We start from the raw sequence: 55660 nt of genomic DNA, 5'->3' as shown, positions 1-55660 counted from the left end.
CGCGGCGGTGTCGCACGCGGTGGTCCAGTACGACGCGCAGGGCGCGCCGGCCACCGACGACCTTCGCGGCGCACGCCCGGCCTGTCCGGTACGCCCGGCGCGCGACGGCGGCTGCGATCTTTCACTGTGGCGCCCCGGTGCGAACGGCGCGCTGTTCTCGCCGCAGGGCGGCATGCGCATCTCCGCCAACGGGCTGGCCAGGATCGGCCAGCTGCTGCTGCGCGGCGGCGAACTCGACGGCGTGCGCCTGCTGCGGCCGGCATCGGTGGAGGCACTGTTCGCGCCGCAATGGACTTTGGTGGACGGCAACGGCGTCACCGCCGAGGAAGACGACAGCGGCCAGTCGCGCGCCGGCTTCTTCTGCCGCTACGGGCTGGCCACGCAAAGCCTGGCCACGCCGGTGCCCGGCTGCCACAACGACCTGTTCGGCGACGGCGTGGCGCGCGTGGGCCACAGCGGCTCGGCCTACGGCCTGCTTTCGGGGCTGTGGCTGGACCGCGCCGCCGGCACCGGCGTGGTCTATTTCGCCACCGGCATGGAAGACGCGGCGCCGGGCCGGCACTCGGCGTTCACCGCGATCGAGGAAGCGATGGCGCGCGGCCAGGACGACGCACCGCGATGAACTACCTGGCCCACCTCTACCTCGCCCGTCCCGACCACGAAGCGATGCTCGGCGCGCTGCTGGGCGACTTCGTGTTCGGCCTGGCCGCGCTGGACGACTGGAGCCCGGTGGAGCGGCGCGAGATCCTGGTCCACCGCCGGGTGGATCGCTACACCGACGACCACCCGGTCGTGGCCGGCGCGCGGCGCCTGTTCGGCGAGGGCCGCCAGCGCTACGCCGGCATCGCCCTGGACGTGTACTACGACCACTGCCTGGCGCGCGACTGGGAGCGTCATGCCGAAGGGCCGCTGGATGCGTTCACCGCGCCGTTCTATCGCCACCTGCTCGCGCGCGCGGATGTGCTGCCGGAACGGCTGCAGCGGATCGCACCGCTGATGGCCGCGCACGACTGGCTCGGCTCGTACCGCGAGCGCGGCAACGTCGACCGCGCCGTCGCCCGCATCGCCACCCGTCTGTCGCGCAACGGCGAGCGCCTGGTCGCCTGCCTGGACGACCTGCGCCGGCACGAAGCGGAAATCGCTGCGGGCTTCGAAGTGTTCTTCCCGCAACTGGTCGCGTACGTGGCCGCGCTGCGGCGCGAGCCGCCGTTCGCCGGCATCTGAGCCCTGACCCCGCGCCGCGCCGCACCCTGCATCGCCCACTCCCTCCCACCGCGAGCCCGCCCATGCTTCCCGCCCTCTACGCCCATCCGTTCTCCTCCTACTGCCAGAAGGTGCTGGTGGCGCTGTACGAGAACGCCACCGCGTTCGAGTACCGCAACCTGGAAGACCGCGCGCACGGCCAGGCGCTCGAGGCGCTGTGGCCGATCAAGCGCTTCCCGGTGCTGGTCGACGGCGAACGCACGGTGCTGGAGGCCAGCACCATCATCGAATACCTGCAGCTGCACCATCCCGGTCCGGTGCAACTGCTGCCCGCCGATCCGCGCGCGGCGCTGGAGGTGCGCATGCTCGACCGCTTCTTCGACAACTACGTGTCCACGCCACAACAGAAGATCGTGTTCGACGCGATCCGCGCCGAAGCCGACCGCGACCCGTACGGCGTGGCCGAGGCACGGCGCATGCTCGACACCGCCTATGCCTGGCTGGAACGGCACCTGGCCGACGACCGCCCGTGGGCGGCAGGCGCGCAGTTCAGCCTGGCCGACTGCGGCGCGGCGCCGTTCCTGTTCTACGCCGACTGGACCCATGCGATCGCGCCGGACCACGCCCGCGTGCACGCCTACCGTACGCGGCTGCTGGCGCGCCCCTCGTTCGCCCGCGCGGTGGACGAGGCACGGCCGTTCCGTGCGTACTTCCCGCTGGGTGCGCCGGACCGCGATTGAGGAACCAGACCACCGTGCCCCACTACACCGGCCCATTGCTGATCCGCGACACCGCGCAGGCACTGCTGGACGCGCGCGACCGCGGCGCGCGGGCCTGGACCGGTTCGCTCGACCTGGGCCGCAGTGACGGCGAAGCGCGGCTCGACGCCGCGCAGTGGCACTGGCGCGGAACGGCCTATCCGTACCCCGAACCGCCCAGGGAACGCACGATCCACTGGTTCGACGGCGACGACTGGGCCGTGGTATCGCGCTACGCCGGTTCGCTGATAAAGCTGGTGCCCACCCCCTGGGGCGCTCCGACCTTCGAGATCGACGGCATCAAGATGCTGCCGACCTCGAAGGAGTCGCCGCTGGACGACGCGCGGCGCAAGGTCGCGCTGGTGCAGCCGCACGGCAAGGCCGTGCTCGATACCTGTGGCGGGCTGGGCTATTTCGCCGCCTGCTGCCTCGATGCTGGCGTGGCGCGGATCCTCTCGTTCGAAAAGAACGACAGCGTGCTGTGGCTGCGCACGCTCAACCCGTGGTCGCCCGATCCGGACGCGGCGACCAGCGGCGGGCGCCTGCCGCTGGGCCATGACGACGTGTCGCAGGCGATCGCATCCTTGCCCGATGCTTCCTTCGATGCGCTGCTGCACGACCCGCCGCGCTTCGGCATCGCCGGCGAACTGTATTCGCAGGCGTTCTACGACCAGCTCGCGCGGGTCCTGCGCCGCGGCGGCAGCCTGTTCCACTACACCGGCACGCCGAACCGCCTGACCAGCGGCCGCGACGTGCCGCGAGAGGTGGCCAGGCGGCTGGAGAAGGCCGGCTTCCGCGCGCAGCCAGCGCTGGACGGGGTGCTGGCACAGCGGCGCTGAGCAGCCGGGACCCGCCTGTGCTGGATGCAACCACGCGCTCAATCAGCGGAGCGGTGGCTGACGGCGACCAGGATCTCCAGTTCCATCGGTTGCGACTTTCCAGAGCAGTCGTCGACGCCCACCGCGAACCGGGCGATCAGCTTGGGCGGCGGTATGGGCACAGCCGTCCCGCTGAGGACTGGCTGGACGTCGACATCGATGTATACGCCTTCCGCCAGTTCGATCGAAAGGCGCTTCTTTTCGAGCCTTTGCATTTCATTCTCCTCGTGGTGCCACCGCGTTCGCGGGGGGTTCGGATGCGGCCTCAGGCGCTGGCGCGGCCGGGTCGGCCAGGCCGGTGCGGCGCAGGACTGCATTGCTGGCGATGCGCGATTCCGGGAAGCCGGCGGCACGCGCGGCCTGCAGTGCGCCGCGCGCGCGGTCGGGCAGGCCGAGTACGGCAAAGGTGGTCGCGCCGAGGAACGCAACCTCGGCCGGCTCGTCGCGCAGCGCCGCGGCGCGCTCGGCCAGGCCCAGCGCGGCCTCGCGCTCGCCCAGCTGCGCCCGGTACCAGCCAAGCTGGGCGACCGCCCTGGCATGGTCGGGCTTGGCCTCGATGAAGCGTTGCGCGAGCATGGCCGCCTGCCCGTACGGCTCCCGTGCCTGCGCGGCGGTGCGCGGATCGGCGTCGAGCGCGTCGGCCAGGTAGCCGAGGTAGAGGAAGTCGCCGGGATTGAGTTCGCTGGCGCGGCGGTACAGCTCCGCGGCGCCGGCATAGTCGCCCTTTTCGTAGCGCAACGTGCCCAGGTTGGCCAGCGGTGCTTCGCTGGGCTCGATCGCGAGCGAGCGCTGCAGCGCCGCCTCGCCTTCCTCGTTGTCGCCCGCCGTGACCAGCAGGCCGCCGAGGATGCTCCACATGATCGCCGAGTCGGGGCGCAGCGCTACCACCGCGCGGTACGAGTCGATCGCTTCGCGGTAATGGCCGAGCCGGTACTGCTGGTAGCCCAGCTCGGCATGCACCTGGGCGTTGCCCGGGCTTTCCTGCAGGGCCAGGCGGAAGTCGCGCATGGCGTCTTCCTCGCGGCCTTCGTCCATGGCCAGCTTGGCGCGCCCGACCAGCGCCTGCCAGCGCATCCGCGGATCCTCGATGATGTCGTTGTAGTACTTCATCGCCTGCGCCGGTTCGCCCTGGATCCGGTACAGGTCACCCAGCGCCAGGCTGACCTCGCCCATCGAGCGATCCATGTTCATCGCACGCAGGCACGCCAGCCTGGCCTTGGCGAACGCCTCGGTGTTGTGGTTGGACTCGAAGTTCCACAGTTCCCAGCGGCACAACCCCGCCTGGGCGCGGGCGAAGCCGGCATCGGCCTCCAGCGCAGTGCGGAAATGCTTCGCCGCATCCTGTGCGGCGCCCTCGCCCTGCGGGTGCACCAGCTGCTTCAGGCCGAGCAGGTAGGCGTCGAACGCCATCGCATTGCGGGTCGGCGCCAGGCGCCGGCGCAGCGCCTCGCGCTCTTCGGGCAGGACCTCCAGCAGCGCGGCGGTCACCGCGTTGGCGATGTCGGTCTGGGTGTCGAAGACGCTGTCGGCGGTGCCTTCGTAGTTGTGCGACCACAGGGTGTAGCCGCTGCGGGTATCGGACAGGCGCGCGCTGATGCGCAGGCGCTCGCCGTCGCGGCGGACGCTGGCGTCCAGCACCGCGGCCACGCCCAGCAGCTTGCCCAGGGCCTGCACACCCTGGCTGCGGTCGATCGCCTCCGGCGGCCGCCACGCGGCGACCTTCATCCCGTGCACGCCCGACAGCGCGTCGAGCATCTCCATCGACAGCCCCTCGGCGAAATACTGGTCCTCGCGGCGGTCGCTCAGGGGGGTGAAGGGCAGGACCGCGATCGACGTGCTCGCCGGCGCCGCCGGCGGCGTGTCGCCGCGCCACAGCCAGACGCCGACCAGCACCGCCAGCAGGAGCGTGAGCACGGTGCCGCCGAGCCGGCCGCGACCGGGTGCGGACGCATCGTCCGGCGCTGCAGTGGGTGCGACGGAGGCGGGGGCGACGGCAGCAGCGGCGGCGGCAGGCGCGGCAGGTGCGGCAGGTGACGCGGGTGAAGCCGGAGCAGCAGACGCGGCGGCCGCGGCAGGTACGGCAGACGTGGCCGGTGCCGCGAATTCAGGTGCGGGTGGCGGTCCCGTTGCAGGCGCCGCCCCCGCGCCCGGCACGACCGCCGCCACATCACCCGGTGCCACACCCGGCTGCGCACCCGTGCCGTCACCGGTGGCGGCCGGCCCCCCCGCCACGGCCATCGGCGCCGCCCCGGTTCCACCCGGCGCCTCCGCCTCCCCCGCCTCGAGCTGGCCGATGAACCGGTACCCCAGCGCATGCTGGGTCTGGATGTACTTCGGGTGCTGCGAATCGTCGTCCAGCGCCGCGCGCAGCTGGGCGATGGCCCGGGTCAGCACGCCGGGAGTCACGTGGCGGTGGCCCCAGACCTGGTCGAGCAGGTCGTCGCGGACCTGCAGCTCGCCGGGGCGGCGCAGCAGCGCCAGCAGCACGGCAAAGGCCTTGGGCTCCAGCGCCTGGCCATGGCCGTCACGGGTCACGGTGTGCGCGGCCGCGTCCACCACGATGCCGTCGAAACGGTAGCGCGCGGCCTCGCCGCCGCCCGCTGGCGGGTCGTTCCCCGGCCTCATCGCCAATTCCTCATGATCGCCTCATGGATTCAGCGAACCCGCATGGAACGGTCGCAGCGTCCTCATGACCGGCTTCCAGCGAACGGCGACTCTGGCCACGCGCCGGCGATGCCGCGCCCTATCCCCTTCCTGGAGACGAGCCATGAACGCTGTGATGACAACCTGCTCCCTGGTCCAGCCGCTGCCTTCCGTCCTGGACGCCCCCCCGACCTTCAGCCTGCTGCACCGCCGCAAGAGCATCGGCGACTACCGCCCGGCTTCGGCGGACCTGGAGCGCTTCAACCGCCTGCTGTCCCGGCTGGGCCGGCACAGCGCCCCGCTGGACATCGACCGGTTGGCCACCGCGGCACGGCAGCTGTCGGCGGCCATGGGCGATGACGCCCCCGCATGTATCGCCGAACGGATTTCGTGGATCGAAGCGGTCGCGGCGATGGTCACCGATCCAGACTGGCAGGCCGCCAACGACGTGGCCGACTGCGCCCGCCTGGTGATCGACTACGTCAATGACCCCTGCGGCCTGATCCCGGACTGGCTGCCGCGCGTGGGCCGCCTGGACGAAGCCATCGTGGTGGACGCCGCCTGGCCGCTGCTGGGCGGCGAGACCGCCAGCTACCGCGACTTCGCCCGCCTGCGTGGCGTGGAAGCGGACCTGCGCGGCTGCACGCCGGAAGAACTGCATTTCAACCGCACCGCATGGCAGGTCGCGCGCGAGGCTGAAGCGGCTCTGGCCGCGCACCGGCGCCGCGTGCGCGAGAGCAGCTACGTGCCCGCACCGTCGGCCATGTTCCGGATCCATTGAGCCGTCGCATGGCGGCCGCTGCGGCCGCTTCCCTCCCCTCGCCGATGCCGCCCCACCCGGGGCGGCATCTTTTTTGCCGCCCTGCCTGGCCCCCTGTAGGAGCCCGCATGAGGGCGACCCGACACCGTCGGAAGGCACCACGCACAACGCGGCCCCTCCGGATCGGCCGCTTTCACCGCGGCATATTCCAGCGCCTGCGGGTCGCCCTCATGCGGGCTCCTACAGAAGGGCAGCTGCGGCGCCGCTCAGATGAGGTAGCGGCGGAACCACTCCAGCGTGCGCTCCCAGGCCAGCTTCGCCGCCGCTTCGTCGTAGCGCGGGGTGGAGTCGTTGTGGAAACCGTGATTGGTGCCGGGGTAGATGTGTGCCTCGTAGGTGGTGCCGGCGGCCTTCAGCGCCGCCTCGTAGGCCGGCCAGGTCGCGTTGACGTTCGCATCGTTCTCGGCCAGGTGGACCAGCAGCGGCGCCTTGATCCGCGCCACGTCCTCCGGCTTGGCCTGGCGGCCGTAGAACGGCACCGCCGCGGCCAGTTCCGGATAGGCCACCGCCGCGGCATGCGACACCCCGCCGCCGTAGCAGAAACCGGTGATGCCGACCTTGCCGGTGGTGCGCCCTTCGGCGAGCAGGTAATCGATCGCGGCGAAGAAATCGTTCATCAGTTTCTCCGGATCGACCTGGCGCTGCAGCTCGCGGCCCTTGTCGTCGTTGCCCGGATAGCCGCCCACGGAGCTGAGCCCGTCCGGTGCCAGCGCGATGAAGCCGCCCTTGGCCACGCGCCGGGCCACGTCCTCGATGTAGGGATTCAGGCCACGGTTCTCGTGCACCACCACCACGCCGGGCAGCGGGCCCTCGGCCTTGGCCGGGCGCACCAGGTAGCCGCGCACCTGGCCATGGCCCTGCGGCGAGGGATAGTGGATGTACTCGGCGACGATGTCCGGGTCGGTGAACTGCACCTGCTGGGCCAGGGCGTAGTCCGGGCTCAGCGCGGCGAGGATGCCGGCGGCGGTCAGCCCGCCCACGGCGAAGGCACCGGCACGGTCGAGGAACTGGCGCCGGCTGATGCGGCCATGCACGTAGCCGTCGTACAGCTCCAGCAGCTCGGGGGAAAAGTCGCGGGCGGTCAGTCGCTTCATCGTCGTTTCCTCGGTCGATGCGTGGCGACACCTTACCCGCAAACCGCCCGGCGCCGGTTCACGCGGCCGGTTCAGCCGGCAGCGGTGCGCGACAGGTGCCGCACCAGGTGCGCCAGCGCCGCGTCGGCATCGCCCACGACCAGCGGCGCCGGCACCGACAGCATCAGGTTCAGTGGCAGGCCGAACTCCTCGATGCTCCAGCCGTGCACGTCGAGCACGCCGTCCGCGCCGATCGCATGCGGATGCCGTTCGCGGATGCGCTCGGCGAAGCTGCCGTGCTCGGGGATGTAGCCGAACACCGGCTTGCCCCTGGCCACCGCGTAGCCGACTTCGAAGCAGGTGCCGCTGTCCGGCTCCGGGCCGCGGAAGAAGTCGAGGTTGGCCAGCACCGCGTCGGCGCGTTCGATCAGGGCGATGTTGGCGCGGTAGATCCACGCCGCCTGCGCGCCCGGGTCGGTGATGTGCGCCGGCACCTCCTGGTCGAGCGGGAACAGGCCTTCGAAGCCGTGCCGCGCGCACAATGCCTGGAGCTCGCGCCCGCGTTGGCGCGCATCGGGCCGGAACACATCGGGACCGGCAAGGTAGAGCGAATGGATCGTCGGAGCCATGGGCCACGATGCTAGCGCCCCCGGCACGGCCCGCAACCGCCGCGGCCGGACAGTGCAGGCTGCTCAGGCGCCGCTGTTGCGGTAGACCAGCACCGGCAGTTCCGAGTGGGTGAGCACCTTGGCCGTGACGCTGCCCAGCACCAGTGCATTCACGCCACGCCGGCCGTGGGAGGCCATCGCGATCAGGTCGCAGCCCTTCTCGCGGGCGGTGGCGATGATCGCTTCGTGCGGATTGTCGCTGCCGGTGGCCACGGTCGCATGCGCGATGCCGGCCGCGGCAGCCTTCTCCGCGGCCTGCGCCAGGCACCTGTCGGCGGCGACCTTGGCGTGCCGGTCGTAGGCGTCGCGGGTTTCGACGACCTGCTCGGGCGTCAGCGCGAACACGCGGAACGGCTCGATCGCGGTGAACAGGGTGACCCTGGCACCCAGTGCCTTGGCCAGTGCCAGTGCCTGGTCGACCGCGTAGTCGGACAGCGGCGAACCATCGGTAGGGACGAGAAGATGCTTGTACATGTCCACGTTCTCCATCTGGGGTCCATGCAGTGTCCCCCCGGCCGGGACCGCGCTCATTGACCAGGATCAAGACGGCGCCGGTCCAGTCCGGGGACGTGTGCTAGTTTGCGCCAGCACCGGAGGGGAAAACCGATGGCAGTGGCCAATTCCGGCGGCGAGCGCCCAGCACGCGGCTTCTTCGGCCACCCCCCGGGACTGGCCTACCTGGCCTTCACCGAAGCCTGGGAGCGCTTCTCGTTCTACGGGATGTCGGCGCTGCTGCTGCTGTACATGATCCAGCACCTGCTGACCCCCGAAGTGGTGGGCGGCGTGTTCGGCCTCGGCATGTTCCGTGCGGCGCTGGAACGGATGACCGGGCCGCTGACCGACCAGGCCTTCGCCGCCCAGGTCTACGGGCTCTATTCCGGGCTGGTGTACTTCACCCCGGTGTTCGGCGGCCTGCTGGCAGACCGACTGCTGGGCCAGCGGCGCACGGTGCTGCTGGGCGCCGCGCTCATGGTGCTGGGGCACGCGCTGATGGCGTTCGCGGCCGCCTTCCTGGTCGCGCTGGTGCTGCTGATCATCGGCAGCGGCCTGTTGAAGGGGAATATCTCCGTCCAGGTCGGCCACCTCTACGGCCCGCACGAGGAAGGCCGGCGCACGCGCGCGTTCGCGATCTTCTCGGCCGCGATCAACGTCGGCGTCCTGCTCGGGCCGCTGGTGTGTGCGCTGCTGGCCGATGCGTATGGCTGGCACGTGGGCTTCGGTGCCGCCGGGGTGATGATGCTGGTGGCGATGGCGATCTACGTGGCCGGTCGCCGCCACCTGGCACCCGACGTCATGCGCCGGCGCGACGCCGGCCGCGGACCGGCGCTCGGCGCGCACGACTGGCGGGTCATCGCCGCGCTGCTGCTGGTCAGCGCGCTGGCGATCCTGCCGGGGCTGTCCTACAACCAGGCCTTCATCAGCGGCCTGCTGATGATCGAGGAATCGGTGGACCGGCAGTGGCTGGGCTGGACGATCCCGACCAATACCTTCAACGCGCTGGACGGCCTGTTCTGCATCGTGCTGGTGCCGCCGCTGGTCATGCTCTGGCGCTGGCAGGCACGGCGCGGGCGCGAACCGGACGACATGCACAAGATCGCCATCGGCTACCTGGTCACCGCCATCGCCAGCGCGCTGATGGTGCTGCCGGCGATGCGGCTCGATGCCGGCGCCACGAGCGTGGGCATGGTCTGGCCGGTGCTGCTGTTCGCGTTCAACGCGCTGGGCTTCCTCTACTACTGGCCGACCCTGCTGGCGCTGTTCTCGCGCGCCGCGCCGGCTGCGGTCACCTCCACCATGATGGGCATGCTGTTCTTCTCGACCTTCATCGGCAATGTCCTCAGCGGCACGTTGGCCGCCTGGTGGGAGACGATGAGCCATGCGGGCTTCTTCTGGCTGCATGCGGCGCTGGCCTTCGCTCCGTTCGTCGCCACGCTGCTCATCGCGCGGCCGCTGGCACGGTTGTTCGCGTCGGATCCGCGGGCCGGCGCCGGGCCGGCGTGAGTCCGGCCACGCCGGCCACAGCAGCCACGATGGCTTCCGGGGGGCGGACATTCCCCCTGAGGGGAAGGGAAGCATGCCGCCCCCTCGCGCCCATCGATCGCGCCTACTTCAACAGCACTTCGCGGATCATCTCGTCGCCCAGGATGGTGCGCATCTTGTTGCGATCGACCGCCGCCACCGTCGCCTTCTCCCGGCTCATGCCGGTGACCTTGCTGGCCACCGCTTCGGCCTTGTCGCGCAATCCATCGAAGGCGGCCATGTTCGGATACGTGACCACCAGGTACAGGTCTCCTTCGTCCTTGGCCCGCGGATACCTGTCGTATACGGCGTAACGCAGGATCAGGCCGGCTTCCTTCTGGGCTTCCATGACCGGTTTGTAGGTCTTGGCCAGATATGCCAGGTAATTGTCGTACTGGCCATCCACGATCTTGACCGAGGTGACGATCGTGACAGGGCCTTCTTCATAGCTGCGCTTTTCCTGTGCGCCGGCTGTCGCTACCGCAAATGCAAGGAGCGCCGCCAGCATGACGAGCACGCGTTTCATGGCTATTCCTTCAGAGTGGTGGAACAGACACCGGGGACATTCCCGGTCGCTGGACCCTACTCCTGGCCTCCGGACCCATCAAGGAAATGTGATGGAAATCACGAAAAAACAGCCGGGTTGCGGGACCGGAGATGATCCGGACCTGCCGTTCCGGCCTGCTCCGGCACGGTTGGCCGCTCGGTTGCATTGGCTTCGTTTGAAGCCCCATGGGGAGCGGAGCAAGCACCGCACGCACCGTCCCGATACTCCCGCGATTCGTCCGGCCTCAGAAGCGCCCCTGGCGGTACAGCGCGAACACGATGGCGGCCAGCGCGATGGCGGTGCCGAGCCATGCCGACTTCGCCCCCATCACGTAGCCGTATTCGCCGCGACGGGAAGCATTGGCCGGATGGGCGAGGATCGGCTCCATGATCCTTCGCAGCACGACCAGGTGCTGGTAGTTCGCCACCGCCAGGCCGACGACCGCGACCGTCACCGCCACCCAAGCGTTGCCGAAGACCACCGCCAGCATCAGGCACAGCAGCAACAGCGCGCCGGTGACGGCGCTGAGGCGCATGAAACGGCGTATCTGTCCTGCCTCTCGCGGCGTCTGGCAGAAGCGCGCCAGGTACCACCAGGTCAGCGCGGAGACCAGGGCACCGGCGATCGTGCCGACGACGATGCCGGGCAGCAGGCCGGGCTGCTGGGTCAAGGTCTGCACGATCAGGCCGAGCGAGCCACCGGCGACGCCACCCGCCGCGCCGCCGGTCGCCAGCCCTCCCATGCCGAGCTTGCCCGCACCGGTACCCAGTACGCCCGAACCGACGACCGCCGCCGTGGCCGTGGCCGGGACGGCGGTAGCCAGCGCACCGGCCAACGCCAGCCCGAACGCAGCCGATGGCGCGGTGGAACGCGCGAACTCGCCGAACCGCTGCACCAGTTCCTCGCGCACGCTGGTCCGGGCGCGCGACAGCCGCTTGCGCACCACTTCGTCGCTCAAGCCCAGCAACGCCGCCACCTGCCGCGACCTCTGGCCCTCGCGGTAGAACAGCAGCAACACCTCGCGGCTGTCCTCGGGCAGCGCGGAAATGATGTCCTCGGCCGCGGCCTCGGCTTCCCCGCGCAGCAGCCGGTCGCTCGGCTCGGGCGAAGGATCGGCGGCCATGCCGATGGCGATCTCGGCCGCCTCGCCCGACAGCGGACGCTGCGCCTGCGCCCGCAACCAGTCACGGGCCAGGTTGCGGGTGATCTGGCGCAGCCACGGCAGGAAACTGGCGCTGTTGCGCAGCCGATCCAGCCTCTGCCATGCGGAAAGGAACGCCTCCTGGGCGATGTCCTCGCTGGCCTGCACATCGCGGGTGATCGCCAGCGCGATGGCGGTGACGGTGTTCTGGCAGGCGCTGACGATCCGCCCGAAAGCCTCGCGGTTGCCGCGCCGGGCGGCAGGCAGTTCGGTGCGCAGCATCAGGTCCAGGGTCTCGGCGTTCATGGTCGCTCCATGTGGTGGGTACGAACCATGACGTGGCTGGAAGGCGGAAGTGACACAGATGCGTTCGCAACATGAAGGCCAGCCCCGCGCGAGCGGGGCTGGCCTTCATGGAGAAAGTGCACTCTGACCCCGGTTTCAGGCTCTACTTGCGCAGCAGGTCGAGTGCGGCCAGGGTCATCGCCTCCACGCCGGCCTTGATCGACGGTTCCGGTTCGATGGCGAACAAGGGCGAATGGTGGTCCGCCCACTGGCCCGATGCGAGCTTCTCCGGCGACGTGCCGCCCACCTCGAAGTAGACGCTGGGGATGGGTGGAGTAACGCTGACCAGGTCCGGGAAGTCCTCGGCGCCCATGTCCGTCTGCTGCCAGCGCACGAACGCCTCTCCGCCCATCCCGGCGCGCATCGCCGCACGCACCCGCTGGGCGAGTGTGGCGTCGTTGGTGGTGGTCGGTGAGCCGTCGGCCGACACCACCACCTCCGGCAACAGGTCTTCGGGAACGCCCGCCGCGCGCGCGGTGTTCAGCGCGACCCGCTCGATGGCGACCAGCAGCCTGGCACGGGTGTCCTCGCTGTTCGAGCGCACGGTGATGTCCAGCCGGGCGTGGTCGGGAATGATGTTCGGGGCCGTGCCGCCGTTGAACGCGCCCACCGTGATCAGCGCCGGCTCGATCGGCGAGATCTCGCGGGTCACGATGTTCTGCAGCGCCAGCACGATCTGGCTGCCGACCACCACCGGGTCGATGCCCTGGTGCGGCGACGCCCCATGGGTGCCGATGCCGCGGACATTGATCCGGACCGTGTCGACGCTGGAATACATCAGCCCGTCGCTGAAGGCGATCTTGCCCGCCGGGTACTTGGCGGTCACGTGCAATGCCAGCGCATGGTCCGGCCGGCCTACCCGCCCGTAGATGTCGTCGGCGACCATCGCCCTGGCGCCGCCGCCGCCTTCCTCCGCCGGCTGGCCGACCAGCAGCAGCGTGCCTCGCCACTGGTCCTTCAGCGCCACCATGCGCCGTGCCACGCCGACCAGCGTGGTGACGTGCATGTCGTGGCCGCAGGCGTGCATGACCGGCACCTCCAGCCCTTCCAGGTTCACCTGCCGCCGGGTCGATGCGTAGGGCAGCCCGGTCTTCTCCTGCACCGGCAGCGCGTCCATGTCGGCGCGGATCAGCAACACCGGCCCGTCGCCATTGCGCAGCGTGCCGACCAGGCCGGTTCCGCCGATGCCGCGGGTGACCGCGAACCCCAGCTGTTCGAGCTCATGGGCCAGGCGGTTGGAGGTCTCGACCTCCTGCAGCGACAACTCGGGATTGGCATGCAGATGCCGGAACAGCGCGTCCAGATACGGATAGTCGTCGTCGATCGCCTCGGCCAGCGGCGATGCATGCGCCGCGCCGCTCGATGCCAGGAGCGCCGCCAGAGCGGCCCGGAGGGTGATTGCGCGCATGGCTTCCCCTAGCTCGAGGTTCCCGGGCAGGGCATTCCCCTGCCGGCGAAGTACCGGACCGCTTTCCGGACGCCGCCCACACTACCCGGAAACCGGGGGCAGAGTGGAATTTGCGCTGAGACGATCGACGAGCTAACTTATACGCCATTGGCGTATACGCCAATGGCGGGCACGGATGCTCTTCATAGAAACCCCGGTCTTCACCAGACAGGTTCTCGATCTGCTTTCGGACGACGAATACGCGCAGTTTCAACGGTTCCTTATGGAGAACCCGGAAGCCGGCGACGTCATCGAAGGCACGGGCGGGCTGCGGAAGGTCCGCTGGAAGCAGGGCGGCAAGGGAAAGAGCGGCGGGGTCAGAGTCATCTACTACTGTGTGGATCACGCCAGGCAGCTGAGGATGCTGCTGATGTACAGGAAGGGAGTACAGGACGACCTCACGCCCGACCAGCGCAGGCAACTGAAGGCAATCAAAGACAGGTGGCAGTGATGGACAAGAACCTTTTTGCGGAACTCGCCCGGAGCATGGAGCAGATGGGCGAGATCACGCGCGGCGAGCGCGCGCCGTCGCGCGAGCTGCGCCCCGAATCGGTACGGATCAAGGAAGTGCGTGCGGCCACCGGCCTGTCGCAGGCCAGGTTCGCCCGCGTCATCAATGTCCAGGTCACGACACTGCAGAACTGGGAACAGGGCCGGCGCGTACCGACTGGCCCGGCGAAGGCCTTGCTCAGGGCGATAGAGAAGGACCCGAAGCACGTACTGAAGGCCTTGGCCTGCTGACCGCGCGCGTTCGCAACATGAAGGCAACCAGCCCCGCGCAAGCGGGGCTGTCTTCATTGCGCTAACCGAAATCCGCGTCCAGCACGATCCGGTAGCGCGCCTTGCCTGCGCGCAGATGGTCCATCGCCTCGTTGACGCGGCTCATCGGGAAGTGCTCGGTCTGCGGCGCCACGCCGTGCCGGGCGGCGAACCCCAGCATGCTGTCGAGCGCCCCACGCGAGCCCGTCGGCGAGCTCGACAGCGACTTCTGCCCCATGAGCAGCGGGAACACCGGCACCGGGATCGGCTCCAGCACCGCGCCGACCACGTGCAGCCGGCCCTTCGGCGCCAGCGCGGCCAGCAGGCCGTTCCAGTCCAGCGGCACGTTCACCGTGTCGATGATCAGGTCGAAGCTGCCGGCCAGCTTCTCCAGCGCCGCCGCATCGCCGGTGGCGATCACGTGGTGGGCGCCGAACGCGCGCGCCTCCTCTTCCTTCGAGGCGCTGCTGGTGAACGCGGTGACCTCGCAGCCCCAGGCGCGGCAGAACTTCAGCGCCATGTGGCCCAGCCCGCCGATGCCGACCACCCCGACGCGCGCGGTCGGCGCGATGCCCAGCTCGCGCAGCGGCGCGAACACGGTGATGCCGCCGCACAGCAGCGGTCCACATTCGGCCGGGTCCAGGCCCTCGGGGATCGGCATCACCCAGACCCAGTGCGCGCGCACCTTGTCGGCGAAGGCACCATGGCGACCGGCGAGGGTCGGCTGCAGCTCACGGCACAGGTGCTGGTTGCCGGCCAGGCAGGGATCGCAGTGCAGGCAACTGCTCGCATTCCAGCCCAGGCCGACCCGCTGGCCCATCACCACGCCCTTGGCGTTCGCCCCCAGCGCGGTGACCCGCCCGACCGCCTCATGGCCGGGCACGAACGGATACCCGGTGAACCCCCACTCGTTGTCCAGCATCGACAGGTCCGAATGGCAGATGCCGCAGTGCTCGACCGTGATCTCGACCTCCTCGGCGCCGAGCGGGCCGGGGTCGTACTCGAAGGGTTCCAGGGTGGCACCGGGCTTCTGTGCGGCCCATGCTCGGTAGCGGGTCATGGCGGGTCCTTCGGCGACCGGAAGAAGAAGCCGAAGATACGCTTCCGGGAGGATGCGCGCGGGCGCCGGTCCGGCCGGCGCCACGCACCCTGCTTCCGCGCCTACACCACCGTGTAGCCGCCGTCGATGAGGTAGTAGCCGCCGGTGATGAACGAAGCCTCCGCCGACAGCAGGAACACCACCAGCGCGGCGACCTCCTCCGCCCGGCCCAGCCGCCCCAGTGGATGCTTCGCGACCAGCGCCGCCCTCTGTTCGTCGGGCAGTGCTTCGAGCAGCGGCGTGTCGATGTAGCCCGGGCCGACGCAGTTGATGCGCAGGCCCCGCGGCCCGTACTCGGCGGCCGCGTTGCGGGTCATCCCCACCACGCCGTGCTTGGCCGCGGTGTAGGCACTGTTGCCGATTGCCGCGACCATGCCGTGGATCGAGGCCATGTTGACGATCGCGCACTCGCCCGCGCCGGCCTGCAGCATCCGCGGGATCTGGTAGCGCATCCCGTAGAGCACGCCGTTGAGGTTGATGTCGATCACCCGCTGCCACTCGGCCACGTCCAGCTCGCCCACCGGCGCCTGCGCACCGCCGATGCCGGCGTTGTTGACCGCGTAATGCAGCGCGCCGTACTCGGCCACCGCACGCTCCACCGCCGCGGCGTTGTCATCGGCGCTCGCGGTGTCCTGGCGAAGCGCGATCGCCGTACCCGACGCCGCCACGATCTCCGCCACCACGCGCTCGGCCGCCTGCTGCTGGATGTCGGTCGCCACGACCTTCACCCCACGCGCCGCCAGCGCCTTGGCGATCGCCTCGCCCAGGCCGGAACCGGCGCCGGTGACCAGCGCGACCTTGCCTTCGAACCCTGCCATGACAACCTCCAAAAAGGGCGCACGCCGGCGCCGAAGCGGTGGGTTCGCGTTGGCCGCGACACATCGACGGCCGCCCGCGCCCGAGGCCATGGATCGTAGGCCAGGGGCGATTACGGGATCGTGTATGCGCGGGCGAGAGGGTCAGGGCCGGCGGTCCCGGGCATGCGAGGACACCCGGGAAACTGCGCGCCGATCCCTGGTTTCATTTACGCCGAATTGAACTGCGGGCTGGCGCACTCGACCAGCTTGCCGTCGCGGAAGATCACGTAACCCGGACCCTCCTTGGCCTGGGTGCGGTACAGCCACACTTCCGAGCCGTGATACAGCTTGACCGCGTCGCGCTGGCTTTGCGGCACCAGCAGCGGCTGTCCGAGCAGGGACTGGACCTCGGCCTTGCTCATGCCCTGCCTGCAACTGAGCCAGTTGCCACTGACCTGGGCCTTGCTGCTGAAGTGCGAATCGGCATGGGTGGACGACTCTTCCAACTGCGCCACCCGGCTTTCGAGTGCCGCCAGACGCTCGGCCATCCGGGCATCGGTCGGGGTGCCGGCCATGGCGGGCAACGCGATCAGCGCGAGCATGCCTGGAACGAGAATACGCATGGCAATCCTCCTGGGAGATGGAAAACCTGCACGTTTCCCCGGTAATTGACGCCGGGTTGTCGATCTATAGCACAGCGGGTGTGGGCCGTGTTCCGCACAGCAGCAAAAGCCAGACCGGGGTCAGAGCGCACTTCCCCTGACAGGCTGCACTCGCCGCCACGTCATCGCGCCGGCGCGAGCACGCCGGCCACCGCGGCCGCGACGGCTTCCGGCGCGTCCAGCTGCACGTCGTGCGAACTGTCCACCACGTCCACGCGCCGACCGTTGCGCGAGGCTGCGACCAGGCGTGCGTGGGTCTGCTCGCGTGCGGCCTGCAGGATCTTGCCGACCTCGGCGGGCACGCCCTGCATGCCGTCGACGGGTGCGATGACGACAACGAGTGGCAGCTCGCCGTAGGACTCGGCCTCCGGTACCGGTGCGGCGAAGATCGCGGTGTTGGCGTCGAGCTCCGAGCGCAGCGTGCGCCAGTAGCCGGGCTTGAGCTTCCAGGCGCGGATGGCGGCGGCGACCGCCGCGCTCTGCCACGGCGGCGCGGCGCGCAGGCAGGACGCCAGCGGGGCGGCGGCCTGGTCCAGGGTACCGGCCTCGGCCGCGGCCAGGCAGGCATCGAGGAACGCATTGCGCTGCGCGCGCCCGGCTTCGTCCTCCTGTTGCCAGGCCTGGGGCAACCGCGCATCGGCACCCTGCTCGGGCGGATCGACCAGCACCAGCGCGGCCACGTCCTGCGGATGCTGCTGCGCATAGGCGCGCACGATGTTGCTGCCCAGCGAATGCCCGACCAGGACCAGGGGCGTGCGCAGCCCGGCCGCAGTGACCAGCGCGGCGAGATCGGCGACGTCAGCCTCAAGATTCCGCGGCAGCGGGCCTTCGTCGCTGAAGCCGTAACCCGCACGGTCGTAGGCGCACACGCGCGCCTGCGACGCCAGCAGCGGCTGGACCCGGAACCAGGAGGTCGAGTCGGCGTTGCCGCCGGCTTCCAGCAGCACGGTCTGCGCGCCCTCACCGCTGCAGCGCAGGTTCAAGGCACGGCCCGGGGCGATGGTGACGCGCTCGCCGGCGGCGGCGTAGGCCTCGGGCGTCTGCGCTGGCACGGCCGGCGCCGCCAGCGCGGGCGCGGAAAGCACGGTTGCGGAGAGGAACGCGAAGCATGCGATCGACTTCATCCCAGGATCTCCTTGCAGGACGGGAACGCGTCTGGCGCGGGGCGCCGCGGGCCGCAAAAGGAGCCCCATTTTTTTCCATTTTTCCCAAAGACGCGACGCCGCGCTGCGGCGCCCGCCAGGGCGGCGATCAGGATCCGTTCGGGCCGCGCACATGGCGGGCGACATTGCCGTCGGCCCATCGCACTTCCAGCGCGGCCACCTCGCCCACCGGCGTGCGCTCGAACTGCACGCGGCGGGTCGGGTCGCCCTCGACGAAGTACAGGTCCGTCGCCAGCGGCTGCAGGCGCAGCGGCGGACGGCGGCCCTGGCGCAACTGCAGGCGATCGCCGGCCGCTTCGATCGCGACGACACCGTACTGGCCGACCAGCGCGCCGATGGCGGCCTGCACCTGCGCCGGGGGCTCGATGGTCAGCGCTTCCAGCGACCAGCGCGCGGCCGTGTCGGCGCCCTCCTCGACCAGTCGGGCCAGCGCGAGCGGCTGCGCGCGCAGCAGCGCATCGGCGGATGCCACCGCCACGTCCGGCTGCACGCCGTCGCCTTCCCAGTTGCCGCCGGTGATCGGGCTGACCGGCGAACCGGTGGACACGAACACGCTGAAGCCGTCGTCCAGCTGGAACGGCCGCCCGGGATTGGCAGCGCCGCCGCTGGCCTCGCCGACCACGGTCGCGCGCCTGGCGTTCTTCAGCGTGTAGGCGAAGGCCTCCGCAGCCGATCCGGTACGGCCACTGGTCAGCACGTACAGCGGCAGCTTCGTGCGCGGCGCCGCGTGGGCAGTGACCGGGGCTTCGGACATCGTGCCGCGGCGCGAGTGGAAGGTGTTGTAGATGTCGGCATCGGGCGCGACGAAGGCGCTGGCCAGGTAACCGACCATCGCCGGCGAACCGCCGCCGTTGTCGCGCAGGTCGATGACCAGCGCATCGGTATTGCCGAGCAGATGCAGCGCCGCGTCGATGGCCTGCCGCGCCGGATCGCGCGGATCGTCGAAGTCGATATCGGCGAAGGAGCGCAGGTCCAGGTAGCCGACATTGCCCGGCAGCACCTCGGCACGACGGATGCCGAAGTTGGTGCGCGCCGGATCGGCGCCCGGGCCCGGCCCGGGACGCTGTTCCGGCGGCGCATCGGACCAGCGCACGTTGAAGTGCCGGTCCTCGGCCTTGAGCCGGGTCGTCAGCGCAGTGGCCAGGTCCTGCGGGTTGGTATAGCGGTCGTAGCGCCCGCCGGCGGCATCGGCGCGCAGCGCCGCGGCGATCGCAGTGGCGCGCTGCGGATCGAAGTAGTCCTGCTCGATGGTGTCGGCGACCTGCGCGACCGCCTCGCGCGGCGTGGCGGCGGTGGTATGGGCGGACACGAACAGCAGGCAGGCAGCGAACAGCGGTCGGAATCGGGACACAGGAGCTCCAGGGGCCACAAGGGCGGAAGCGCGGTTCGGGCGACGATGCGGCCGGGCCTCCAGGCGTAACAAGTGACCAAAGTCTGGGGGAGTTCCGTCGGAGCGGGTGGCAGGCACAGCTCCGTTGGCAGCCGCTCGAGCGGAGTTGAGCGGAAAGTGCACTCTGACCCCCTGTTTCCGTGGAACCTCAGGCCAAGTAGCAAACGTGGAACCGTCTGCAGCCCAGGTTATCCACAGAACCGAGCTTTTTTGCCTCACACGCCGAGCAAAAAGCTCGGGCGACCGAGTTCTGGACTCGGCGATCCGAGCCTGGAACCCGGGTGATGGAGTTCGGAACCCGGCGCGCCGAGCCTGGAACCCGGCCGATGGAGTTCAGAACTCGGCGTGCCGAGTCCGGAACTCGGACGATGGAGTTCAGAGCTCTATGCATCGAGTTCCGAACTCGGGCTACGGAGGTTGGAGCTCGGCGCTCCGGGTTCGGGACTCGGAGGACGGAGTCCTGGATTCCCCCTGGAAGTGAACCTGCCCCGTTCCTGCTTGGGACTCACTCGCTGCTCTGCGAAGGATGACGATCGAAGTACTCCGCCAACCGCAAATACCTTCCAAGCAACTTCTCGTCTCTATTCGCGGTATGCAGGTCTATCTGATCGCCGATGAAACCTCTGGCCCGAGGCCACAGTTCGCGAATGTACGCGCCGGTGACCGCCTGCTCGAATCCGCTGGAGAGATAGTGGACATATGCTTGCCCAGAATCGTCCCTGTCCAACATGCCCAAACATAGCGATGCCATGCCTTTCGCTACGCGGTCCGATACTTCTTCTCCCGTAGAAAGCGTAGCCCCCTTGAGGAACTCCACCAACTTATTCCCTACCGCAATGCGTGGAAACTGCGCAGCAACACTCTCTTGATGGTATGCATTGGCCACCGCAGGCCCATACAGCTCGCCTGGATGTAGCTCCACGCCCCACGCGATATCGATGCCACCCCTGACAGGGCCTTTGGCAGCCAGTCCGATTAGGCACATAGCGCCGGCCATGCATATCTGGGAATAGACGCCGTTGATCTGCTGGACCCTGGACGCGTCTCCCATGCATGAGAAATGCATCAGGCCATCTGACCACCGCTGGGTCTTTGTGTTGTCCCGCCGGAAGTCCAGCCACTGCTGATGTTGCTCTTCACTCAAAGGGCCGGGCGGATCTCTGTCCTGCCTCATCCCGTTCAACATGAGCTCCGCGTTTCGCTGGATACCAAGAATCTTGCCAACGGACGCCTTCACCTGCCGTATGAATCCCGCGTACTGCTCCGGGGATTCGACGCTGGGAAGTAGCGATTGACCCGCCATTGCCTGCTTCTGACCCAATAAATCCAGGAAACAGACGACATAGTCAGCGAGCCTGAGACCATCCCCCTCGGTCATTGCTGAGTGCTCACCTCAAGATGATCAGCCGCTGGCAGCTGCCCATAGAAAATGAACCTGCTCCCTTTTAGGACGCTCTGACCGCTGTTTTCGATGTTTTCCACCATTTAATCGATTCCCGCCCCCCTGCGATAGAGCATAAGATCTTCCTTAGTGATCGATTTGGCGGGAACCAACTCATAGTGTTCTTCAGCCACGACCTTGATGTCGTCGCCCTGCATCGCCAGTTCGAACATCGCGATACGTCCATTCGACATGAACTGTGCGGATACCGGCCGACACCTCAAGTCGGGAAACTTCTGCCGGCAACAGGCTATGTCCTGTTCCGTCTGCTGCCTGCCGTGCCGATCCCTTCCGCCCTTAGCTTGCACGGGGACAACGTACTGCGATCCGCTCCGATCAATACCGACATACAGTTCATCGATTTCGATTTGTCCAATCTCCTTGACGGTCGTACGCAGATGATTCTGAAGCGACGAGGCTGTAACTCCCAGAAATACGTCGATTAGACGGTTGTATCTAACCTTGGCCAAAAGGGCCTGCTCGTCGCCAAGGGCATACGCACCGATAATTTCGGGGGTTGCATCCGGAATCTTGATTGCCAACTTGCTCATCCGAGGAGTCATATCCAAGGGAACAACCAACCGGAATTCGTACTTCGCCCGGCCCACCCCGAATATCCCCCATTCGTAACCCTCGGGGGCAGTCTCCACGATAGCTGCGGGAAGCGGGTACCGGTACTTAAACGAGTAAATCGGGTCGCCCGGATTCTTTATCCGCTTCATGCCTTTCTCGGCCATGATCTCTTCGAACTCGTCCCGTTCGAATGCGATGCGGGTCTTGCCCTCCTCGTAATGACGGTCGAAAACCTCGGCGATGATCGCCGAGTAACGATTCGCCTTCTTTTCCTTCAGTTCGACCATTACCCCCCCTTCAATCGCCGAGCATTCGAACGATTCTATCGGACAGCTTGCCAGAATCCTTCAATTCGCACTCCCATACGGTGAGGACACGCCACCCGAGAGCCCGAAGCATTCTTCGCTTCCTCGCGTCCCGACGTCTATTGGCGTCGATCTTTGGCCCCCAGTAGTCGATCCTCGACTTAGGCATCTTACTGCGCTTGCACGCATGTCCATGCCAGAAGCACCCATGGACGAAGATCACCGTACGCCGTCCGGGCAGGACCACATCGGGCGTTCCCGGAAGATCCCTTCGATGCAGGCGGAACCTGTACCCGAGCCGATGCAGCAACGACCTGAGCGCGAGCTCCGGCTTTGTGTTCCTGGAGCCGATCCGGGACATGAGCCAACTGCGGCGCTCGGACGTCAACCGGTCCATACGCCCTCCGTCTCATCCGGTGAGACAGCCGCGCCACACTCTAGGGCCTCGTCAGGAGAAGGAACTCCGACCATGCAGGACGATCTCTTCCGATCGACAAACGATCGGACCCCCACTATACTTCCCCCCATGAGCAGACCCATCGGAATCGATCTCTTCGCCGGCGCCGGCGGCCTCAGCCTCGGCTTCGAGCAGGCCGGCTTCGACGTCGTCGCCGCCGTGGAGATAGATCCCGTCCACGCAGCCGTGCACGAGTTCAATTTCCCCGACTGCGCGGTAATCCCCCGCTCGGTCACCGATCTCAGCGGAGAGAAGATCCGTGCGGCCGCCGGGATAGGGTCGCGGCAGGTCGATGTGGTCTTCGGTGGCGCACCCTGCCAAGGCTTTTCCCTGATCGGCCAACGCGCCCTGGACGACCCACGGAATTCGTTGGTCAAGGATTTCGTGCGCATCGTCCGCGAACTGGACGCCGGCTATTTCGTATTCGAGAACGTCAAGGGGCTTACCGTAGGCAAGCATCGCAAGTTCCTCGACGAGATCATCGAAGAGTTCGGCCAGGCCGGTTACGACGTCGTCAAGAGCTGGAAGGTCCTGAACGCCTGCGAGTACGGCGTACCGCAGGATCGCCAGCGCCTCTTCCTGCTCGGCGCGAAGACGGGGATGCGACTTCCAGAGTATCCGACCCCTATCACGTCGAAGCCCGGCAAGGGCGGCAAGCTTCCGAACGCGCCGACTTGCTCCCAGGCGCTGGGCGACCTGCCGGACGCGGAGCGTTACGAGCGGTTGAAGTACTCCGACGAAACGAAGGCAAAAAAGTCCATCAGGGCTAGCGAGTACGCCAAGCTCATGCGTTGCGATACACCCGAAGGCTGGGCCTACGGCTACAAGCGGAAGTGGGACCCCGATTCGCTCACTTCCAGCATGCGGTCCGAGCATACGAAGATTTCGCGACGCCGTTTTGCCTCCACCCTCCCGGGGGAAGTGGAACCCATCTCTCGATTCTTCAAACTTCCGGCCGACGGGGTGTCCAATACGCTGCGCGCCGGCACCGACTCTGCACGCGGCGCATTCACCAGTCCGCGCCCGATTCACTATAAGTGGGACCGTTGCGTAACGGTTCGCGAGATGGCGCGCCTACACGGCTTCCCCGACTGGTTTCGCCTCAATGGAACCAAATGGCATGGCGCTCGCCAGATCGGCAACGCCGTGCCTCCACCGCTTGCGCGGGCCGTCGCATCCCAGGTGATGAAGGCGATGGGAACGAAGCCGAAACGCCCCTCCAAGGAGGTGCGCCTGGGCAAAACCGAACTGTTGCGCATGAGCACCGCGGAAGCGGCCGCTTACTGGGGGATCCAGAATCCGATCAACCAGCGCGACCGGAAAAGCGGCGCCAAGAAGCGAAGGCAAAGAGACATCGACGCCGCACAGACATCATTGACCATATGACAAAAAAAGCGGCCTTTCGGCCGCTTTTTTCGTTCCTCAATATCCGACCTCAAACCCCAACCGGATTCGCCTTCTCCGGATCGATCCTGTACTGCTTGATCGCCCTGGCCACATCCTTCCCGGTCATCTTCCCGTCCTTCGCCAACGCGGCGATGGCCGCATGCGCGATGTAGTACCGGTCGACCTCGAAGAACCGCCGCAAGTTGGCGCGCGTGTCCGAACGCCCGAACCCGTCCGTGCCCAGCACGGTATAGGCCATCGGCACGAACGCCCGGATCTGGTCGGCGAACCCGCGCACGTAGTCCGTCGCAGCAATCGCCGGCCCCTGCCGCCCTTCCAGCAGCTCGGTCACGTACGCCTTGCGCGGGCTCTTGGCTTCCGGGTTCATCCGGTTCCACCGCTCCACGTCGAACCCGTCACGCCGCAGCTCGTTGAAGCTCGGACACGACCAGATGTCCGCGGTCACGCCGAAGTCCTTGTCCAGCAGTTCGGCCGCGGCGATCGCCTCGCGCAGGATGGTGCCGCTGCCCAGCAGCTGCACGCGCAGTTCGCCCTTCTTCGGCTTGCCGGCGTCCTTGAGCAGGTACATGCCCTTGATGATCCCGGTCTCCGCACCCGCCGGCATCTCCGGGTGGGTGTAGTTCTCGTTCATCAGGGTGAGGTACCAGTACTCGTCGATCTGGTCCTCCATCATCGCCTTCATGCCGTGCTGGAGCAGCACGGTGACTTCGTAGCCGAAGGTCGGGTCGTAGCTGCGCACGTTGGGGATGCCGCCGGCGACGATCTGGCTGAAGCCGTCCTCGTGCTGCAGGCCTTCGCCGTTGAGCGTGGTGCGGCCGGCGGTGCCGCCGAGCAGGAAGCCGCGGGTGCGCATGTCGGCGGCCTGCCAGGCGAGGTCGCCCACGCGCTGGAAGCCGAACATCGAGTAGTAGATGTAGAACGGCAGCATCGGCACGTCGGACACCGAGTAGCTGGTGCCGGCGGCCATCCACGAGGCGATCGCGCCGGGCTCGCTGATGCCCTGCTGCAGCACCTGGCCGGCCTGGTCTTCGCGGTAGTACATCAGCTGGTCCGAGTCGACCGGCTTGTACTTCTGCCCGAACGGGGCGTAGATGCCGATCTGGCGGAACAGGCCTTCCATGCCGAAGGTGCGCGCTTCGTCAGCGACGATGGGCACCAGGTGCGGGCCCAGTTCCTTGTCGCGCAGGGCGATGTTGAGCGTCTGCACGAAGGCCATGGTGGTCGAGTAGCTGCGCTCGCCGCTGTCCTTGAGCAGGCGCTCGTACTTGTCCAGGGTGGGCACGGTGAAGGACTTGCTGGCCTTGCGCCGGCGCTGCGGCAGGTAGCCGCCAAGCGCGGCGCGGCGCTCCTTCAGGTACTGCACTTCCGGCGAGTCCTCGCCGGGGTGGTAGAACGGGACCTGCTCGGCTTCTTCCAGCTGCTTGTCGCTGAGCGGGATGTTGAAGCGGTCGCGGAACGCGCGCACCGCGTCGTCGTCCAGCTTCTTGGTCTGGTGGGTCGGGTTGAGCGACTCGCCGGCGCTGCCCATGCCGTAGCCCTTGACCGTCTTGGCCAGGATCACGGTCGGCATGCCCTTGGTGTTCACCGCCTGCTGGTAGGCGGCGTAGACCTTGTGCGGGTCGTGGCCGCCGCGGTTCAGGCGCCAGATGTCCTCGTCGGAGAGCGAGGCGACCATCGCCGCGGTCTCCGGGTACTTGCCGAAGAAGTTCTCGCGGGTGTACGCGCCGCCGAAGGCCTTGCAGTTCTGGTACTCGCCGTCGACGGTCTCCATCATCAGCTTCTTCAGCACGCCGTTGCTGTCGCGCGCCAGGAGCGGATCCCAGTAGCTGCCCCACAGCAGCTTGATCACGTTCCAGCCGCCGCCGCGGAACACGCCTTCCAGTTCCTGGATGATCTTGCCGTTGCCGCGCACCGGGCCGTCCAGGCGCTGCAGGTTGCAGTTGACCACGAACACCAGGTTGTCCAGGCCTTCGCGCCCGGCCAGCGAGATCGCGCCCAGGGTCTCCGGTTCGTCCGACTCGCCGTCGCCGATGAAGCACCAGACCTTGCGGTCGGACTTCTCGATCAGGCCGCGGTGCTCCAGGTACTTCATGAACTGCGCCTGGTAGATCGCCGCCAGCGGGCCCAGGCCCATCGACACGGTCGGGGTCTGCCAGTAATCCGGCATCAGCCACGGGTGCGGGTAGGACGAGATGCCGCGCCCGTCCACTTCCATGCGGAAGTTGTCGAGCTGGTCCTCGCTGATGCGGCCTTCCAGGAACGAGCGGGCGTAGATGCCGGGCGAGCTGTGGCCCTGGATGAACAGCAGGTCGCCCGGGTGGCTGTCGGACGGGGCGCGCCAGAAGTGGTTGAAGCCCACGTCATAGAGCGTGGCGCCGGAGGCGAACGAGGCGATGTGGCCGCCGAGGTCGCCGGGCTTGCGGTTGGTCCGCACGACCATGGCCATCGCGTTCCAGCGGATGATCGAGCGGATCCGCCATTCCAGGTCCGCGTTGCCCGGGCTCTTGGCCTCCAGGTGCGGGGCGATGGTGTTGACGTATTCGGTGGTCGGGGAGAACGGCAGGAACGCGCCGGAGCGGCGGGGCAGTTCGACCATATCCTCCAGCAGCTGGTGCGCGCGCTCGGGGCCGTCGCGGTCGATGACCGCCTTGAGCGATTCGATCCATTCACGGGTCTCGACCGGATCCGGATCGTTCTGCAGCACCTCGTTCAGCCAGTTCATGTCACTCCCTATGCCGCGCGTGGGCCGCGGCGCGATGTTCGTCATGGACCGTGGAGTTTAACGCACCGGCCCTTGCGGCCGCCTCGCTACGGCGGCGTACAGGGGGGCGTGGCGGGTCGGTTTCCGCTGCAATCATCGGTTGTCCGGGACAGTCGCGGGGACAGCGCGGCGATGTCGCAGTGCAGCATGCCGGTTCGTGCTTATGATCGTGGCGACTCCGCCATGCATGGGCTCGCGATGTCCCCCGCTTCGCCGCAGCGCAGCATCGAAGGAGCCGCCATGTCCGGCGAGGACGCGGTCGCGTCTGGCTCCACCACGGCGGACGCGGCCGGCGCGCCCACCCGCCGCGCGGTGCGCTGGCGCGACAGCCTGCGCACGCGGATGGTGTTGTGGTCCAGCCTGCTCAACGCCGGGCTGCTGCTGCTCACCGCGCTGGCGTTCTACTTCGGCGCGCGTGCGCTGATCGTGGAGAACGCGCGCGCCGAAGCCGACAGCCTGGCGCGGCAGACGGTGCGCAGCCTGGAGGCGACGCTGGATTCGGTGCAGGTCAGCGGCCGCACCCTGGCCGCCAGTGCCACCGGCGTGGGCGCGCAGCCGTCCAGCCTGCGCGCGCTGCTGGTGGCCAGCCTGGCCGGCGACCCGGACATCGCCGGGGCGATGGTCATCATCGAACCGGGCCAGTTGCCGGGCGACGCCGACGGCTTCACCTGGTACATCCGCCGCGATGGCGCCACGCTGGTGGAGCAGTCGGTGGCCGACCTGGGCTACGACTACCGGACCATGCCGTGGTACCTGCGCACGGTCGCCTCGCCGCGGCCGTGGTGGTCCGAGCCGTACGCCAACGCGGCCACCGCCGGCGAATATTTCTCCACCTTCAACCTGCCGCTGCGGCGGCCGGGCGATGCGGCCGGCTCGCCGGCGGTGGGCATGGTCAGCCTGGACGTGCCGGTGGAACGGCTGGCCGCGCTGGTCGGCGGGCATGGCGAGGCGGGCGGCGCCGGCCTGCAGCCGATGCTGTTCTCGCCCGAAGGGCTGGCGGTGGGGCATCCGGAGGCGGACGTGCGGATGCGGCGCAACGCCGGCGAACTGCTGGCGCAGCCGGGCGGCGCAGGGCTGGCGCCGCTGGTCGCGGCGATCGGCGCGCGCCAGGCCACCACCTTCGAGCACCACGACGCGCGCGGCGACGCGCTGGGCACGGTGGTGCTGCCGGTGGGCGACAGCGGCTGGACCTATGCGCTCACCGTGTCCGACCGCTGGTTCCTGCATCGGCTGGACCGGATCGCGTTGATGGTGGCGCTGGCCAGCCTGTTCGCGCTGCTGGTGGCGCTGTGGCTGGCGCGGCGCTACGGCAGCGCGCTGGCCGCGCCGATCGAGGAGCTCACCGACAGCGCGCACCACTTCAGCCAGGGCCGGTTCGACCGGCCGATCCCGTACGTGCAGCGCGAGGACGAGGTCGGGGTGATGGCGCGCGCGTTCGACACCGCGCGCGATTCGATCCGCGGGCAGATGCACGAGATCGGGCGCATGGCCAGTGCGCGGCAGAAGCTGGAGAGCGAGCTGTCGATCGCGCGCGACATCCAGCAGTCGATGCTGCCGGCCGGGCGCGGCTTCGACACCGGGCACATGCACGTGGAAGCGCACGCGCTGCTGGAACCGGCCAGCGAGGTGGGCGGCGACTTCTACCAGTTCTCCGAGCTGGAGCCGGGCGTGCTGTGGTTCGCGGTCGGCGACGTGTCCGACAAGGGCATTCCGGCGGCGCTGTTCATGGCGCGCACGCTCACCGTGCTGGAGCAGATGGCGCGGCGCCACGGCACGCCGGAGAAGATCCTGGCCTCCGCCTCGGTGCGGCTGGCCGAGAACAACGAGACCTGCATGTTCGCCACCGTGCTGTGCGGGCGGCTGGAGGTGGCCAGCGGGCGCATCCAGCTGGCCAGCGCCGGGCATGAGCCGCCGCTGCTGCTGCAGGCCGACGGCAGTTGCGCACTGCTGGAGGTGGCTGCCGGCGCGCCGCTGGGGTTCGAGCCGGGCGATGCGTTCCCTCTGTACGAAGGCGTGCTGCCGGCCGGCGCGACCCTGGTCGGCTACACCGACGGGGTGACCGAGGCCTTCGACCCGGACAACCGCGCCTACGGCAGCGAACGCCTGCTGCGCGCGCTGGCGCCCGGCGCCAGCGCGCAGGCGGCGTGCCGGCGCCTGCTCGACGACGTGCGCCGCTTCGCCGGCGCGGCGCCGCAGTCCGACGACATCACCATCCTGGCGATCAGCCGGCAGCGGGAATAAGCGATCACGCTGCGCCGGCATGCCGGCCGCGCCCGTGCGCGGCGCACCGGCAACGGGCAGCCAGGCGCAGGCGTTCGCGGCGTGCGGCACGGCGCTATGATGCCGGCGTCCGCACGGGGGGACCGGCATGCCGATCGAAGCGTCCGACGCCACTGGCGCCGCGCCGCCGCACGAGTCCGTGCGCTGGTACCACAGCCTGCGCACGCGCATCGCCCTGTGGTCGGGCCTGAGCACGCTGCTGTTCCTGCTCGCGGTGACCCTGGCCACCGCCGCGTACCTGCGCCGCGAGATCCTCGACAACGCCCAGCGCGACAACCGCGCCACCGCCGGCGAGGCCGCCGAGCGGCTGGAGACCAGCCTGCGCACGCTGACGGTCGCCACCGGCAACCTGGCACAGTTGGTCTCGCGCGCATCGCTGGACCACGAACAGCTGCGGCAGGCGCAGGCCGCGGTGCTCGACTCGATCCCGGGTGCAGCCGGCACGCTGCTGATCGTGGAGCCGCGTGAGCCGGGAGGGCTGGCGTACACACGCTACATGGGCCCGCTCGGCGAGCGCGACTTCCTCGCCGACGGCTACGACTACCACGCCCAGCCCTGGTACCGAGCCACCCAGGCCGCGCCGGCCGGCTGGTGGTCCGAGCCCTACCTCAACCAGACCGCCGGCCAGGTGTGGATGGCCACCTACAACGTGCCGCTGCGGCCGCTGGGCACCGGCATGGCCAGCCTGGACATCCCGGTCGACGACCTGATCGCACCGATCGAAACCCTGGCGCACCTGCCGGGCATGCGCGTCACCCTGCTCGCCCCGGGCGGCACCATCGCTTTGAGCACGATCCCGGGCGCGCGGGCGCAGGAAACGTTCGACGCCTTCATCGCGCGCCAGGACCGCGGCGATCTGGCGGAGGTGGCCGCGGCGGCGCGCGAACGCCGCCAGGCCTACCTGGGGCATCGCGACGCCAACATCGGACGCATGCGCTACACCTCGGTCGAACCGGTCGGCGACACCGGCTGGACGCTGTTGGTCGGGCAGTCCTACGACCTGATCATGGACCGCTTCGACCGCGCCCTGCTCGCGCTGGTGCTGGTGAGCCTGGTGCTGGCGGCGGCCGGTACGTTCCTGGTGCGCCGGATCGGCCGGCAGATCAGCAAGCCGCTGGAGGCGCTGGCCGGCTCGGCGGTGGACGCCATCGTCGACGGCCGCGAGGTGCCGCTGGCGCAGCAGCAGCGGCGGGACGAAGTCGGCGTGCTGGCGCGCACGCTGGAGCGGGCGCGGCACTCGATCCGGGGGCAGCTGGGCGAGATCGAGCAGCTGGGCGCGGCGCGGCAGAAGCTGGAGAGCGAGCTGTCGATCGCGCGCGACATCCAGCAGGCGATGCTGCCGCAGGGCCGCACCCTGGGCCAGGGAAGCGAGCACCTGGAAGCGCAGGCGCTGCTGGAGCCGGCCAAGGCGGTGGGCGGGGACTTCTACAACTTCATCGAGCGCGAGGACGGCGAACTGTGGTTCGTGGTCGGCGACGTCTCCGACAAGGGCGTGCCGGCGGCGCTGTTCATGGCCCGCGCGGTGACGGTGCTGGAAGTGGCGATCCAGACCGCCACCTCGCCGTCGCAGGCGCTGGCCGAAGGTTCGCGCCGGCTGGTGCAGGGCAACGACACCTGCATGTTCGCCACCGTGCTGTGCGGGCGCATCGACCTGCACGGCAACCTCGCCCTGGCCAGCGCCGGCCACGATCCGCCGCTGCTGCTGCATGGCGACGGCCGGGTGCAGCCGCTGGCGGTGGAGAGCGGCCCGCCGCTGGGATTCGAGCTGAGCAGCGACTTCCCGTCGTGGCAGGGCGCGCTGGCCGCGGGCGACTGCCTGGTCGCCTATACCGATGGCGTCACCGAGGCCTTCAACCTGGCCGACGAAGCCTACGGCGACGAGCGCCTGCGGCAGGCGCTGGCACGGCATGGCGGCACCGGTGCGGCGGCGACATGCGCGCAGGTGCTCGCCGACGTGCGCCGTTTCGTCGATGGCGCGCCACCTTCGGACGACACCACGATCCTGGCCATCAGCCACACCCGCGACCTCGACATCGATACCACCCAGGCGCATGCTGTCGGCGCCAAAGGGGAGACTTCGGTGCACGTGAGCGTGGCCCAGTCGTCCGCGGACGTGCTGCGGATGACCGACGCGATCGAAGCGCTGCTGGCCTGCCACGGCGCCAGCCAGACGTCCATGCACGACGCCCGCCTGATCGTCGAGGAAGTGGCCTGCAACGCGGTCGAACACGCGGTCACGCCCGGCGCACCGCTGGAGATGCACGCGCGCGTGGCCGACGGCCAGCTGTGGCTGGAGTTCCGCGACCGTGGCCCGGCCTTCGACCCCACCACGCGCGACGCACCGGACCTGGACACCGACATCGCCGAACGCGACATCGGCGGCCTGGGCGTGTTCCTGGTGCGCGAACTGGCCGACGCCATCGACTACCAGCGCATCGACGGTTCCAACATCCTTCGGATCAGCCTGCGGCTCGATGCCGCGAACGACATGGAGAGCAAGGCATGAGCAACCTGCGGACCGAGATCGCCCCCCCTTCCAGCGGCCGCCAGCGCGTGGCCATCGGCGGCCGCCTGGACACCCACACCTACGCCGAACTGGACCAGGCCCTGGCACCGCTGCTGGCCAACAACGCGGTCACCTCGCTGGTGCTGGACCTGGCCGGCCTGGACTACATCAGCAGCGCCGGCATCCGCTCGGTGTTCAAGGCACGCAAGGCGCTGTCGGCACGTGGCGGCAAGGTGCTGGTGGTCAACCCGCAGCCGCAGATCCAGAAGGTGTTCGACATGGTCAAGGCCGTGCCACTGGGCGAGATCTTCACCTCGATGGCCGAAGCGGACGCGTACCTGGATGCGATGCAGAGGAAGATCGTGGAAGGGGATGACGAGGATTGAGGCGGCCCCACGCCGGAACAACCCGGCCGCCATCTAGGCTTGCCACGACCTACTCGCACTCCTGGACGAGTGCAGCGCTGGTCTTCGCAGCTGCGCGCCACACCTCGACAAGGTCCGCGCGGTAATGCCACGCCATGAAGAAAGTCAACAATACGCCTGTTATGGCGACATCCAGCTTCCTGGTCTTCGGCATCCGAATGCCCTCTGGATGGGATGAGCCGCCCTCAATCATTGGCGACACTACTGGCCTCATTACACTCATCACAATGATGCCCCGCATGAACAGCCTGCCGGGAAATCACAGCCAGTCGGTCAAAGCTCTACCCGCCTCATGCGGACTGTAGGGTCGAACTTTCTGGATTGGCATCCACCATGAGCCATAAGCAGGTGGAACATCGATTGTCCTTGCGCTACATCGGATTGCCAATTCGACCTGCCAACCAAGGCGTCCAGAGCCAGTCCGGTTCTGACTCCTGATACGAACAGTTCATAGCCAGGATCGCCGCCAACATAAAGCTGCGACCTAAAGGACTCGTATTTGCCGAAATCACCGGGGAAACTTGCCTGTTGAGCATAGAACTCCGCTGGCCATTCCCAAAATATCTTGTAGTCCAGATACGTGCGTGATCGCTCGCTCAACGATACGTAGGCGAGCTCCACGCTTTTACATGATCGCGGAGATCCATTTACGATGCTGGTCGTCAGCAACGCAAGCTCGTGGTAGAGCCCGGCGAACTCCGTGCCATCAGAAAAGTCACGAACCAATTCCGGGTCGATCTGAATGAAATCGACAGGAATCCTGCTGCCGTACATCTGTGCAGCAATATGAAAGGATTCATGGCGCGCAAGGAACCAGATCGATGGCTCCCCTCCATTGACCCCTCCACCAAGGTCCATGAAGACAAAGAGCTTTTGGCATTCCTCACCCATTCGAAACGAATAGCCAGCGCTATTGGGACGTTGGATTTGCAGCAATGATGCGCATTGACCTGCGTAGTCCGGTTGACTGGTATCCACCACGGTTACCGCCCTTTCTTGGCCGGGCCATGCGATCGCACCTGCGGGTGTCCATATCGAGGGGTCAATGGCGACGACAAGAGCCTGCATGATGAAAGCCCCAGGATTGAATACGCCCATCGTCACGTCCCGGAATAGGAGAGCGGCACGCGCCTCAAGGACACGTGCCGCTTCTCGGCCTAAGCGGCCTTTCGAAGTTCACCGCAAGTGGTTTCGATCTCGACCGTCTGGGTCGTAGTGGCCGCACCACCAACTCCACTTACTTTCCCGCTGACGTTCGACGAAATCTGGATCGTGAATTTGACTTTCGTGTTGTCGGGCAGTCCACGGCATTGCTTGATGGCCGCATCCCGGGCTGCGCTATTCGTAGATGCGCCGTTGCCGCCAGCCACCATATTGAGTTCTGACTCTTTGAGACTACGCATGACACCACTCCTTGGCTGTTTGCGCATCGGGCCACCCTGGCCCGCGCGACCGACTTGGTCGGCCGTCTACCTATCTCATAACAAAACCGGCCTATGGATAGGCCGGTTCCGAATGCACGGTCAGAAAATCGTTACCCCGCTCACCCCTTCCTCTCCCCCTCCATCTGCGCCCTGATCTGCGCATCCACCGCCGCGATCGCGGTCATGTTGAGCAGGCGGCGCGGGGTGGCGCTGGTGGTGAGGATGTGGACCGGCTTGCTGATGCCCATCAGGATCGGCCCGATGGCCACGCCGTCAGTGACCACGCGGACCATGTTGTAGGCGATGTTGGCCGCGTCCAGGTTGGGCAGCACGAACAGGTTGGCACGACCCTTGAGGGTGCTGTTGGGCATAATCTTCTGCCGCAGCAGCTCGTCCCAGGCGGTGTCGCCCTGCATCTCGCCGTCCACGTTCAGCTTGGGCACGCGCTTGAGCAGCAGCTCGCGCACCTTGCGCATCTTCAGCGCGCCGGGGGTCTCGTGGCTGCCGAAGTTGGAGTGCGACAGCAGGGCGATGCGCGGCTCGATGCCGAACAGCTTCAGGCGGTAGGACGCCTGCAGGGTGGCCTCGGCGATCTGCTCGGCGGTGGGATCGTCCTGCACATGGGTGTCCAGGAAGAACCACACGCCCTGGTTGTTGATCACCCCGGTCATCGCCGCGGTGGACTGCACGCCCGGGTCCAGCCCGATCACGCTGCGCACGTAGCCCAGCTTCTTGTGGAAGCGGCCGACCACGCCGGTGAGCAGCGCGTCGGCTTCGCCGCGGGCGACCATGACCGAACCGATCAGGGTCGGGCGCGAGCGCATCAGGTTCTTCGCCGCCGCCACCGTCACCCCGCGACGCTCGGTGATGGCGTGGTAGTGCTGCCAGTAGTCGTTGAAGCGCGGGTCGTCGTCCTGGTTGGTGATCTCGTAGTCCACCCCGGCCTTCATCCGCAGGCCCAGGCGCTCCACGCGCGCCTCGATCACCTCCGGGCGGCCGATCAGGATCGGGAAGGCCACCCCTTCGTCGATCACCGTCTGCACCGCGCGCAGCACCACTTCGTCCTCGCCCTCGGCGTAGGCCACCCGCTTCCTGTCGGCGCGGGCGCGGTCGTACACCGGCTTCATCATCAGGCTGGTGCGGTAGACGAACTGGCCCAGCTTCTCGCGGTAGGCGGCCATGTCCTCCAGCGGGCGCTCGGCAATGCCCGAGTCCATCGCCGCCTGGGCCACCGCCGAGGACAGCTCGACCAGCAGGCGCGGGTCGAACGGGCGCGGGATCAGGTATTCGCGGCCGAAGCTGGGGATGTCGTCGCCATAGGCGCTGCCCAGGTCGGAGGCTTCCTTGCGCGCCAGCGCGGCGATCGCGCGCACGCAGGCGATCTTCATCGCCTCGTTGATCCCGGTGGCGCCCACGTCCAGCGCGCCGCGGAACAGGTACGGGAAGCACAACGCGTTGTTGACCTGGTTCGGGTAGTCCGAACGGCCGGTGGCGATGATGGCGTCCGGGCGCACGCGCTTGGCGTCCTCCGGCAGGATCTCCGGGTACGGGTTGGCCAGGGCCAGGATGATCGGGTTCTCCGCCATCGTGGCGACCATCTCGGCCTTGAGCACGCCGCCAGCGGACAGGCCCAGGAAGATGTCGGCGCCGCGGACGATGTCCTCCAGCGTGCGCGCGTCGGTCTCGCGCGCATAGCGGCGCTTGTCCGGGTCCAGGTCGGCGCGGCCGGCGTGGATCACGCCGCTGCGGTCGAAGGCGGTGACGTTTTCCTTCTTCAGGCCCAGCGAGACCAGCATGTCCACGCAGGACACGCCGGCGGCGCCCATGCCGGTAGTGGCCAGCTTCACCTGGCCGATGTCCTTGCCGACCACGTGCAGCGCGTTGAGCACCGCGGCGCCCACGATAATGGCGGTGCCGTGCTGGTCGTCGTGGAACACCGGGATGTTCATCCGCTCGCGCAGCTTGCGCTCGACGATGAAGCACTCCGGCGCCTTGATGTCCTCCAGGTTGATGCCACCGAAGGTCGGCTCCAGGCTGGCGATGATGTCGACCAGCTTGTCCGGGTCGTTCTCGTCGATCTCGATGTCGAACACGTCCACGCCGGCGAACTTCTTGAACAGCACGCCCTTGCCTTCCATGACCGGCTTGCCGGCCAGCGGGCCGATGTTGCCCAGACCCAGCACGGCGGTGCCGTTGGAGACCACCGCGACCAGGTTGCCGCGGGCGGTGAGCTCGCTGGCCTGCTTCGGGTCCTCCACGATCGCCTCGCAGGCGTAGGCCACGCCCGGGCTGTAGGCCAGCGCCAGGTCGCGCTGGGTCAGCATCGCCTTGGTCGGGGCAACCTTGATCTTCCCGGGACGCGGGTGGCGGTGGTAGTCGAGGGCGGCCTGCTTGAAGTCTTCTTGTTCGGACATGTCCGTCACGGCGGTGGGCAGGCCCCGGATTCTACGCGGCCACCGACGGCGAGGTCCCGGCCGAAGGCGCCGGCCGGGATGACGAAATGGGCACAGGGGCGGGGAAACGCGGGGTGACACCGGTTTCAGGCGCGCACGGGGCCGGTCAAAAACCGGGCTGGGAGGCGCTTCTGTGGACAACTTGCGCGCGAAGCCCCCCCTGTAGGAGCCCACTTCAGGGGGCGACCCGACGCCGCCTGGAGTCGCTGTGTTCAACGCGCCCCCTCCGGGCGGGCCGCGTTGACCGCGAATGCTTCCATCCCCCTCGGGTCGCCCCCTGAAGTGGGCTCCTACAAGGGGGCGCCGGGTGCCGGCGACGGTCGACGGTGGGGGCGCTCAGCCCTTGCGCATCGGCTTCTGGTCGATGCGGTCCATGCGGATGCGGTTGGCGAACAGGGAGAACGCCAGTTGCCCGGCCAGGCCGTTGGCGCGGGTGATCCACGGCGGCAGCCAGCGCGGCGGCGCCAGGGTGCCGTCCTCGAACAGCGGCTCGAACCTGACCGCGTCGCGCAGGCTCATCTTGCCGGCGAACAGCCAGCGGCACAGGCGCAGGCGGTCCTGCTGCAGGGCGTAGCGGAAGAAAGTGTGCACGCCGATCAGTCCGCGCAGGTACACCGCATCCTTGGTGAAGGCGCTGCCGCCGGTCACCGGCACGCCACGGAACACGCGCTGCGCCGAGACGAAGCTCTCGGTCTCGTTCTGGCCGCCGTCGAGGAAGAAGCGGAATACCTGGAGGAAATCCGCGCCTTCCAGGGCCATGGCCACCGCCTCGATGCGCATGCTGATCCGCTTCAGCCGCCCGATGTCGATGTTGCCGGTGACCAGTTCGGCGAAGGTCGCCAGCCCTTCCTGGGTGGCGGTGATCCGCGGCGAGGCCAGGCCCAGGCTGGCCAGGTGTGGCTGCGCGCGGCCGTTGATCGCGGTGAGCGAGTGAACCAGCGCCTCGTGGTGGAACAGCTGGCGGCGGTCGTAGTCGCTGAAGGCGGCGCCGGCGCGCAGGCGGATCCGGCTGGGGCCGGCGGCGGCCTTGGCGATCAGGTCCGGGTCCAGTTCGACCGTGATCACCCGCGCGTCGAAGAAATCGTCCAGGTCGGACTGCAGCTGCAGCGCCAGCGCGGTGGCCGAGACCGGGACCTGTTCCTGCGGCGAGACCAGTTCGTGGTCCAGTTCGCCAGCGATCTCGATGAAGTGGTCGGCGGCCTCGCGCGTGGTCGGGCCGTCGCCGGGCAGCGCTTCGTCCGGGCGGCCGAACAGCGCGATCGATTCGACGCAGGCCTGGTGGGTGCCCAGCACCTCCAGCAGGCTGGCCGCGCGGCTCCAGCTGGCGGCCGATTCGCGCAGGTAGATGCCCAGCGGATGGTCGTCGTCGGATGCGGCGACGATCAGCGCCAATTCGCGCCGTGCATCGCTGAAATCCAGGCGCGGGTACTCCACCCGCGGCAGCGCCGGCTGGCCGCGGTGCCAGCCTTCGAGGAACTCGGCCTGGGTGCGCGCCGGCCAACTCGCCAGCGCCAGCAGGCGGATCCCGCGCACCGCCTCGACCATGCGCGCGTCGAGCGCGGCATGGTGGGCCAGGTCGTGTGCGATGGCGGCCATGGCCGCTAGGTTGGACCCGACGGGGTAGCCGGGCAAGCCCGGCTGGACCTCACCGCCGCGGGTACTTCTCGTCCAGCCGCTTGCGCAACGCCTTGCCCTGCACGCGCGCGTCGGCCTTCTGCGCCATCCGCGTAGCCAGGCGGTCGGCGGCGCCGGCCACCTCGTCGCGCAACTTCAGGTAGTTGGCCACGCGCGCCGGGTCCAGCTCGCCGGCCTCGATCGCCGCGCGCACCGCGCAGCCGGGCTCGCTGCGGTGCACGCAGTCGCTGAAGCGGCACTGCGCGGCCAGCGCCTCCAGGTCGGCGAAGCCGCCATCGGCCAGTTCCTCCTCGCCGGTGGGCTTGAGCTCGCGCATGCCCGGCGTGTCGATCAGGCACGCGCCGGAAGGCAGCGCGATCAGCGCGCGGTGGGTGGTGGTGTGGCGGCCGCGCGAATCGTGCTCGCGCACCGCGGCAGTCTTCATCCTCTGCTCGCCGAGCAGCGAATTGGTCAGGGTCGACTTGCCCGCGCCCGACGAACCGACCAGCACCGCGCTCATGCCCGGCTGCAGCCACTGCGCCAGCGCGGCCACCGCCTCCGCATCCTTGGCGTTGAGCGCCAGCACCGGCACGCCCTGCGCGCGCAGGTCGTCCAGCGCCGCCAGCGCGGCGGCGGCATCGGCGCCGTCGCGGTCGGCCTTGGTCAACACGACCACCGGCTGCACCCCGCCACCGCCGACCAGCAGCAGGTAACGCTCGATCCGGCGCGGATTGAAGTCCGCGTCCAGCCCGCAGACCACGAACGCGGTATCCACATTCGCCGCGATCACCTGCTGCTGGTAGTGCTCGCCGGCCGCCGCGCGCTTGATCGCACTGCGTCGCGGCAGCAGCGCCAGGATCCGGCGGCCGTCGTGCAGCACCCAGTCGCCGACCGCGGCGCGCTCGTGCAGCGGCACCCCGTCGGCGGTGAACACCGGCCGCCGCTGCCATTCCGGCGGCGACTCGGCACGGAACCCGGAGTCCGGCGCATCGGCCAGCACGTAGCCGGTCCGGTGCTGCTCGCTGACCCGCGCCGGCCGCGCCCCGGGATGGGCGGCGAAGGCCGCCTGCCAGGCCACCTCTTCGGCCGCCCCCACCCATGGCCAGCCGATCCGGCGCAGGGGGGCGAAGTCGAAGTCGGCGGCATCCATGGGCCGCATTGTATTCGCCGCAGTCCGGGCGCAGCCGCAGACAGGTCGAAGCCGGCCGGTCCCTCCCGGGGCGCCCCTGCGGTCGCGACGCACCTGCAGAACGGCAGGTTTCGCATGAAATCGATACCACCCCCATTCTCCAGCCCGGACAGGCACTTGCGCGGTCTTTTTCGATACCATGCCAAGCTCGTACCCCCCATCGTCCATGCCACCATGTCGTCCACCGAAACACCGCTCGGCGTCCGCGAGCGCCTGTCGGAAGTCCGCTACGAGATCCGCGGAGAACTGAACCGGCGAGCCCACGCGCTCGAAGCGGAAGGACGCAAGCTGATCAAGCTCAACATCGGCAACCCCGGTGCGTTCGGTTTCCGCGCCCCCGCGCACCTGCAGCGCGCGATCATCGACGACATCGACCACACCGATCCCTATACCCACCAGCTCGGCCTGCCCGCCGCGCGCGAGGCGCTGGCCGCGGCCTACCGCGCGCGCAACGCGCCGCACGTGGATTCCAACCGCGTGTTCGTCGGCAACGGCGTGTCCGAACTGATCGACATGACCCTGCGCGCGCTGCTCAACCCGGGCGACGAGGTGCTGGTGCCCTCGCCCGACTACCCGCTGTGGTCGGCGGCGACCATCCTCAACGACGGCCGCCCGGTGTACTACCGCTGCGCGCCGGAGAACGGCTTCATGCCCGACCCGGTCGAGGTCGAAGGCCTGGTCTCCTCGCGCACCCGCGCGATCGTGCTGATCAACCCGAACAACCCCACCGGCGCGGTCTACCCGCGCGAACTGCTCGAACGCCTGGTCGCCATCGCCCAGCGCCACAACCTGCTGCTGCTGGTCGACGAGATCTACGACCAGGTGCTGTACGACGGCGCGGAGTTCGAACCGCTGGCGCCGATCGCCGGCGACCACCCGTGCATCACCTTCTCCGGCCTGAGCAAGGTCCACCGTGCCTGCGGCTGGCGCGTGGGCTGGGCGGTGCTCACCGGCATCCACGCGCGCACCGCCGACTACCGCAACGCGCTGGACCTGCTGTCCGGCCTGCGCCTGTGCGCGAACGTCGCCGGCCAGTACGCGATCGCCGCGGCGGTCAACGGCCCGGACACGATCAGCGAACTGTGCGCCCCCGGCGGCCGCCTGTACGAGACCCGCCGCGCGGTGATCGAGGCCTGCGCCGCGAGCGAACACCTGCAGCTGGTCGAGCCGAAGGGCGCGCTGTACGCGTTCCCCTCGGTGACCGGCCCGGCCGCGCGCGGCTTCGACGACCACGGCTTCGCGCTGGAACTGCTGGAAACAGAGGACGTGCTGATCGTGCCCGGCTCCAGCTTCAACGTGCCCTACCGCGCCCACTTCCGGGTGACCCTGCTGCCGCACGCCGAGGTCATGCGCGAGGTGTTCGCGCGCATCGACCGCGCACTGGCGCGGCGCGCCGAGGCGGCGAACAAGGTGGTGCCGCTGAAGGCCAAGGCGCGCAACGCGGCGGCCTGATGGCGGATCCGGCCGGTTCCCGCAGCGCGACCGCACCGGCGTTCCTGGCGCTCGGCGACTCCTACACCATCGGCGAAGGCGTCGATCCCGACGGGCGCTGGCCGGTGCTGCTGGCGGCCCTGCTGCGCGCCGAAGGCATCGCCATCGGCGCGCCGCGGATCATCGCGACCACCGGCTGGACCACCGACGAGCTCGACGCCGGCATCGACGCCGCGCAGGCGCAAGCACCCCTCCCTGCCGACCACGCCCTGGCCAGCCTGCTGGTCGGGGTCAACAACCAGTACCGCGGCCGCCCGCTGGACGAGTTCCGCGCGCAGTTCGCCGCGCTGCTGCAGCGCGCGACCGCCTTCGCCGGTGGCCAGGCCTCGCGCGTGCTGGTGCTGGCGATCCCGGACTGGGGCGTGACCCCGTTCGCGGCCGCGCAGGGGCGCGATCCGGCGCTCGTAGCCATGCAGATCGACGGGTTCAACGCCGTGTGCTGCGAGGAAGCGGCGCGGGCCGGCGCGCACTGGGTCGACACCGCCGCGGTCAGCCGCGCGCGCGGCGGCGAAGCGCGGATGCTCGCCGACGATGGCCTGCATCCCTCGGCGGCGATGTACGCGCTGTGGGCGGCGCTGGCGCTGCCTGCGGCCCGGCAGGCGCTGCGCGGATGAACACCGGCGCAGGCAGCGCCGCGGACGCCACCGCGCTGCGGCCGCTGCCACGCGAACATGCCCGGCGCATCGCCGCCGCGTTCCTTCCCGGCACCCTGTTCGGCAACCGCTACCACTACTACTACGCCCGCGCGAAGCTGCGCAGCGACCCGCTGTACCCAGGCGTGTGCGCGGCCCTGCACGGCACCCGCGCGCCGCTGCTCGACCTGGGCTGCGGGCTGGGCCTGCTCGCCCATGCGCTGGCCCAGGATGGCATCGCGCTGCGCTACCGCGGGGTGGACAACGACGCGCGCAAGATCGCTGCCGCGCGCCGCGCCGCCACGCGCGCCGGGCTGGACGATGCCAGCTTCGAAACCCTGGACCTGTCGTGCGCGCTGTCGCCGCACCGCGGCAGCGTGGCGATCCTGGACGTGCTGCAGTTCTTCGAGCCGGCGCGGCAGCTCGAAATCGTCGACGCGGCGGCCGGCATGCTCGAACCGGGCGCGAAACTGGTGATCCGCACCGGCCTGGACGACGGCAGCCGCAGCGCGCGCATCACCCGCGCCACCGACCACCTGGCGCGGCTGCTGGGCTGGATGAACGCCGCGCCGGTCCACTATCCGGAAACGGAGGCGCTGCGCGCGCGCTTCGACGCCGCCGGGCTGCGCGGCACGTTCTCGCCGCTGGCCGGCGATACGCCGTTCAACAACTGGCTGGTGGTCGCCGCGCGCGACTGAGCGGACCCGCCGCGTGCATGGTCAGCCACGCCGTGGCGCCGTTGCTCACTGCGGCGTCGCGACGGTATCGAAGCCGCGCTCGCGCAGCAGGCACAGGGTGGCCTCCACGATCTCCACGCTGCGGCCGTGCGCGGCACCTTCGTGCAGCAGCACGATCGCGCCCGGGCGCAGGCCGCGGCCGATCCGCTGCAGCACCCGCACCGGGTCGCCGTCGACCGCGTCGTAACCGCGCGCGCTCCAGGCCGCCCGCGCCAGGCCGTGGGCGCGCAGCGGCGCGGCCAGGAACGGATTGGCGTGCCCCGCCACCGCCCGGAACCAGCGCGGCGGTTCGCCGGCCAGTTCGGCCAGCACCTGCTGCGCCTGCCCGACTTCATCGGCCAGCGCCCGCGGCCCCAGCGCCCAGAAACGGGCCGAGGGATGGCTCTGGCTGTGGTTGCCGATACCGTGGCCGCGGCGGTGGATCTCGCGGACCAGGTCCGGCCGCGCGCGGGCGCGGGCGCCGACCAGGAAGAAGGTGGCCCGCGCCTGGTGCCGGTCCAGCGCCTCCAGGATCGCGGCGGTGTCGGCGGAGGGGCCGTCGTCGATCGTCAGCCAGACCTCGCGGCCGTGGGCCGGCAACCGCCCCAGCACCGGCATGTACAGCGACGCGCGCGGCAGGAACACCGGCAGCAGCAAGGCCAGGTGCGAGAGCAGCAGCGCCGGCAGCCCCCAGTGCCAGCCCAGCCGCCACCACAGCGCCGCCACCGCCAGCTGCGACAGCAGCAGCCCGGCCAGCCACGCATGCGGGCGGCGCGGAATGCGATGCAGCGTTGCCGTTGCGCTCATCGCCGCATGATGCCACGGGGGTAGAATGGCCAGCCCGGGCTTTCCCCGGTCTTTCCCCCCTTTTTTTCCGAGTCCGCCATGTCCCTCGATCCCGCCCTGCGTTCGCGCATCGAATCGCTGCTCCAGGCCAACCGCGTCGTGCTCTTCATGAAGGGCCAGCCCGGCATGCCGCAATGCGGCTTCTCGGCCAAGGCCACCGGCGTGCTGGAGGACCTGGGCGTGGATTACGCCCACGTCAACGTGCTGGCCGACCAGGAGATCCGCGAGGGCATCAAGGCGTTCGGCAACTGGCCGACCATCCCGCAGCTGTACATCGACGGCGAACTGGTCGGCGGCAGCGACATCATCGAGCAGCTGGCCTCCAGCGGCGAGCTGTCGCAACTGCTGGGCCTGCCGGCGCCGGACCGCACTCCGCCGCAGGTCACCGTCACCGCCGCCGCCGCCGAAAAGCTGCGCGGCGCACTGGCCGACGCCGGCGATGCCGCGTTGGGGCTGACGATCGACGCGCGCTTCCAGCCACGCTTCCAGATCGCGCCGCGCAACGACAACGCCATCGTCGTGGAAACCGCCGGCCTGCGCATCCAGTTCGACCCGGCCAGCGCGCGCCGTGCCAACGGCATCACCATCGACTGGGTCGACGATTTCCGCGGCCAGGGCCTGGCGATCGACAACCCGAACGCGCCCAAGCCCGTGCAGGCGATCACCCCGGCCGAAGCCGACCGCCAGGTCCGCGCCGGCGAGCTGGTGCTGGTGGACGTGCGTCCGGCCGACGAGCGCGCGATCGCCGCGGTCGCCATCGCCCACCGCAGCTTCGATGGCAACGGCCGCGCCGAGATCGAGGCGCTGCCGAAGGACACCCGGCTGGCGTTCCTGTGCCACGGCGGCGGGCGCAGCGCCCAGGTGGCCGAGGAGTTCCGCGGCAAGGGCTTCACCAACGTGTTCAACGTCGACGGCGGCATCGACCGCTGGTCGCAGGAAGTGGACACCTCGGTCCCGCGCTACTGACGTGGAGCCGGGCTTGCCCGGCTTCAGGCGCATGGCGGGGCGACGTGCGGCGCGACAGGCGGGAGCGCCGCGGGGCGCCCCTCAGAATCCGCCGCCGGCTTCCAGCCAGGCCTGCTCCTCCGGGGTGCTTTCGCGCCCCAGCGCGCGGTTGCGGTGCGGGAAGCGGCCGAAACGCTCGATCACCTCCAGGTGCGCGACCGCGTAATTCGTGTAGACCTCGTTGCCGAGCGGGCGGAACAGCGCGACCGAGCGCTGCTGGTCGGCCAGGTCTTCCGAATGCTCGAACGGCAGGTAGAAGAACGCACGCAGGTCCGGCGCGGTCGCCGCATCGTGGCCTGCCGCCAGTGCGCGCCCGGCGTAATGCCGCGCCAGTCCGTCGGTGGCGAAGGCATGGCCGCTGCCGCGGAACACGTTGCGCGGGATCTGGTCGAGCAGGAGCAGCAGCGCCAGCGCGCCCTCGGCGCTGTCCAGCCAGTCCTCGTGCGCGCGCCGCGCCGCGGCCAGGTGCGCCTCCAGGAAGCGCGCCTCGCATTCGCGGTCGAAGGCTTCGCCGCCGTTGAACCAGGACGCCACGCCGGCGTCGCGCCAGAACCGCACCACTTCCGCTGCCACCGCCATGTCGTTCTCCGCTCCGCAGTCGGGCGAGGATGCCGCATGTGCCGTTGCGCATGCGTAAACCGGGCGCCGCGCCCTCGGGCGATGACCCCCGGCGCGGCGGCGACGCCACGGAAACCGCTCCTGGCCGCACGCACCGCCCCCGATCCGTGACCGCGACCGCAGCCGACCCGACCGCCGGCACATTGCGCCCCCGCCTCCATCCGTTTAGGTTCGCCCGGCGTTCCATCCGGGGAAACCCCATGCGCCACCTCCTGCTCGCCGCCGCGGGCCTCGCCTTCGCCGGCACGCTCGCCGGCGCCAGCGCGCCGGCCGCCGCGGCTTCGCGCTTCCCCGACGATCCGTATCCCAGCACCTACACGCCGCTGCCATCCGAGCCGGTGCTGCTGCGCAACGCCACCGTGCTCACCGGCACCGGCCAGCGCCTGGACGGCGCCGACGTGCTGATGCGCGACGGGAAGATCGTCCAGGTCGGCGCCGGCCTGCAGGCCGACGCCGGCACCCGCGTGGTCGACGCGACCGGCAAGTGGGTCACCCCGGGCATCATCGACGTGCACTCGCACCTGGGCGTGTATCCCAGCCCGGGGGTCAAGGCGCACAGCGACGGCAACGAGATGATCGCGCCGGTCACCGCCAACGTCTGGGCCGAGCACTCGGTGTGGCCGCAGGACCCGGGCTTCGCCGCGGCGCTGGCCGGCGGCATCACCACCCTGCAGGTCCTGCCCGGCTCGGCCAACCTGGTCGGCTGCCGCGGCGTGACCCTGCGCAACGTGCCGGCCACCAGCTACCAGGCGATGAAGTTCCCCGGCGCGCCGTGGGGCCTGAAGATGGCCTGCGGCGAGAACCCCAAGCGCGTCTACGGCAGCAAGGGCGTCGCCCCGTCCACGCGCATGGGCAATGTCGCCGGCTACCGCGCCGCCTTCATCGACGCCAGCGAATACCTGCGCAAGAACGGCGGTGGCAAGCCGAAGCAGGAGCAGAAGAAGCGCTGGTGGCAGTCCGGCGACGGCCAGGGCGACAGCGCCGGTGACGCCGGCGGCAAGCGCGACCTCAAGCTCGATACGCTGGCCGGCGCGATCAACGGCGACATCCTGGTCCACATCCATTGCTACCGCGCCGACGAGATCACCACCATGATCGACCTGGCCAAGGAGTTCGGCTTCACGATCGCCGCCTTCCACCACGGCGTGGAGGCCTACAAGGTCGCCGACCGCCTGGCCACCGAAGGCATCTGCGGCGCGCTGTGGGCCGACTGGTGGGGCTTCAAGATGGAAGCCTTCGACGGCATCCAGGAGAACATCGCCCTGGTCGACCGGCCGAAGAACGGCTGCGCGATCGTGCATTCGGATTCGGACGAGGGCATCCAGCGGCTCAACCAGGAAGCGGCCAAGGTCATCGCCAACGCGCGCCGCGCCGGGATGGAGATCCCGCCGGAACGCGCGATCGGCTGGCTCACGTCCAACGCCGCGCGTGCACTGGGCGTGGCCGAGCGCACCGGCAGCCTGGAGGCCGGCAAGCTGGCCGACGTGGTGGTGTGGAACCGCGACCCCTTCAGTTCCTACGCGCAGGCCGAACAGGTCTACATCGACGGCGCGCGCGTGTACGACCGCCACGATCCGGCGCGGCAGCCGCGTTCGGATTTCATCCTCGGCCAGCCGGGCACCGCCCCGGGAGGTGCGCTGTGAGCCGTTCCGCTTCGATCAAGCCGGGCCGCATGGTCCGCGGAGTCCGCGCCGGCCTGTTCGCCGCCGGCGTGCTCTCGGTCGGCCTGTTCGCGGCCGCGAACGCGGCCGCGCAGGACCTGCTGGTACGCAACGCCACCGTCCACACTGCCGGCGCGCAGGGCACCCTGCACGGCGCCGATGTGCTGGTCCAGGGCGGCACCATCCGCGCCGTGGGCACCGGCCTGTCCGCGCCGGCCGGGGTGCCGGTGGTGGAGGCGAACGGGCAGCCGCTGACCCCGGCGTTGTTCGGCGGCATCAGCGAGATCGGCCTGGAAGAGGTCTCCGCCGAGGCGCCCACCGTCGACAGCCAGCTGACCCTGAAAGAGCAGCCGGTGCGCCCGGAATTCGACGTGACCCTGGCCTACAACCCGGCCTCGGTGCTGGTGCCGGTGGCGCGGGTGGAAGGCATCGGCTTCACCCTGCTGGCGGCGGGCAATGGCGCCGCCATCGTCGGCGGCCAGGGCGGCGTGGTGCGGCTGGACGGCAGCGCCGATCCGGTCGGCCCGCGCGTGCTGTTCGTCCGCCTCGGCGCCGAGGCGGCGGAGATGAGCGGCAAGTCGCGCGCGGCGCAGTGGATGCTGCTGGACCAGATGGTCGCCGAGGCGCGCGGCCGGGTCGCGGCCGATTCGCCGCACGCGCTGCTCACGCCGGCCGGTCGCGCGGTGCTGGCGCGTTTCCTCGGTGGCCAGGGCCGGATCGTGGTCAAGGTCGACCGCGCCGCCGACATCCGCCAGCTGCTGCGCTGGGCCGGGCGCGAGCGCGTGCGCATCGCCATCGCCGGCGGTGCCGAAGCCTGGCAGCTGGCGTCGCAACTGGCGCAGGCGCAGGTGCCGGTGTTCGTCGATGCGCTGGCCGACCTGCCGGGCAACTTCGACCAGATCGGCGCGACCCTGCGCAACGCGGCGCTGCTGCAGGCCGCCGGCGTGGAGGTCAGCTTCACCCAGTCCGGCGATGCCTCGCACAACGCACGCAAGGTGCGGCAGCTGGCCGGCAACGCCGTGGCCAACGGCCTGCCTTGGGAAGCGGGCCTGGCCGGGCTGACCCGGGTACCGGCGCAGGCGCTGGGCGTGGGCGACCGCGTCGGCACGATCGCGCTGGGCCGGTCCGCCGACCTGGTGCTGTGGAGCGGCGATCCGCTGGACGTGATCAACACCGCACGGCAGGTCTGGCTCGGCGGCCGCGCCATGCCGATGCGCTCGCGCCAGACCGAACTGCGCGACCGCTACCTGCACGGCACCGGCGAAAGCGGGCTGCCGCCGGCGTACTCGCGCCCGTAAAGCGGAGGGACAAGACATGGCTGACCTGAACCTGTGGGCGGTACTGGCCGCGGCGCTGTCGGCGTTCCTGCTCGGCGGCATCTGGTACGGGCCGCTGTTCCGCAAGGCCTGGTGCCGCGAGGCCGGCCTGGATCCGGACGCGCCCGGCGGGCATCCGGCGCTGGTGTTCGGCGGCGCGTTCGTGGCGAGCCTGGTCGCCGCCGCGGCGTTCGCCTGGTTCCTGGGTCCGGCCCCGGCGGTCGGCCATGCGGTCGGTGCCGGCGCGGTCACCGGGCTGTGCTGGGTCGCGGCCAGCTTCGGCATCAACTACCTGTTCGCCGGCCGCTCGCTGAAGATGTGGCTGATCGACGGCGGCTACCACGTGGTCCAGTTCGCGCTGTACGGGCTGGTGCTGGGGCTGTGGCACTGAACGCGGGAGCGGACATGCAGGCACGCTGGTACTTCGATTTCATCTCGCCGTTCTCCTACCTGCACTGGCAGAAGATCCGCCCGCTGGCCGAGGCCGGCCGGGTCGAGCCGGTACCGATCGTGTTCGGCGCGGTGCTCGCCGCGCTGCAGATCCGCGGCCCGGCCGAGATCCCGCGCAAGCGCGAGTTCATCTACCGCCAGGCGGTGTGGCAGGCGCGTCGCGACGGCACCGCGATCGCGTTCCCGCCACAGCACCCGTTCAACCCGCTGCCCGCGCTGCGGCTGTGCGTGGCCGCCGGCGCCACCCCGGCGGCGATCGGCACCCTCTTCGACGCGATCTGGCGCGAGGGCCGCCTGCCCGACAGCGCCGCGGCGCTGGCCGGCGAGGGCGCCGCGCTGGGGATCGCCGACGTCGCGGGCGCGATCGCCGACCCGGCGGTGAAGGACGCCCTGCGCGCCAACACCGACGCGGCCCTGGCCGCCGGCGTGTTCGGGGTGCCGACCCTGGCCATCGGCGAGGACCTGTTCTGGGGCAACGACAGCCACGAGCTGATGCTGGCGGTGCTGGACGATCCCGGCCTGCTGCGCGAAGGCCCGCTGGCCGGCGTGGCCGTGCTTCCGGTGGGCGTCGAACGCGCCCGCTGAGGCTTACCGGCAGTCGCCAGGCGCGGCGTTTTTGCGATAGGGTTCACGCATCTACGTGCACGTCCCTACGCCGAGGTCCCCATGCGCATCGGAATCGTGGTCGACTCGACCTGCGACCTGCCCTCCGAGTACATCGAACGCAACAACGTCATCCTGCTGCCGATCACCGTGCGCATCGGCGACGCGGTCCTGGCCGACCACCGCGACGAGGAAGCCACCCTCAGCTTCCTGCACGCGCACGTGGCCGAGCGCGGCCACGAGGCCGAGACCCTTCCCTATTCGGTCGAACAGATCCGCGACCTTTTCCTCGGCAAGCTCGTGGTCGACTACGACCACGTGTTCTGCCTGACCGTGACGAAGAACCGCAGCCCGATCCACGAGCACGCGGTGCAGGCCAGCTTCGCCATCCTCAACGACTACAAGCCGGTGCGGCAGGCGGCCGGGCACAATTCGCCGTTCGCGCTGCGGGTGATCGACAGCCAGAACCTGTTCGCCGCCCAAGGCATAGGAGTCGTCGAAGCGGTGCGCATGCGCGATGCCGGCGACGGCGTGCAGAAGATCCGCGAACGCCTGGAGGAACTGGCGCTCAACACCCACGGCTACATGGTGCCGCCGGACCTGTACTACCTGCGCAACCGCGCCCGGACCAAGGGCGACCGCAGCGTGAGCCTGTTCAGCGCCGCGCTGGGCACCGCGCTGGACATCAAGCCGATCCTGCACTGCAACCGCGGCGAGACCGCGCCGGTGGGCAAGATCAAGGGCTTCGACGCCGCGGTGCAGAAGCTGTTCGACTTCACCATCGAGCGCATCCGCGCCGGGCTGATGACGCCGACGCTGTGCGTGAGCTATGGCGGCGAACTGGCGGAGCTGCGCGCGCTGCCAGGCTACGCACGCCTGCGCGAGGTCTGCGCCGACAACAGCGTGGAGCTGCTGGAGAGCGTGATGAGCCTGACCGGCATGGTCAACGTCGGCAAGGGCGCGGTGGTGGTGGGCTTCGCCGCGGGGCCGCACAAGTTCGCCTGACCGGACGGCCACGCCGGCTTCGCACGCGGGCTGCTAGATTGGGGCCTCGTCACCGCGGAGTCGTGCCATGCCCGTCCGTTACCAGATCCGCCTGCCCGATCCGGCGCAGGCACGCGGCAGCGAGCCGTCGCTGTCATTCAGCGCGCACGGCGCCGAGGCCTTCGCCGAGCAGTTGCAGGACGCGTTGCGCACGCCGGCGCTGTTCGAGCGTTGGCGGGCGATGCAGGACGAGCCGGACGAAGTCGATCCGGCGCTGGGCGCTACCGATCCCGGCGCCCGCGTCAGCGGCGAACAGCGCGACCTGTCGATCGACCTGGTCGCGGTGACCGCGATCCCTGGCGACATCCTGCAGCAGCGGCTGCGCTGGCTGGCCGGCAACCGCTGGGAGATGCGCAACGTCAGCCATGGCTGAGACTGCCGGCGGCTGGCGGCCCGCCTTCCTGTAGGAGCTGACTTCAGTCGGCGACGCGGGCGCTGGAATCATGGCGGCGTCGCCTGTGCCAGGGGCGTTGTCGCCGACTGAAGTCAGCTCCTACACAAAGCGGGGCTTGTCAGTGGCCGCAGCCGTCGTGGTGATGGTGCGGGGCTAGGCCGGCATGCTCCCTGGCCTCGCCATGCAGCGCGGCGGCGTGGTGGGCGATGTGCTCGCCGATGAAGCTGGCGATGAAGTAGTAGCTGTGGTCGTGGCCGGGGCGCATGCGCAGCTGCAGCGGGTGGCCGGCGGCGACCGCGGCGGCCTGCAGCAGTTGCGGGCGCAGCTGGTCGTCGAGGAATTCGTCGTCGCCCCCCTGGTCGATCAGCAGCGGCAGCTTCTCCGGCGCGGCCTTCACCAGTTCGGTGGCGTCGTACGCCTTCCACGCCTCGCGATCCTCGCCCAGGTAGGCGCCGAACGCCTTCTCGCCCCACGGCACCTTCGACGGGGCAACAATCGGCGAGAACGCCGAGACGCTGCGATAGCGCCCCGGGTTGCGCAGCGCCACCACCAGCGCGCCGTGGCCACCCATCGAATGGCCGCTGACCGCGCGCGCGTCGCCCACCGGGAAGTTCGCCTCCACCAGCGCGGGCAGTTCGTCCACTACGTAGTCGTACATGCGGTAGTGCACCGCCCACGGCGCCTGCGTGGCGTTGACGTAGAAGCCGGCGCCCTTGCCCAGGTCGTAGCCCTCGGCATCGGCCACGCCGTCGCCGCGCGGGCTGGTGTCCGGGGCGACGATGACCACGCCATGCTCGGCCGCATAGCGCTGCGCGCCGGCCTTGGTGATGAAGTTCTGCTCGGTGCAGGTCAGGCCCGAAAGCCAGTACAGCACCGGCAGCTTCGCGCCCGGCACCGCCTGCGGCGGCAGGTACACGGCGAATGTCATCGTGCAGCCGAGCACCTTCGACTCGTGCCGGTACACATCCTGCCAGCCGCCGAAGCAGGCGCGGTGTTCGATGCGTTCCATGGCGACGGCCTCAGTAATGCACGACGGAGCGGATCGACTTGCCTTCGTGCATCAGCTCGAACGCGTCGTTGATCTCCTCCAGCGGCATGGTGTGGGTGACGAAGGGTTCGAGCCGGATCCCGCCCTTCATCGCCTCCTCGACCATGCCCGGCAGCTGGCTGCGGCCCTTCACCCCGCCGAAGGCGGTGCCCTTCCAGCTGCGGCCGGTGACCAGCTGGAACGGGCGGGTGGAGATTTCCTGGCCGGCGCCGGCCACGCCGATGATCACGCTCTGGCCCCAGCCGCGGTGCGCGCATTCCAGCGCGGCGCGCATCACGTTGACGTTGCCGATGCACTCGAACGAGTGGTCCACGCCCCAGCCGGTCATCTCCACGATCACCTGCTGGATGGGCCTGTCGTGGTCCTTCGGATTGATGCAGTCGGTGGCGCCGAACTCGCGCGCCAGCTCGAACTTGCCCGGGTTGGTGTCGATGGCGATGATCCGCCCGGCCTTCGCCTGGCGCGCGCCCTGGATCACCGCCAGGCCGATGCCGCCGAGGCCGAACACGGCCACGCTGTCGCCCTCCTGCACCTTCGCCGTGTTGTGCACCGCCCCTATGCCGGTGGTCACGCCGCAGCCGAGCAGGCAGACCTGCTCGTGGTTGGCTTCCGGGTTGATCTTCGCCAGCGACACTTCCGCCACCACCGTGTACTCGCTGAAGGTCGAGCAGCCCATGTAGTGGTAGACCGGCTGGCCGTTGTAGCTGAAGCGGGTGGTGCCGTCGGGCATCACGCCCTTGCCCTGGGTGGCGCGCACGGCCACGCACAGGTTGGTCTTGCCGGACTTGCAGAACAGGCACTCGCCGCATTCGGCGGTGTACAGCGGGATCACGTGGTCGCCCGGCTTCACCGAGGTCACGCCCTCGCCCACTTCCACCACCACGCCCGCGCCCTCGTGGCCGAGCACGCAGGGGAACAGGCCTTCCGGGTCGTCGCCGGACAGGGTGAAGGCATCGGTGTGGCACACGCCGGTGTGGGTGATCTTCACCAGTACCTCGCCGGCACGCGGCGGGGCGACGTCGATCTCGACGATCTGCAGGGGCTGGCCTGCGGCGAAGGCGACGGCGGCACGGGATTTCATGGGCGACTCCTGGGCGGTGCGTTGAAGGTCATTTCAGGTAGCTGCGGACCAGCGTGACGGCGGCATCGATGCCTTCCCGGCGCTGCTCCGGCGAGGCGGCCGGATGGGTGAACTCCTCGCGCAGGTGGCTTTCCAGCACCTCCGACATCAGGCCGTTTGCCGCGCCGCGCACGACGGCGAGCTGTTGCAGCACCGGCGCGCCTCAATAGGCGAATGCGCGGAAAACCGGGTCGACGCTGCCGTTCCACTCGCCGTGGAACAGCTCGAGCTTGCGCTCGGCGGCGGTCTGCCCACTTTCGGCGATTTCGACCAGGGTTTCCAGGAAGCGCGATTCGTCGATGCCGTCCTGGTTGAGGCGGGCGCGCCGGCGCAGGCCGGCGGCGGGGATCTTCAGCGCCTCCACCGCCAGGTCGCGCACGGGCGCGCGCACATTGCCGACGCGCGCCGGCAGCTTCAGCGCATGCTTCGGCACGCCGTCGCGCAGCGCGTGGCGCTCTGCGGCGCTGAAGTCCTTCACCAGGTCCCAGGCCGCGTCCAGCGCCGCGTCGTCGTAGAGCAGGCCGACCCAGAACGCCGGCAGCGCGCACAGCCGCGCCCACGGCCCGCCGTCGGCGCCGCGCATCTCCAGGAACTTCTTCAGCCGCACTTCCGGGAAGGCGGTAGTCATGTGGTCGGACCAGTCGCGCAGGGTCGGCAGCGCGCCGGGCAGCACGTCCAGTTCGCCCTTCAGGAACCTGCGGAACGACTTGCCGGAGGCATCCACGTACACCCCGTCGCGATACGAGAAATACATCGGCACGTCGAGCAGGTAGTCGACGTAGCGCTCGTAGCCGAAGCCGTCCTCGAACACGAAGTCGAGCATGCCGGTGCGGTCCGGATCGGTGTCGGTCCAGATGTGCGAGCGGTAGCTGAGGTAGCCGTTGGGCCGGCCTTCGGTGAACGGCGAGTCGGCGAACAGCGCGGTGGCCACCGGCTGCAGCGCCAGCGACACCCGGAACTTCTTCGCCATGTCCGCTTCGGAGGCGTAGTCCAGGTTGACCTGCACCGTGCAGGTGCGGGTCATCATGTCCAGGCCGAGCGAGCCGACCTTCGGCATGTAGTCGCGCATGATCCGGTAGCGGCCCTTGGGCATCCACGGCATGTCCGCGCGCGACCACTTCGGCTGGAAGCCCATGCCGAGGAAGCCCAGCTGCAGCTCGTCGGACACCTGGCGCACCTCGTTGAGGTGGGTGCCCACCTCCACGCAGGTCTGGTGGATGCTCTCCAGCGGCGCGCCGGACAGTTCCAGCTGGCCGGCCGGCTCCAGGGTGACCGAGGCGCCGTCGCGGGTCAGGGCGATGGTGCGCGGCGGGTTGCCGTCCACGCTTTCCTGCACCGGCGTCCAGCCGAAGCGGACCAGGCCTTCGAGCAGGGCCTCGATGCCGCGCGCGCCATCGAAGGTGGGTGGCCGCAGGTCGTCGAGGCGGAAACCGAACTTCTCGTGCTCGGTGCCGATGCGCCAGTCGCGCTCCGGCTTCTCGCCCGACGCGATGTATTCGACCAGCTGCGAGCGCTGGGTGATCGGGGTATCGGTGACGTGGCTGGGGCTCGACAAGGGCGGCTCAGGGTGCGACGCCGGCAGGTGGGGGGCACCGGCGGAGCGCGCACTATAGCCTGCCGTCCCGGCGCGTATGGCGCGCGGCGAACCGGGGGCGCTGGTCGTAGCCGCGCTGGGCGCGACCGCTCCGGAGATTCACCGTCGAACGCGGCACCTTCGAACGTCGTCGGGTCGCCCCTGAAGGGAGCTCCTACAGGAGGTCGAGCCAGCCGCTGACCACCGCGCGGGCCTCGTCCACGCCCTGCTTGCTCTCGCTGGAGAAGGCCTGCACCCCGACGGCCCCGGCGCCGGCCGCGACCAGTTCCTTGCGCACCGCCTGCACCGCCTGCGCCTGCTGGCCGCGACCGAGCTTGTCGGCCTTGGTCAGCAGCGCATGCGCAGGCAGGCCGCGGGCCACCGCATAGCCGATCATCTGCCGGTCGTAGTCCTTGAGCGGATGGCGGATGTCCATTACCACGACCAGCCCGCGCAGGGCCTCGCGGGTCCGGAACCAGCCGTCGAGGAATTTCTCCCAGTGCGCCTTCATTTCCAGCGGCACCTTGGCGTAGCCGTAGCCGGGCAGGTCGACCAGGTAGCGGTCGGGGGCGACTTCGAAATAGACCAGCTGCTGGGTGCGGCCCGGGGTCTTGGACACCCGCGCCAGGGCGTTCTGCCGGGTCAGCGCATTGAGCGCGCTGGACTTGCCGGCGTTGGAGCGGCCGGCGAAGGCGACCTCGAAGCCACCGTCGGGCGGCAGCTGCCGGGGAATGTGCGCCGAGGCCAGGTAACGGGCCTTCTCGAGTGGATTGGACATGGGTACAGGATCGCACGAGCCGCGGGCAGACTGGCCAGCGGGCCGGGCCGGGCGGCGGTTTCGTTGACCGTCGCGCCCCGCCACAGGGATAATCCGGACGTTTCGCGGTCGCCACACCCATTGCGGCGACCGCGCCGATCGGGTTCCCGGAGCTTTAGCATGCGCCACGCTCGCGTTTTCGCCCTCACCGGACTGGCCCTCGCGGTCACCGCCGTCGCCGCCTACGCCACCCAGACCGCGTCGGTGCCGGCGCCGGCCACCACGGCCGCCGCGGCGGCTACGGCCGACCCCGCGGCCCCGGCCACGGTGGTCCCGGTGCCGGACAATGCGCCGGTGCAGACTGCCCCGCTCGAGGTGGACCTGGGCAAGACCCACTGGGGCGATGCCGCCGCCGGCGAAGCCAAGGCCGCCGCCTGCGCCGCCTGCCACGGGCCGGACGGCAACCCCGCCGAGGGGATGTCGATGTACCCGCGCATCGCCGGCCAGAGCGAGCGCTACATCGCCCAGCAGCTGGCCCTGTTCGCCAGCGGCGAGCGCCACAGCGGCCTGGCCGCGGTGATGGCCCCGTTCGCCCAGGCGCTCAGCCCGCAGGACATGCGCGACGTGGGCGCCTTCTTCGCCGGGCAGAAGTCCAGCGCCGGCGTCGCCGACGACGCGGAGGTGGCCGATGGCCCCTACGCCGGCCTGAAGTACTACGAGATCGGCCAGCAGCTGTTCCGCGCCGGCGACGCCGCCCGCGGCATCCCGGCCTGCATGTCCTGCCACGGCCCCGACGGCGCCGGCAACCCGGGCCCGGCCTATCCGCACGTGGCCGGCCAGCAGGCCGACTACACCGCCCGCCGCCTGCAGGAGTACCAGGCCGGGGTGACCAGCGAACGCGACCCGGCCAAGTTCAACATCATGGCCAAGGTCGTCCACTCCCTGACCGAGCAGGAGATCGGCGCGCTGGCCAGCTACCTGCAGGGCCTGCACCCGCACGCGGACGACGTCGAGGCCACCGCCGCCGAACCGCGCTCCTGAACTTCGCGGCGCCGGCGCGGTCCAAGAACCGCGGTCCCTCTCTCAAAGACCTTGCGCCGGCCCCATGGCCGGCGTCTTTTTTCCCCAGGCGGCCACCGCGCCCACCCGCGAGACCCGATCGAATGAAGGCACTGCTGACCGGTTTCCTGCTTGCCGCCCTGGCCTGGCTGCCCGGCACGGCCGCGGCGGCCGACGCCCCGGTGTCCGGCCGCGACTACGTGGAGATCCCGGGCGGCATGCCGTGGGCGCCGAAGGCCGGCACGATCGAGGTCGCCGAGGTCTTCGGCTACTCCTGCCCGCACTGCGCGCACCTGGAACCGCAGTTGCAGGCGTGGAAGGCCCAGCAGAAGCACGACGTGAACTTCGTCGCCATACCGGCCGCGTTCGGCGGCGCCTGGAACGGCTGGGCGCGCGCCTACTTCGCCGCCTACAACCTGGGCCTGGTGCCACGCACCCACGAGGCGGTGTTCAAGGCGGTGCACGAGACCGGCATGCTGCCGCGCAACCCCAGCGCGCAGGAACTGGCTGCCTTCTACGCCGGCCATGGCACCAGCGCCGACGGCTTCCGCGCCGCGATGGCCGAGCCGAAGGTGGAAGAGCAGATGCGCCGCGCCGCCGCCTTCGCCCGCGCGTCGGGGCTGGAAGGGACGCCGACGTTGATCGTCGACGGCCGCTACCGCGTGCTCGGCCACGACTTCGCGGAGATGCTGCGCATCACCGACTGGCTGGTGGCGCGCGAGCGCCAGGCCCAGGCCAGGCCCTGATCCACCGGGCCGCGCGCCGACCCGGCGTTGACGTCCCCTGTCCCATCCTTCCCGCAGGAGAACACCGATGACCAAGCGCCACCTCGCCAGCCTGACCCTGCCGCTGCTGCTGGCACTGGCCGCCTGCTCCGGCCAGGACGCCCCGGCGCCGGCCCTGGCGCGCCCCCCCGGGCCCCCGGCCGTGCCGGCCGCGCTACGCCAGCGCGACACCGCATCGTCTCACCCGCGCGCGAGACGTCGCGCGGGCCGCCCATTTTGGTCTACCCGGCCGCGGGCCGGATTCGGCGGAATGGGTCCGCCGGAGGTATTCGTGGGTCAGCCCCGGGCCAGACCG

General features: G+C 69.6%; 51 protein-coding genes and 3 pseudogenes (1 of these 54 cut by a window edge). 25 read left to right on the top strand and 29 right to left on the bottom strand.

Annotated features, from left to right (window positions below):
* The 4 genes from CSC64_RS03750 to CSC64_RS03735 form a co-directional block, all read left to right on the top strand.
* Positions 1-622 carry the 3' portion of a serine hydrolase domain-containing protein gene (locus tag CSC64_RS03750; RefSeq protein ID WP_162433987.1) on the top strand. It extends 608 nt beyond the left edge of the window, so 622 of the gene's 1230 nt are visible here — the last part of the coding sequence; its start codon lies off the left edge, out of view; it ends in the stop codon at positions 620-622.
* A complete protein-coding gene (locus tag CSC64_RS03745) occupies positions 619-1224 on the top strand; it encodes an acyl carrier protein phosphodiesterase (RefSeq protein WP_162433986.1) in 606 nt (201 codons plus the stop codon). The genes CSC64_RS03750 and CSC64_RS03745 overlap by 4 nt, the downstream gene beginning before the upstream one ends.
* Before the next feature lie 62 nt (positions 1225-1286).
* Positions 1287-1943 (top strand): glutathione S-transferase family protein, encoded by a 657-nt coding sequence (locus CSC64_RS03740; protein ID WP_162433985.1) that lies wholly within the window; start codon positions 1287-1289, stop codon positions 1941-1943.
* A gap of 14 nt (positions 1944-1957) precedes the next feature.
* The gene (locus CSC64_RS03735; RefSeq protein ID WP_162433984.1) at positions 1958-2800 is read left to right on the top strand and encodes a class I SAM-dependent methyltransferase; all 843 of its coding nucleotides are present in this window, start codon (positions 1958-1960) and stop codon (positions 2798-2800) included.
* A 38-nt stretch (positions 2801-2838) separates the two neighbouring features.
* Here CSC64_RS03735 and CSC64_RS03730 read toward each other — a convergent pair whose 3' ends face one another.
* Positions 2839-3054 (bottom strand): hypothetical protein, encoded by a 216-nt coding sequence (locus tag CSC64_RS03730; protein ID WP_162433983.1) that lies wholly within the window; start codon positions 3052-3054, stop codon positions 2839-2841.
* A 1-nt stretch (position 3055) separates the two neighbouring features.
* Positions 3056-5464, bottom strand: a complete 2409-nt coding sequence (locus CSC64_RS03725) for a winged helix-turn-helix domain-containing protein (RefSeq protein ID WP_162433982.1) — start codon at positions 5462-5464, stop codon at positions 3056-3058.
* A 154-nt stretch (positions 5465-5618) separates the two neighbouring features.
* On the opposite strand from CSC64_RS03725, the gene CSC64_RS03720 reads away from it, so the two are divergent.
* The gene (locus CSC64_RS03720; protein WP_162433981.1) at positions 5619-6263 is read left to right on the top strand and encodes a hypothetical protein; all 645 of its coding nucleotides are present in this window, start codon (positions 5619-5621) and stop codon (positions 6261-6263) included.
* Positions 6264-6508: 245 nt separating this feature from the next.
* Here the strand turns inward: CSC64_RS03720 and yghX are convergent, their stop codons facing one another.
* From yghX to CSC64_RS03705, 3 genes are all read right to left on the bottom strand, one after another.
* On the bottom strand, positions 6509-7396 hold the full coding sequence (gene yghX, locus CSC64_RS03715) for a YghX family hydrolase (protein WP_162433980.1): 888 nt from the start codon (positions 7394-7396) through the stop codon (positions 6509-6511).
* Positions 7397-7467: 71 nt separating this feature from the next.
* Positions 7468-8004, bottom strand: a complete 537-nt coding sequence (locus tag CSC64_RS03710) for a nucleoside 2-deoxyribosyltransferase (RefSeq protein ID WP_162433979.1) — start codon at positions 8002-8004, stop codon at positions 7468-7470.
* 63 nt (positions 8005-8067) lie between these two features.
* On the bottom strand, positions 8068-8517 hold the full coding sequence (locus tag CSC64_RS03705) for a universal stress protein (protein ID WP_162433978.1): 450 nt from the start codon (positions 8515-8517) through the stop codon (positions 8068-8070).
* Positions 8518-8649: 132 nt separating this feature from the next.
* On the opposite strand from CSC64_RS03705, the gene CSC64_RS03700 reads away from it, so the two are divergent.
* A complete protein-coding gene (locus CSC64_RS03700; protein WP_162433977.1) occupies positions 8650-10044 on the top strand; it encodes a peptide MFS transporter in 1395 nt (464 codons plus the stop codon).
* Between the two features lie 103 nt (positions 10045-10147).
* Here CSC64_RS03700 and CSC64_RS03695 read toward each other — a convergent pair whose 3' ends face one another.
* From CSC64_RS03695 to CSC64_RS03685, 3 genes are all read right to left on the bottom strand, one after another.
* Entirely contained in the window at positions 10148-10588 is a 441-nt protein-coding gene (locus CSC64_RS03695) for a hypothetical protein (protein ID WP_162433976.1), read from the bottom strand.
* A gap of 265 nt (positions 10589-10853) precedes the next feature.
* A complete protein-coding gene (locus CSC64_RS03690) occupies positions 10854-12056 on the bottom strand; it encodes an RNA polymerase sigma factor (protein WP_162433975.1) in 1203 nt (400 codons plus the stop codon).
* A 142-nt stretch (positions 12057-12198) separates the two neighbouring features.
* Positions 12199-13503 carry an amidohydrolase gene (locus CSC64_RS03685; RefSeq protein WP_162433974.1) on the bottom strand — a complete coding sequence of 435 codons (1305 nt, stop codon included), beginning with the start codon at positions 13501-13503 and terminating at the stop codon, positions 12199-12201.
* 175 nt (positions 13504-13678) lie between these two features.
* Between CSC64_RS03685 and CSC64_RS03680 the strand changes: the two genes are divergently transcribed.
* Both CSC64_RS03680 and CSC64_RS03675 read left to right on the top strand, forming a co-directional pair.
* A complete protein-coding gene (locus tag CSC64_RS03680; protein ID WP_162433973.1) occupies positions 13679-13993 on the top strand; it encodes a hypothetical protein in 315 nt (104 codons plus the stop codon).
* Positions 13993-14283 carry a helix-turn-helix domain-containing protein gene (locus tag CSC64_RS03675; protein WP_162433972.1) on the top strand — a complete coding sequence of 97 codons (291 nt, stop codon included), beginning with the start codon at positions 13993-13995 and terminating at the stop codon, positions 14281-14283. The genes CSC64_RS03680 and CSC64_RS03675 overlap by 1 nt, the downstream gene beginning before the upstream one ends.
* A 61-nt stretch (positions 14284-14344) precedes the next feature.
* Here CSC64_RS03675 and ahr read toward each other — a convergent pair whose 3' ends face one another.
* The 8 genes from ahr to CSC64_RS03635 form a co-directional block, all read right to left on the bottom strand.
* Positions 14345-15361: an NADPH-dependent aldehyde reductase Ahr gene (ahr, locus tag CSC64_RS03670; protein ID WP_162433971.1), complete on the bottom strand. Its 1017-nt coding sequence runs from the start codon at positions 15359-15361 to the stop codon at positions 14345-14347.
* Between the two features lie 101 nt (positions 15362-15462).
* Positions 15463-16218 carry an SDR family NAD(P)-dependent oxidoreductase gene (locus CSC64_RS03665; RefSeq protein WP_162433970.1) on the bottom strand — a complete coding sequence of 252 codons (756 nt, stop codon included), beginning with the start codon at positions 16216-16218 and terminating at the stop codon, positions 15463-15465.
* Between the two features lie 206 nt (positions 16219-16424).
* On the bottom strand, positions 16425-16820 hold the full coding sequence (locus tag CSC64_RS03660; RefSeq protein WP_162433969.1) for a hypothetical protein: 396 nt from the start codon (positions 16818-16820) through the stop codon (positions 16425-16427).
* A gap of 161 nt (positions 16821-16981) precedes the next feature.
* A complete protein-coding gene (locus CSC64_RS03655; RefSeq protein ID WP_162433968.1) occupies positions 16982-17983 on the bottom strand; it encodes an alpha/beta fold hydrolase in 1002 nt (333 codons plus the stop codon).
* A 127-nt stretch (positions 17984-18110) separates the two neighbouring features.
* Positions 18111-19373 (bottom strand): S41 family peptidase, encoded by a 1263-nt coding sequence (locus CSC64_RS03650; RefSeq protein WP_162433967.1) that lies wholly within the window; start codon positions 19371-19373, stop codon positions 18111-18113.
* A gap of 544 nt (positions 19374-19917) precedes the next feature.
* Positions 19918-20790 carry a hypothetical protein gene (locus CSC64_RS03645; RefSeq protein ID WP_162433966.1) on the bottom strand — a complete coding sequence of 291 codons (873 nt, stop codon included), beginning with the start codon at positions 20788-20790 and terminating at the stop codon, positions 19918-19920.
* A gap of 107 nt (positions 20791-20897) precedes the next feature.
* Positions 20898-21713, bottom strand: a complete 816-nt coding sequence (locus CSC64_RS03640) for an endonuclease (RefSeq protein WP_162433965.1) — start codon at positions 21711-21713, stop codon at positions 20898-20900.
* A gap of 10 nt (positions 21714-21723) precedes the next feature.
* Entirely contained in the window at positions 21724-22128 is a 405-nt protein-coding gene (locus tag CSC64_RS03635) for a very short patch repair endonuclease (protein ID WP_162433964.1), read from the bottom strand.
* A gap of 129 nt (positions 22129-22257) precedes the next feature.
* Between CSC64_RS03635 and CSC64_RS03630 the strand changes: the two genes are divergently transcribed.
* Positions 22258-23574 (top strand): DNA cytosine methyltransferase, encoded by a 1317-nt coding sequence (locus CSC64_RS03630; protein WP_162433963.1) that lies wholly within the window; start codon positions 22258-22260, stop codon positions 23572-23574.
* Between the two features lie 49 nt (positions 23575-23623).
* Here the strand turns inward: CSC64_RS03630 and aceE are convergent, their stop codons facing one another.
* A complete protein-coding gene (gene aceE, locus CSC64_RS03625; protein ID WP_162433962.1) occupies positions 23624-26317 on the bottom strand; it encodes a pyruvate dehydrogenase (acetyl-transferring), homodimeric type in 2694 nt (897 codons plus the stop codon).
* Positions 26318-26519: 202 nt separating this feature from the next.
* Between aceE and CSC64_RS03620 the strand changes: the two are divergent.
* From CSC64_RS03620 to CSC64_RS03610, 3 genes and pseudogenes are all read left to right on the top strand, one after another.
* Positions 26520-28597, top strand: a pseudogene (locus CSC64_RS03620) (SpoIIE family protein phosphatase).
* 127 nt (positions 28598-28724) lie between these two features.
* Complete coding sequence (locus CSC64_RS03615) at positions 28725-31142, top strand: SpoIIE family protein phosphatase (RefSeq protein ID WP_162433961.1); 2418 nt, start codon at positions 28725-28727, stop codon at positions 31140-31142.
* Positions 31139-31528 carry an STAS domain-containing protein gene (locus tag CSC64_RS03610; protein ID WP_162433960.1) on the top strand — a complete coding sequence of 130 codons (390 nt, stop codon included), beginning with the start codon at positions 31139-31141 and terminating at the stop codon, positions 31526-31528. Before CSC64_RS03615 ends, CSC64_RS03610 begins: the two co-directional genes overlap by 4 nt.
* A gap of 312 nt (positions 31529-31840) precedes the next feature.
* On the opposite strand, the gene CSC64_RS03605 is transcribed toward CSC64_RS03610, so the two are convergent.
* The 5 genes from CSC64_RS03605 to rsgA all read right to left on the bottom strand — a co-directional run bounded on the left by CSC64_RS03605 (position 31841) and on the right by rsgA (position 38208).
* Entirely contained in the window at positions 31841-32665 is an 825-nt protein-coding gene (locus tag CSC64_RS03605; RefSeq protein ID WP_162433959.1) for a hypothetical protein, read from the bottom strand.
* A gap of 59 nt (positions 32666-32724) precedes the next feature.
* Positions 32725-32970 (bottom strand): hypothetical protein, encoded by a 246-nt coding sequence (locus tag CSC64_RS03600; protein ID WP_162433958.1) that lies wholly within the window; start codon positions 32968-32970, stop codon positions 32725-32727.
* Between the two features lie 140 nt (positions 32971-33110).
* Complete coding sequence (locus tag CSC64_RS03595) at positions 33111-35405, bottom strand: NADP-dependent malic enzyme (RefSeq protein WP_162433957.1); 2295 nt, start codon at positions 35403-35405, stop codon at positions 33111-33113.
* Positions 35406-35780: 375 nt separating this feature from the next.
* Positions 35781-37040: a flavohemoglobin expression-modulating QEGLA motif protein gene (locus CSC64_RS03590; protein ID WP_162433956.1), complete on the bottom strand. Its 1260-nt coding sequence runs from the start codon at positions 37038-37040 to the stop codon at positions 35781-35783.
* Positions 37041-37089: 49 nt separating this feature from the next.
* The gene (rsgA, locus tag CSC64_RS03585; protein WP_162433955.1) at positions 37090-38208 is read right to left on the bottom strand and encodes a ribosome small subunit-dependent GTPase A; all 1119 of its coding nucleotides are present in this window, start codon (positions 38206-38208) and stop codon (positions 37090-37092) included.
* Between the two features lie 213 nt (positions 38209-38421).
* Here rsgA and CSC64_RS03580 point away from each other — a divergent pair, with 213 nt between their 5' ends.
* Genes CSC64_RS03580 through CSC64_RS03570 form a run of 3 tightly spaced genes read left to right on the top strand, consistent with a single transcriptional unit; the run spans position 38422 to position 41068 of the window.
* The gene (locus CSC64_RS03580) at positions 38422-39699 is read left to right on the top strand and encodes an aminotransferase class I/II-fold pyridoxal phosphate-dependent enzyme (RefSeq protein ID WP_162433954.1); all 1278 of its coding nucleotides are present in this window, start codon (positions 38422-38424) and stop codon (positions 39697-39699) included.
* A complete protein-coding gene (locus tag CSC64_RS03575; RefSeq protein ID WP_162433953.1) occupies positions 39699-40352 on the top strand; it encodes an SGNH/GDSL hydrolase family protein in 654 nt (217 codons plus the stop codon). The genes CSC64_RS03580 and CSC64_RS03575 overlap by 1 nt, the downstream gene beginning before the upstream one ends.
* A gap of 44 nt (positions 40353-40396) precedes the next feature.
* Entirely contained in the window at positions 40397-41068 is a 672-nt protein-coding gene (locus tag CSC64_RS03570; protein WP_425501664.1) for a methyltransferase domain-containing protein, read from the top strand.
* A 45-nt stretch (positions 41069-41113) separates the two neighbouring features.
* Here CSC64_RS03570 and CSC64_RS03565 read toward each other — a convergent pair whose 3' ends face one another.
* Positions 41114-41893, bottom strand: a complete 780-nt coding sequence (locus CSC64_RS03565) for a polysaccharide deacetylase family protein (RefSeq protein WP_162433951.1) — start codon at positions 41891-41893, stop codon at positions 41114-41116.
* 78 nt (positions 41894-41971) lie between these two features.
* Between CSC64_RS03565 and grxD the strand changes: the two genes are divergently transcribed.
* Positions 41972-42898 (top strand): Grx4 family monothiol glutaredoxin, encoded by a 927-nt coding sequence (gene grxD / locus CSC64_RS03560; RefSeq protein WP_162433950.1) that lies wholly within the window; start codon positions 41972-41974, stop codon positions 42896-42898.
* 81 nt (positions 42899-42979) lie between these two features.
* Here grxD and CSC64_RS03555 read toward each other — a convergent pair whose 3' ends face one another.
* Positions 42980-43516: a DUF924 family protein gene (locus tag CSC64_RS03555; protein WP_162433949.1), complete on the bottom strand. Its 537-nt coding sequence runs from the start codon at positions 43514-43516 to the stop codon at positions 42980-42982.
* Between the two features lie 239 nt (positions 43517-43755).
* On the opposite strand from CSC64_RS03555, the gene CSC64_RS03550 reads away from it, so the two are divergent.
* From CSC64_RS03550 to CSC64_RS03525, 6 genes are all read left to right on the top strand, one after another.
* Complete coding sequence (locus tag CSC64_RS03550; RefSeq protein WP_162433948.1) at positions 43756-45198, top strand: amidohydrolase; 1443 nt, start codon at positions 43756-43758, stop codon at positions 45196-45198.
* Between the two features lie 29 nt (positions 45199-45227).
* A complete protein-coding gene (locus CSC64_RS03545) occupies positions 45228-46514 on the top strand; it encodes an amidohydrolase family protein (RefSeq protein WP_162434015.1) in 1287 nt (428 codons plus the stop codon).
* Positions 46515-46530: 16 nt separating this feature from the next.
* On the top strand, positions 46531-46923 hold the full coding sequence (locus CSC64_RS03540; RefSeq protein ID WP_162433947.1) for a DUF1761 domain-containing protein: 393 nt from the start codon (positions 46531-46533) through the stop codon (positions 46921-46923).
* 14 nt (positions 46924-46937) lie between these two features.
* Positions 46938-47567: a 2-hydroxychromene-2-carboxylate isomerase gene (locus CSC64_RS03535; protein ID WP_162433946.1), complete on the top strand. Its 630-nt coding sequence runs from the start codon at positions 46938-46940 to the stop codon at positions 47565-47567.
* A gap of 81 nt (positions 47568-47648) precedes the next feature.
* On the top strand, positions 47649-48590 hold the full coding sequence (locus tag CSC64_RS03530) for a DegV family protein (RefSeq protein ID WP_162433945.1): 942 nt from the start codon (positions 47649-47651) through the stop codon (positions 48588-48590).
* Between the two features lie 67 nt (positions 48591-48657).
* Positions 48658-49002, top strand: a complete 345-nt coding sequence (locus tag CSC64_RS03525; RefSeq protein ID WP_162433944.1) for a hypothetical protein — start codon at positions 48658-48660, stop codon at positions 49000-49002.
* A 139-nt stretch (positions 49003-49141) separates the two neighbouring features.
* Here CSC64_RS03525 and fghA read toward each other — a convergent pair whose 3' ends face one another.
* The 5 genes and pseudogenes from fghA to yihA all read right to left on the bottom strand — a co-directional run bounded on the left by fghA (position 49142) and on the right by yihA (position 53542).
* Positions 49142-50032 (bottom strand): S-formylglutathione hydrolase, encoded by an 891-nt coding sequence (gene fghA / locus CSC64_RS03520; RefSeq protein WP_162433943.1) that lies wholly within the window; start codon positions 50030-50032, stop codon positions 49142-49144.
* A gap of 10 nt (positions 50033-50042) precedes the next feature.
* Positions 50043-51152 carry an S-(hydroxymethyl)glutathione dehydrogenase/class III alcohol dehydrogenase gene (locus CSC64_RS03515; protein ID WP_162433942.1) on the bottom strand — a complete coding sequence of 370 codons (1110 nt, stop codon included), beginning with the start codon at positions 51150-51152 and terminating at the stop codon, positions 50043-50045.
* A gap of 28 nt (positions 51153-51180) precedes the next feature.
* A pseudogene (locus CSC64_RS03510) lies at positions 51181-51351 on the bottom strand (metal-sensing transcriptional repressor); the annotation flags it as partial.
* Positions 51352-51354: 3 nt separating this feature from the next.
* Positions 51355-52773 (bottom strand): glutamate--cysteine ligase, encoded by a 1419-nt coding sequence (locus tag CSC64_RS03505; protein WP_425501663.1) that lies wholly within the window; start codon positions 52771-52773, stop codon positions 51355-51357.
* A 166-nt stretch (positions 52774-52939) separates the two neighbouring features.
* Positions 52940-53542: a ribosome biogenesis GTP-binding protein YihA/YsxC gene (yihA, locus tag CSC64_RS03500; protein ID WP_162433940.1), complete on the bottom strand. Its 603-nt coding sequence runs from the start codon at positions 53540-53542 to the stop codon at positions 52940-52942.
* Between the two features lie 159 nt (positions 53543-53701).
* Here yihA and CSC64_RS03495 point away from each other — a divergent pair, with 159 nt between their 5' ends.
* The 3 genes and pseudogenes from CSC64_RS03495 to CSC64_RS13925 form a co-directional block, all read left to right on the top strand.
* The gene (locus CSC64_RS03495) at positions 53702-54562 is read left to right on the top strand and encodes a c-type cytochrome (protein ID WP_162433939.1); all 861 of its coding nucleotides are present in this window, start codon (positions 53702-53704) and stop codon (positions 54560-54562) included.
* A 122-nt stretch (positions 54563-54684) separates the two neighbouring features.
* Positions 54685-55326 (top strand): thiol:disulfide interchange protein DsbA/DsbL, encoded by a 642-nt coding sequence (locus CSC64_RS03490; protein ID WP_162433938.1) that lies wholly within the window; start codon positions 54685-54687, stop codon positions 55324-55326.
* Positions 55327-55393: 67 nt separating this feature from the next.
* Positions 55394-55660 (top strand): annotated as a pseudogene (locus CSC64_RS13925) (hypothetical protein); the annotation flags it as partial.

It is taken from the genome of Pseudoxanthomonas koreensis (assembly GCF_010093225.1).
GTDB classification, from domain to species: Bacteria; Pseudomonadota; Gammaproteobacteria; order Xanthomonadales; family Xanthomonadaceae; genus Pseudoxanthomonas; species Pseudoxanthomonas koreensis.
The sequence above is the reverse complement of the archived record's forward strand: the minus strand, read 5'-3'. Positions and strand labels throughout refer to the sequence as shown.

Excerpts from the sequence above, each read along its gene's own strand:
- CSC64_RS03745 (WP_162433986.1), top strand. The coding sequence starts at position 619 with ATGAACTACCTGGCCCACCTCTACCTCGCCCGTCCCGACCACGAAGCG.
- CSC64_RS03740 (WP_162433985.1), top strand. The coding sequence starts at position 1,287 with ATGCTTCCCGCCCTCTACGCCCATCCGTTCTCCTCCTACTGCCAGAAG.
- CSC64_RS03730 (WP_162433983.1), bottom strand. The coding sequence starts at position 3,054 with ATGCAAAGGCTCGAAAAGAAGCGCCTTTCGATCGAACTGGCGGAAGGC.
- CSC64_RS03725 (WP_162433982.1), bottom strand. The coding sequence starts at position 5,464 with ATGAGGCCGGGGAACGACCCGCCAGCGGGCGGCGGCGAGGCCGCGCGC.
- CSC64_RS03720 (WP_162433981.1), top strand. The coding sequence starts at position 5,619 with ATGACAACCTGCTCCCTGGTCCAGCCGCTGCCTTCCGTCCTGGACGCC.
- yghX (WP_162433980.1), bottom strand. The coding sequence starts at position 7,396 with ATGAAGCGACTGACCGCCCGCGACTTTTCCCCCGAGCTGCTGGAGCTG.
- CSC64_RS03710 (WP_162433979.1), bottom strand. The coding sequence starts at position 8,004 with ATGGCTCCGACGATCCATTCGCTCTACCTTGCCGGTCCCGATGTGTTC.
- CSC64_RS03705 (WP_162433978.1), bottom strand. The coding sequence starts at position 8,517 with ATGTACAAGCATCTTCTCGTCCCTACCGATGGTTCGCCGCTGTCCGAC.
- CSC64_RS03700 (WP_162433977.1), top strand. The coding sequence starts at position 8,650 with ATGGCAGTGGCCAATTCCGGCGGCGAGCGCCCAGCACGCGGCTTCTTC.
- CSC64_RS03695 (WP_162433976.1), bottom strand. The coding sequence starts at position 10,588 with ATGAAACGCGTGCTCGTCATGCTGGCGGCGCTCCTTGCATTTGCGGTA.
- CSC64_RS03690 (WP_162433975.1), bottom strand. The coding sequence starts at position 12,056 with ATGAACGCCGAGACCCTGGACCTGATGCTGCGCACCGAACTGCCTGCC.
- CSC64_RS03685 (WP_162433974.1), bottom strand. The coding sequence starts at position 13,503 with ATGCGCGCAATCACCCTCCGGGCCGCTCTGGCGGCGCTCCTGGCATCG.
- CSC64_RS03680 (WP_162433973.1), top strand. The coding sequence starts at position 13,679 with ATGCTCTTCATAGAAACCCCGGTCTTCACCAGACAGGTTCTCGATCTG.
- CSC64_RS03675 (WP_162433972.1), top strand. The coding sequence starts at position 13,993 with ATGGACAAGAACCTTTTTGCGGAACTCGCCCGGAGCATGGAGCAGATG.
- ahr (WP_162433971.1), bottom strand. The coding sequence starts at position 15,361 with ATGACCCGCTACCGAGCATGGGCCGCACAGAAGCCCGGTGCCACCCTG.
- CSC64_RS03665 (WP_162433970.1), bottom strand. The coding sequence starts at position 16,218 with ATGGCAGGGTTCGAAGGCAAGGTCGCGCTGGTCACCGGCGCCGGTTCC.
- CSC64_RS03660 (WP_162433969.1), bottom strand. The coding sequence starts at position 16,820 with ATGCGTATTCTCGTTCCAGGCATGCTCGCGCTGATCGCGTTGCCCGCC.
- CSC64_RS03655 (WP_162433968.1), bottom strand. The coding sequence starts at position 17,983 with ATGAAGTCGATCGCATGCTTCGCGTTCCTCTCCGCAACCGTGCTTTCC.
- CSC64_RS03645 (WP_162433966.1), bottom strand. The coding sequence starts at position 20,790 with ATGACCGAGGGGGATGGTCTCAGGCTCGCTGACTATGTCGTCTGTTTC.
- CSC64_RS03640 (WP_162433965.1), bottom strand. The coding sequence starts at position 21,713 with ATGGTCGAACTGAAGGAAAAGAAGGCGAATCGTTACTCGGCGATCATC.
- CSC64_RS03635 (WP_162433964.1), bottom strand. The coding sequence starts at position 22,128 with ATGGACCGGTTGACGTCCGAGCGCCGCAGTTGGCTCATGTCCCGGATC.
- CSC64_RS03630 (WP_162433963.1), top strand. The coding sequence starts at position 22,258 with ATGAGCAGACCCATCGGAATCGATCTCTTCGCCGGCGCCGGCGGCCTC.
- aceE (WP_162433962.1), bottom strand. The coding sequence starts at position 26,317 with ATGAACTGGCTGAACGAGGTGCTGCAGAACGATCCGGATCCGGTCGAG.
- CSC64_RS03615 (WP_162433961.1), top strand. The coding sequence starts at position 28,725 with ATGCCGATCGAAGCGTCCGACGCCACTGGCGCCGCGCCGCCGCACGAG.
- CSC64_RS03610 (WP_162433960.1), top strand. The coding sequence starts at position 31,139 with ATGAGCAACCTGCGGACCGAGATCGCCCCCCCTTCCAGCGGCCGCCAG.
- CSC64_RS03605 (WP_162433959.1), bottom strand. The coding sequence starts at position 32,665 with ATGGGCGTATTCAATCCTGGGGCTTTCATCATGCAGGCTCTTGTCGTC.
- CSC64_RS03600 (WP_162433958.1), bottom strand. The coding sequence starts at position 32,970 with ATGCGTAGTCTCAAAGAGTCAGAACTCAATATGGTGGCTGGCGGCAAC.
- CSC64_RS03595 (WP_162433957.1), bottom strand. The coding sequence starts at position 35,405 with ATGTCCGAACAAGAAGACTTCAAGCAGGCCGCCCTCGACTACCACCGC.
- CSC64_RS03590 (WP_162433956.1), bottom strand. The coding sequence starts at position 37,040 with ATGGCCGCCATCGCACACGACCTGGCCCACCATGCCGCGCTCGACGCG.
- rsgA (WP_162433955.1), bottom strand. The coding sequence starts at position 38,208 with ATGGATGCCGCCGACTTCGACTTCGCCCCCCTGCGCCGGATCGGCTGG.
- CSC64_RS03580 (WP_162433954.1), top strand. The coding sequence starts at position 38,422 with ATGTCGTCCACCGAAACACCGCTCGGCGTCCGCGAGCGCCTGTCGGAA.
- CSC64_RS03575 (WP_162433953.1), top strand. The coding sequence starts at position 39,699 with ATGGCGGATCCGGCCGGTTCCCGCAGCGCGACCGCACCGGCGTTCCTG.
- CSC64_RS03565 (WP_162433951.1), bottom strand. The coding sequence starts at position 41,893 with ATGAGCGCAACGGCAACGCTGCATCGCATTCCGCGCCGCCCGCATGCG.
- grxD (WP_162433950.1), top strand. The coding sequence starts at position 41,972 with ATGTCCCTCGATCCCGCCCTGCGTTCGCGCATCGAATCGCTGCTCCAG.
- CSC64_RS03555 (WP_162433949.1), bottom strand. The coding sequence starts at position 43,516 with ATGGCGGTGGCAGCGGAAGTGGTGCGGTTCTGGCGCGACGCCGGCGTG.
- CSC64_RS03550 (WP_162433948.1), top strand. The coding sequence starts at position 43,756 with ATGCGCCACCTCCTGCTCGCCGCCGCGGGCCTCGCCTTCGCCGGCACG.
- CSC64_RS03545 (WP_162434015.1), top strand. The coding sequence starts at position 45,228 with ATGGTCCGCGGAGTCCGCGCCGGCCTGTTCGCCGCCGGCGTGCTCTCG.
- CSC64_RS03540 (WP_162433947.1), top strand. The coding sequence starts at position 46,531 with ATGGCTGACCTGAACCTGTGGGCGGTACTGGCCGCGGCGCTGTCGGCG.
- CSC64_RS03535 (WP_162433946.1), top strand. The coding sequence starts at position 46,938 with ATGCAGGCACGCTGGTACTTCGATTTCATCTCGCCGTTCTCCTACCTG.
- CSC64_RS03530 (WP_162433945.1), top strand. The coding sequence starts at position 47,649 with ATGCGCATCGGAATCGTGGTCGACTCGACCTGCGACCTGCCCTCCGAG.
- CSC64_RS03525 (WP_162433944.1), top strand. The coding sequence starts at position 48,658 with ATGCCCGTCCGTTACCAGATCCGCCTGCCCGATCCGGCGCAGGCACGC.
- fghA (WP_162433943.1), bottom strand. The coding sequence starts at position 50,032 with ATGGAACGCATCGAACACCGCGCCTGCTTCGGCGGCTGGCAGGATGTG.
- CSC64_RS03515 (WP_162433942.1), bottom strand. The coding sequence starts at position 51,152 with ATGAAATCCCGTGCCGCCGTCGCCTTCGCCGCAGGCCAGCCCCTGCAG.
- yihA (WP_162433940.1), bottom strand. The coding sequence starts at position 53,542 with ATGTCCAATCCACTCGAGAAGGCCCGTTACCTGGCCTCGGCGCACATT.
- CSC64_RS03495 (WP_162433939.1), top strand. The coding sequence starts at position 53,702 with ATGCGCCACGCTCGCGTTTTCGCCCTCACCGGACTGGCCCTCGCGGTC.
- CSC64_RS03490 (WP_162433938.1), top strand. The coding sequence starts at position 54,685 with ATGAAGGCACTGCTGACCGGTTTCCTGCTTGCCGCCCTGGCCTGGCTG.